Source organism: Vibrio sp. QJM3NY_27 (genome assembly GCF_057785955.1).
This window is the reverse complement of the sequence record NZ_CM173512.1, coordinates 403,700-461,370: the sequence shown is the minus strand read 5'-3', so window position 1 is coordinate 461,370 and position 57,671 is coordinate 403,700. Positions and strand designations below refer to the sequence as shown.

Sequence of the window (57,671 nt, the reverse complement as noted above, 5' to 3'; positions counted from 1 at the left end):
TTTCTTTAATTATTGGCGGTTTATGTTTTTGGTTTATTGAGTCGAAATTATTTAGGAAATAGATTGATAAATAGACTGAGAGGCATCAGGTTTACATTTTTTGGGATGTTTACGGGTGTTTTCGAATCATTGCGGACGTTTATGGAGGTTTGCCCATCAAAGCCACTCGCTTTGGCTTGCAGTGTTTGATGGGCAAGTGTTTCAACTAATGGTTATTCATCGCTAACTTACCAAGTTTCATCGCAGCGGCGTGGTGACGGTGCATCAGTTGCTCCATGTCTACGCCAATGACGGCACCATCATTAACTCGCCATTTTCCGGCTACCATCACTTTATCCGCTTGTTGAGCACCACAAAGTAGTAATGCAGCGAGTGGATCGTGGCTGCCAGAGAAACGAATATCATCGAGTTTGAACATTGCGATGTCGGCTTGTTTGCCAACCTCTAGCGTACCAATGTCGGTTCTGCCCATTGCGCGTGCCGAGCCCGATGTCGCCCAACGCAGTGCGTCGAAGTGTGAAACATTGGCAGAACCATATTGCAGGCGCTGTAAGTACATCGCCATGCGCACTTCGGCAATCATGTTCGAACCGTCGTTTGAGGCGGAACCATCCACACCCAGTCCGACTTTTACGCCTGCTGCTTCAAGGTCGTTGTTCTTACAAATACCGGAAGCCAGCATCATGTTGGACGTCGGGCAATGGCTAATTCCAATGCCCGCTTTACCCAAACGTTTGATCTCTTCTGGGTTGAAGTGAATACCATGAGCAAGCCAAGTGCGTTCGTTCAGCCAACCCACATCTTCGAGATAATCGACAGGGCGCAAGCCAAACTTCTCAATACAGAAGTCTTCTTCATCCAAGGTTTCGCAAAGGTGCGTGTGCATCATTACGTTTTCACGCTCACTGATCTTGGCTGTCTCTTTCATTAGATCTGTGGTGACTGAAAACGGCGAACAAGGCGCGAGTGCGATTTGAATCATCGCCCCTTCATCACGCTGGTGGTAATCACGAATCAAGCGTTCACTGTCATCAATGATGGTCTGTTCGGTTTGAATGGTGTGTCGTGGAGGTAGTCCACCTTCATCTTCCCCAAGGCTCATGGAGCCGCGAGTGAATATCGCTCTTACACCCAGTTTCTCTGCGGCCTCGACTTGTAAATCGATGGCGTGCTCTAGCCCGTTAGGTATCAAGTAATGATGGTCTGACGCTGTCGTACAACCTGACATCATTAGCTCAACCAGCGCCAGTTCAGTGGCAAGGCTCATCATCTCAGCATCGAGGTTAGCCCAAACAGGGTAGAGGCTTTGTAGCCAATGGAAGAGTTCTTTATTCAGTGCGCCGGGGTAGGCACGCGTTAGGGTTTGATAGAAGTGGTGGTGCGCATTGATAAGCCCAGGAGTCACAACATGACGAGAGGCGTCGACGCTGTAATCTACAGGTAAGGTTGGTTCTTTGTGTTTGCCAACCAGCTCAATGATTGTATTACCTTTAATGACAATACCGCCTTCTGCATCAGCCAGTGAGCCAGTGTAGATTGCGAGAGGATTCTTAATCCAGATTGTTTCCATTCATAGTAGTCCTTAGCCATCTCAGCCTTTTCAGGGAAGAGGGTCTTTATTGGTATTTGCTGTTGATAGATAAATTCGAATCAGGGGCGTTAAAACGTTCAACGCTCTAATCATTCCCTGATTCTGTGAAAATCGGTTTTACGTTAGTTCGAGAATCAGTTAATTCGCTTTGGGCTCAGGGTTTTCTGATGCCGCTTGAACATCTGTTTCTGTACTTGCTTGTTGAATCTCTAATTGCTCGTCTGAGTGTAGTTCTTCTTCAGCCTGTTCTTTCATTTCTAGCTCAACTTGCGCTTGGCTCTCGGCCAACGCTTCTTGCTCTTCGGCTCGTGAAGATTTCGGCAACACAAGGTTTAGCAGAACCGTCATGATGGTGCCTGTGGTAATGCCAGAATGAAGAAAGTTCGCTAGATCATGCGGCAAGTGTTGCAGCAATCTTGGTTCGAAAGTTACGGCCAAGCCAGACGCCAAACCGACACAGATTACCAAGGCATTTCGTTTGGTATCTGCGGCTTTTATCAACATGCGGATGCCCGCGTAGGCAATCATACCGAACATCACGAAACCTACACCACCTAGAACAGGTTTCGGAATCGTGACGGCAATTGCGGCTAATTTCGGGAATAAACCGCCTAAAATTAGTAAACCGCCTGTTGCAGCCACTACATAGCGACTTGCTACCCCTGTAATACCCACAATACCGACGTTTTGGCTGAATGACGCCAGTGGCATTGCCGTTAGAATGGAAGACAAGGTACTACCAAGGCCATCGCCCAATAGACCACGTTTTAAGTCTTTACCGCTGACTTGGGTTTGGCAGTTGTTACCCAATGCCATGAAGTCACCCGTTGCTTCGGCGATAACCACGATGTACACCAAACTCATACTGATGATGGCACTCGCAGAAAAGGTAAAGCCGTACTTGAAAGGTTCAGGACCACCGACCCAAGCCGCAGAGCTGATTTGCTCAAGGTCGACCATGCCGAGCGATAGCGCCACAATATAGCCGCCCGCTAAACCAATCACGATGGCCGAAGCGGCAACCGCGCCTTTACAGTAAACCGATACGCCAACCACAATCCCCAAAGAGACCAGTGCTAGAAACAGCTTTGGTAGTGTAGCGAATTGTTCCGTATTGGCAGGGGAGTCTCCGACCCAATTCATGGCAACCGGTAAAATGGTTAAGCCGATTAGGGTAACCACAACACCACTTACCACGGTTGGGAACAGTTTCCGAACCTTGTCCATATAGAAGCTGGCACCAATCACGACAAACGAGCCGATCAACGCCGAGCCCATGATCGCGGCGACGCCACCTTCGTTACCGATCGAAATCGCCACACCTAAAAAGGCAAAGCTTGAGCCCATCACAACGGGTAGTCGAATGCCGACAGGGCCGAAACCAAGGCATTGAGCGACGGTCACAATACCTGACGCTAGTAGCGCAGCATTGATCAGCGAGACGATCTCTGTGTTAGGTAGGCCGATAGAAGCACCGACAATGAGGGGAACAGCTACAATGCCACCAATCGAGGCGAGCATGTGCTGTAATGCGAGTAGGAAGGTTAAGCCGTGAGGCGGTCTTTCATTTAGGGTGTACAGAAGTTTCATTTGATATTCCTCTGCCTGCGTTTCCGTTTACAGGCGATTGGCGGTCAAATAATGACTTCTACAAACTGCGTAGGGTCATAAAAAAGGTGCACTAACCGAGCGGAATGCGTCTGCACTCCGCTGATTAGCACTATTAGCTTTTTCTTAAAAATGTTGTTCTAGCATGTGTCTTAATAGCTTGGCTTGTGAACAAACCAAGCACTCATTCTTGAGCCATCTCTAAATGACCAAATGTCTAAGCGACGGCTCAAGAACGATTTGATTAACCGATGAACACGAGCTTCGCGACAAAAATCGCGGCTAAGAAGTACATCGAAATTGATACGTCTTTTGTTTTGCCTGTCGCCAATTTCAATACCGTGTAGGTAATGAAACCCAGTGCGATACCATTTGCGATAGAGAATGTCAGTGGCATCATCAGGGCAGTAATAGCTGCAGGTGCACCGTTGGTGAAGTCTTTCCAATCAACGTGTTGCATGCTGCTCATCATTACGAACGCTACGTAAATCAGTGCGCCAGAGGTTGCGTAAGCGGGGATCATGCCTGCAAGTGGCGATAGAAAAATCGCCGCTAAGAACAACACGCCAACCACAATTGCAGATAGGCCAGTTCGCGCACCTGCTGCAACGCCTGCGGCACTTTCTACGTAACTGGTGACTGGTGGACAACCCACACACGCACCTGCCACGCTTGAGATACTGTCGGCTTTCAGCGCTTTGCTTAGTCCTTCGATCTTGCCTGTTTCAGGGTTAGTTAGGTTTGCACGCTCTGCCACGCCCATCAAAGTACCCGCGGTATCGAACATGTTGACGAAAAGGAAAGCCAAGATAACGCTGATCATCGAAACATCAAGCGCACCCATAATGTCCATTTTTAGGAACGTAGGCGCTAAACTTGGTGGAGCAGCGAAGAAGCCGTTGTAATGCACTAAGCCAAGCATCATGCCGACCAGAGTCACACTCAAAATTCCGATTAACACGGCACCAAATATTTTACGCTCACTGAGTACCGCGATGATCAAGAAGGCGATAGCGGCCAGTAGAGCTTCAGGTTTAGTAAAATCCCCTAAAGAAACCAAAGTCGCTGGATTTTCGACGACGATGCCCGCTGTTTTAAGGCCAATTAGACCTAAAAATAGACCAACACCCGCTGTCATGGCATAACGCAGACTCACCGGAATACTTTCGATTATCCATTGGCGAACCTTGTAGAAACTCATCCCGACGAACAAGATGCCGGAGATAAACACCGCACCCAACGCCACTTCCCAGGTGTAGCCCATTTCGCTTACTACCGTGAATGAGAAGAAGGCATTCAAGCCCATGCCCGGTGCAAGGCCGACAGGCCAGTTCGCAAATAGTCCCATTAACAAACAACCGATCGCAGCACCAATACAGGTTGCGACGAATACCGCCCCTGCATCCATACCCGATGCAGCCATAATTTGTGGGTTAACGAAGATGATGTAAGCCATAGTGGCGAAGGTAGTCACACCCCCCATTAATTCATCTTTCACGCTGCTTCCGTGGGCCTTAATTTTAAAGAGTTTCTCTAAAATTCCGTTATTCGCGTCTTGGTTGAGTATTTCTGTTTTACTCTCACTCATGTCAGCAAGTCCTTTTATGTTGTGATCCATTTATTGAATACAGCGAGATTTCAATATTAAGTTTTAAGGTTTTTTCCTAGCCGTTATTTCTTTAGTTATCTGTTGTTTAGTCATCAACTCTCTAACTAATAACGTTGTTAGTATTTTTATATGAGCGTGTTGAGGGTCTGTTGACCTTTCGCGGTCAAATTTTGTTCGAGATAGAATCGTTTTAGGCGCGGCAAGGAGTATGTAGCCTAGTCACTCTAAGTAAATACTTCTTAACAAAGCATAAAACGATTCTAGCTGAACCCTTCGGGCAGCCTTTGTGGTTCATTTCTACTGCGTTATCGGCTTCTCATGTAGGCTAGCTACACATCAAAGCCTCTGCCTTGTAGAAATTTTCCACAAAGCGCTGCAAAAATCAGCTCGAAAGGCCAACAGACCCTACTGAGCGCGCATCATTTTAGATGCACGCACGAATCTGTTTATTATTCGATGGTTGAGCCTAGTTCTAAGTGCTAGGACACGGGACTAACTGCCCCGATAGGTTGAGAAACTGTACGGCGAGACGAGAAGAGGAACGTGATAATGCGCTTCTGGATCATCTAAGCCGAAACGAATAACCACATCGTCTAGGAAAGGTACGCCATCCAATTCCACACCTTTGCTTTTGTAATAATCCGCAACGTAGAACACCAATTGATATTTCCCCGGTCGGAAATCATTCCCAGCCAGAATTGGCGTATCGGTTCGGCCATCGGAGTTAGTGATCACCGTCGCCAGCTTTTCTGTTGAGTCTTCGTTGACCTTATAAAGCTCTACCTTGATCTCTGAACCTGGTAAGCCGTGAGTCGTGTCTAATACGTGTGTTGTTAGTCTTCCCATAGTCCTTTAATAGCGCTTTTGGCGCTCCTCTGTTCCGTGGTTTATCTGTCTGTTTCGACCTTGCAAAGAATGCAACTGGTCACTTTGTTATCACTAACTATGTACGAACTGTACACAATTAGTAAAGCGAATTGTTGGAAAAATGTTAACCATTGTGTCGTTTTTTCTGACTTTATAGATCTTGATTATCGTTTTTTGGTGAGTTTTGGTTTTGTTAAGTTGTTGTTTTTAATTGGTAATGATACGTAAATTTAACTTGAATAACAAAATCTTTACATTGAGATAAATAATTGTATACAATAAGTGTACAGGGGTAAGGTTGCTCTGTTTATCGAGAATCCATTTGCTTGAATCATTTGGCGACTCACTTAAAGAGCGGCTAAGCCAACCACTTATGTTAGGAGTACTTGGATGAATAAGGATTATTCAAGAAATTTGATCGGTTACGGAGCTAACCCTCCAAACCCTCAATGGCCAGGTAATGCGCGCGTCGCGGTTTCTTTTGTATTGAACTATGAAGAGGGCGGTGAGCGTTGTTTGTTACATGGAGACGACGAGTCTGAAGCCTTTCTCTCAGAGATCCCGTCAGCACAACCGATCAAAGGCGAACGTCACATCAGCATGGAATCCATCTATGAATATGGTAGCCGTGTAGGTGTGTGGCGTGTTCTTCGCTTGTTCGATGAATATGAAATCCCACTGACTGTATTTGCGGTCGCAATGGCGATTGAGCGTCACCCAGACGTTGCTAAAGCTATGGTCGAAGCGGGTCACGAAATCTGTAGTCACGGTTATCGTTGGATAGACTATCAATACATTGATGAGTCTGAAGAGCGCGACCACATGACCAAAGCGATTGAGATCATCCAACAAGTGACGGGTCAACGCCCACAAGGTTGGTACACAGGTCGAACGGGTCCAAATACGCGTCGCTTGGTAGCAGAAGAGGGCGGTTTTCTTTATGACTCGGATGCCTATGATGATGACCTGCCTTATTGGCACACCGAAACCGGTCATCCACAACTAGTGATCCCATACACACTTGATGTGAACGATATGCGTTTCTCAACGGCGCAAGGCTTTAACTCTGGTGAGCAGTTTTTCCAATATCTAAAAGACACGTTTGACACCCTTTATATGGAAGGCGAAACCGCACCGAAAATGATGTCGGTTGGGCTGCATTGTCGTCTGATTGGTCGTCCCGGTCGTATTGCTGCATTAAGACGTTTCTTAGATTACGTCAAACAGCACGACAGCGTGTGGTTATGTCGTCGAATCGATATTGCCAACCACTGGCACCAACATCATCCATATCATCAACAGCAAAAGTAGCAGTGAAGCAAGGAGGCTTAACGTGACTGAATTTCGATCATGCCAACCAACAACCATGGACCGCGATACCTTTGTCGCTCACTTTGCTGATGTCTACGAACACAGCCCGTGGGTTGCAGAAGTGGTGTATGACCAAGGTTTGAATGCCGAAGACGACCATATCGAGAATCTTCATCTGAAAATGGCATCGACCTTGTTAAGTGCAGACCAAGGCAAACAGTTGGCTTTGATCAATGCTCACCCGGATTTAGCCGGTCGAGCAGCAGTAAACGGCGAACTCACCGAGTCGTCGACCAAAGAACAAGCGGGGGCGGGCATCGACCAGTGCAACGCCGAAGAGTTTGAAAAATTCACTTCTTACAACAACAGCTACAAAAGTCGCTTCAATTTCCCTTTTATCATGGCGGTGAAGGGAGCCAATCGTTACCAAATTCTTGAGTCGTTCGAGATGCGATTAGGAAATGATAGTGAAACTGAGTTTGCTACGGCGATTCAAGAGATCAACAAGATCGCGATGTTTCGTCTCTGGGATATGTAAGTTAACGGAGTTAACAGCTATCTCAGCCCAGTCTTAGTGCGCTAACGGTTTGATTTGTAAAAACATAAGCCACTAAGTTCTCATTTTATTATTACTTTATTAATTTCATAGGATTACACGGACATGACCCATAAATTTGAACAGTACATAAACCTTGCAGACGAAAAACTCGGCGCAGAAGCTACCTTCGCAACCGACGATTTTTTCGCAGATAAAAGCCGTCTACTCAGCCACGCAGCGCCAGAGTGGAAAGACGACTTATACGATGATAACGGCAAGTGGATGGACGGCTGGGAAAGCAGACGTAAACGTGGTGAAGGTTACGACTATTGTGTCGTTCGCCTTGGCCTAGCTGGCACTATTGCTGGCGTTGATATTGATACCTCATTCTTCACAGGTAACTTCCCACCTTCGGCATCAATTGACGCGTGTTATTCACCACAAGGTGAGCCAACTGACTCAACAGAGTGGCAAGAAATTCTGCGTTCAATGGCACTACAAGGTGATCATCATCATCTTGAAGCAATCGAAAGTGACCAAGTATTTACGCACCTACGTTTGAACATCTACCCAGATGGAGGTGTTGCACGCTTACGTGTTTATGGCCGACCAAGCGTGGATTGGGAAGCAATTGATTCTCAGCAACAAGTCGACCTAGCATCGGTTGAACACGGTGGCCGAGCATTGGCATGTAGCGATGAGCACTACGGCAATAAAGCCAACATCTTAGGCCCTGGCCGCGGTGAAAACATGGGTGATGGCTGGGAAACAGCACGTCGTCGTACACCGGGTAATGACTGGGTTATCGTGGCACTAGGCCACCCAGGTAACATCGAACGCATCGTTGTTGACACAGCTCACTTCAAAGGTAACTACCCTGACAGCTGCTCAATTCAAGCGGCTTACGTTAAAGGCGGTACCGACGACCAAGTAGAAACACAAAGCCTATTCTGGCGTGAACTGTTGCCAGCACAAAAGCTGCAAGCGCACGAGATTCACGAATTCATTTCTGAGGTAAACGACCTTGGTGCAATTACCCACGTACGTGCAAACATATTCCCAGATGGTGGTATCAGCCGTTTGCGTCTGTTTGGTACGAAAGCGAAATAGGTAAGGAAATGAGTATGAGTAATGGAATACGTCGTTTATCCATCGAACCGTTAACCAAGCAGGCTTTTGCAGAGTTTGGCGATGTTATCGAGTCCGATAATAGTGATTTCTTCATGATCAACAGTGGATCAACACGTCGCTACCACAAGCTAGCGACAACGGATGTGCAAGACCAAGACGGAGAAGCGATCATCAGCATCTTCCAAGCCACACCGTTGAGCTACCCACTGACCATCAAAATGTTAGAGCGTCATCCACTTGGCTCTCAGGCATTCATTCCATTACTTGGTCAACCCTATTTAATTGTTGTTGCGCCAAAAGGCGACGATCCAACATTAGCCAATAGCCGAGCTTTCTTGAGCAACGGCCGTCAAGGAGTGAACTATCACAAAGGGGTGTGGCATCACCCAGTTCTTGCGCTTACCGATCAAGACCAGTTCTTGATCGTCGATAGAGGTGGCGAAGGACACAACTGTGACGAAGTTTATTTCGACAGCGACCGAGTGGCGTTGCATTTGGACGATCTGCCAACGGACGACAATAAGGAAGAGCAACGCTTAGCTAAAGCGTTGTGATACAGGAGTTTATTATGGATCCGCATATTACAGAATGGTTGAATTTAGCAATACGCTGGGCTCACATGATTGTTGGTGTTGCGTGGATAGGCGCATCATTTTACTTTGTTTGGTTAGAGAACAACCTTAATCGAGTAAACCCAAAAACGGGCCTTTCGGGCGACTTATGGGCGATTCACGGTGGTGGTATTTATCACCTAGAGAAGTACAAACTTGCGCCACCAGAGATGCCAGAGCACCTGCACTGGTTCAAATGGGAAGCTTACTTCACGTGGATCACCGGTGTGTGTCTACTGGGTGTGGTTTACTACCTCAACGCTGAGATTTACCTGATTGCACCGGGCTCTGGCCTTGATTCAACAACGGCAATCGCGATTGGTATTGGTTCATTCGTTGCCGGTTGGTTTATCTATGATCTACTGTGTGATTCGCCATTAGGCAAAACCCCCGTGTTGCTTGGCGTTGTGCTGTTTGTGCTGCTTGTCGCTGCAACATATGGCCTAACTCAAGTGTTCAGTGGCCGTGGTGCTTACATCCATATTGGTGCGATCATTGGTACCATCATGGTGGGTAACGTATTCCGCGTCATCATGCCGGCGCAGCGTAACTTGGTGAAAGCGATTGAAGAGAAACGCGAACCGGATCCGGCATTGCCTGCGAAAGGTTTACTGCGTTCTCGTCACAACAACTACATGACATTGCCAGTGCTGTTCATCATGATCAGTAACCACTTTCCAAGTACTTATGGTTCGGAATATAACTGGTTGATTCTTGCAGGCTTAGCGGTCTTCAGTATCTTGGTGCGTCACTACTTCAATACCCGTCATGGTAGCCAGAAGTTCGCATGGACAATACCAGTAGCGGCATTGGGTATGATCACGCTTGCGTTTGTTACCTCACCTTACGCGAAAAAGCAGATGACTCCGGTTGTACAAGCGCCAGTGGTTCAAGAAGTGCAAGTAAGCGCGACTGAATCGACGACAGAAGAGGCTGTTTCGAACAGCACAGTTTCAACGACGGCTAGTTCTCAAGTTGCACCTGCAGATCACGCAATGCAAACGGCTAGCGCAGGCGTCAGCTTTGAAACCATCAACAAAGTCATTCAAGAGCGCTGTTCTGTGTGTCACTCATCAACCCCAAGCCACGCCGCTTTTGCTGCTGCGCCAGCCGGTGTGATGTTTGATACCCCAGAAGAGATCAAAGCCAACGTACCAAGAATTGTTGCTCAAACCGTAACAACCAAGGTGATGCCGCTCGGCAACATGACTCAAATGACCGACGAAGAACGCGCACTCATCGGCACTTGGGTAGAGCAAGGTGCGACGCTTCAATAATGATGTGAATCCTTTACCTAAGAGCATGAGTCTTGGGTGAGGCTTGGGGAGAGTTTGGTTTCGGGCACGCGCCAAACTCATCCCACCCTGTTTCCCCGGTTCCTATAACCGGGGCTTTTTGTTAGATACTATCTCTGAATATCAAAACAAGTTGTCTCGAATAGTTGCAACGTTATTTTTTCCAGCATGCGAGTCACTTGCTGTTTTCGCAAACGTAACGCTGTAGCGTTCCTCATCAATGAATTTTGCTTTGTTGTGGCTGCCATCTGTGACAACTTCAATATTAGTTAATGCAAAAATTTCACGAAGCTTTGGGGTTAACGAGCGATAATCTTTTAGCTCTTTTTTCAGTTCTTCGAAGAACTGCATTTTTAGTCCTGATGGTTCATTGTGTTGAATTATATCGAGAAGAATGTCTTTTCTTCGGGAGTATGATTTAGCTGAATCACAGGCAGGTTTCAGAGTATCAAGCAAAATATTAAGAATTTCATCTTCATATAAGTCTCTTTCTTTGCCTTTTTTTAGCGCCGGAATACCAAGCTCTTGCCCTTCGAAGCGAGTTTCTAGGTGCTCAATCTTCGCGCGTAAAATTAATAGACTGTTTTCTAACTCTTCTTTGTCTGACTCAGCATCAAAATACATACTTTCAGTGTCTGTAAGGTTTGTCGTTAACTTCTCAATTTCTGCGTCTGAAACCTCTTGTTGGCGGTCAAGTTCTTCCATTGCTTCTTCAAGAAGTTCCTTATAATCAGAATCTTCGGTGAGTGAAGATACTTTTTTAGTGAGTGCAATACGCTGATCTTTTTGACGTTTAGCTCTGACATCAGTGGGAGAGAAGTGTTCTTTACGGTATTTCCCGTTGGTCGTATGAGTAACGAGAGATAATAACTCGTGTAAAATGTGTACGTTGTTTTGTTTCCAAGAATCAATTTGATCGCTTAATACTAATGAATTGCGTGGAACCTCACCTCCAAATAAAGGTTGTACAATATTGACTGCACCGTCCCAGGCTGAATAACGTTTGGTTAGAATACTTTCCATAAAGCCGTCATCAGTGTCTTCCGGAAAAACAACGACTTGAGCTAATCCAAGCAGTTGTTGTTGAAGTCCGATGTTGTGAATGAATCTATTTTTGCTGACAAGGACAAGAGGATATTCACGTTCCGGGCGGAAAATTTCCCATTTTAGTGCGCGAATATCGTCTTGTGTGTTTAGGAAGTTTACTTTTAACCCGACGGTATCTCGTTTTAATAAACGACTATCGTTTAAGTATTTGACAACTAAAGGTCTTGTCGTAACAACAGTCCCGCGCACTTGTGTACTGATATCATTTACTTTTAGAAGTATCGAAAATTTGGTTTTTCCGTCTTCTTCCTTTATTCCTATCTCTGTTTCCCAGTGGCGGCCTTTTATTTCTCGGTCTGGGTGAGTCAGGAGAACAGAGTACATTTGAGGTTCAAGTGAAACTGCGCAAAAAGTGCGCACTGTAATGTTGTCAAACTTGTGGTTGCTGCTACTTTTTAGCATCTCAACATCAAATTTTTCTTTGGTTTTGAATTGAATCCAACCACAAACAGATTGTAGAGCTCGTTCAGTAGCATTATTGCCACTTAACTCAAAATTGTTTACGTAAACTAGCATTGAAAACTCCTTAAATTTTTAGAAGTGCCATATCATGAAGATTCTTGTTACTCACACTAGCGAGTAACAAATACAACGAACTCAATAGTAAATTTTTGTTAGTAACCACTGTAAATATCGTAGAAATTATCATTATGCATCGTGCTCCGTATAATATTCTTGATATGAACACCTACCCATGGCACTTTTATTCCAAATTGACTTTAATTAGGACAGAAAATGGAAGACTTGATAGTCGCGTATTTTAGGGCACTGAGCTCATTCTTTAGGTATCTGTTTCAGTCGATATTGATTGAGTTCATTGGTTACGGAGCTGGCTGGATAGTCTGTAAAGTATTCACATTAGAGCGCTTCCCCCCATTGATTCCAACTGAAAAAGAGCGAACCAGAATCTCTTATATCGGAGCTATTAGCATCGTGTTGCTCCTGTTAGCAATTGGTGTGTTCAATAGCTTGTGATTCGGAGTAAGGATATATGAAATTTTACCCCGCGGAGCAATACCAAGCAGCTTGTAACGAGCTGTTTATCCGATACGAACGTGACATCAAAAAGCTAATCCCTAACGCGAGAGTTGAGCACGTAGGCGCATCTTCTATTCCTTTTGCCGTGTCTAAGGGCGATTTGGATATCTTCGTAGGTGTTGAGCTTGTCGAACTTGAGGATGTTATAGGGAGACTCACAACACTCGGCTTCAATGAGAAACTCGATACCTTAAGAACGCCGGAACTGTGTATGTTGGATTCTACATCTGGGGACGATGTGGCGTTGCAAGTTGTCGCTAATGGTTCTGAGTTTGAATGCTTTCTAACGTTTCGTGACAAGCTACGTGCGGCCCCTTCCCTAGTCGAGCAATACAATGCCCTTAAAATGTCTTGTGAAGGTTGGTCGCAAGAAGAGTATCGTGAAAAGAAAGCGGATTTCATTGAGCATGTATTGGAACTGAAATAGCAACAATGCCCCTCTCTTCTAATTGTCCAATTAACAAAAGTCTTATTAATACAAACTGTTAAGTCAAAAATTATTACCTCTGAAAATTTACCTTGTTAAATTTCCTTCAACCTACCTTATCGCGTTTTATAGTCGAAATTTAAGCAACTAAGCTCACATATATTGCATGGTCCATTAGTTTTGGCATTTGCCTGTGTTATGTTTCTCTCGATTTTATAAAGCGTTTCTTATCTATTGAAAGCAAAGTGTTTTCTTTCGAATTAATTTCAAGATTTGTCTATCAGTACATCAACCTAACGCTATCAAAAATCGATTTCTCTACGCCAATAATCAATACCACCTTAGGAAAGGACATGTCTGAAGTAATAGAAAACACCCCTACAATTGTACTCGCGTCTCGATGGTCTCGCTTATGGGCATCTATCATTGATGCTTTCGTGTATGCGATTTTCATTGTTCCTGTTTTTCTATATGGCGGTTTGTACGATAAATTGCTTTCCAATGAAACCATTGAGTTAACAGAACAAGTTGCTCTGACTGTTTATAGTTGGGTGGTTTACTTTTTGTGCCAAGGGTACTTACTTCATAAGAAGGGGCAGACAATTGGTAAAAATCTAATGGATATTGCGATTGTCGATATGGAAGGTAAACAAATAGGTTTGCTAAACATAGTGGGCAAACGAATCATTCCTATGGTGGCTGTAGCTTACATACCTTTTATTGGTCCATTTATATCAACGTTTGATTATCTGTTTGTTTTTCGCAAAGACAAACGCTGCTTACATGACTTAATCGCTTGCACTCAAGTTGTCATTGTTTCAAAGAAAAGTTCAGATAGCGACAACTCTGAAATTGGTGTAAATACAACCGAAGTTGTCCCTGCATCTCGATGGCCTCGTTTTTTAGCGTTTTTTATTGATGGTGTCATTACGGCTGCCATCATTGCGCCAATCTTTATGTATACAGATTATTTCCAAAAAACAATCGATACAGGGGTGATAGACCTTAGAGAAGTCGCTGCTGTCTATGCCTATTTAGGGCTGATGTTTTTATTGGTACATGGGTATTTACTGAATAAGAAGGGACAGACGATTGGCAAACATCTAATGGAAATTGCGATTGTCGATATGGAAGGTAAACCTATAGGGTTATATAAAATAGTGGGCAAACGAATGATACCTATGATTCCCTTTACTATTATACCTATCACTGGCCATTTAATATCCATGTTGGATTCTCTTTTCATTTTCCGAAAAAACAGACGTTGCTTACATGACTTAATCGCAGGCACTCAAGTTGTTAGTGTGTCAGCCAACAATTTAGAAAAAAATGAGCACGAATCATTAGAAAACCCAATAATTGAAAATGCACCTGAAGTAAGACTCGCGTCTAGGTGGCTGCGCTTTTGGGCCGTTTTTATTGATGTCTTAATTGCTGTGGCTATTGTCATGCCAATTTATCTCTATACCGATTATTTCCAAAAAATATTTGAAACAGGGACAGCTGATACAGCAGAACTAATAGCAGTCACTGCTTACGGTTGGCTCGTGTTCCTTTTGTTGAATGGCTATTTACTGCATAAGAAAGGGCAGACTATTGGCAAAAACATAATGGAAATCGCGATTGTCGATATGGATGGCAAGCAACTAGGGTTATTCGACATAATGATCAAACGAATTTTACCTATGAACATCTTTGTTTATATTCCTGTTATTGGTCAATTTATTGCGTTGCTAAACTATCTGTTTGCTTTACGTAAAAACAGACGCTGCTTGCATGACTTAATCGCGGGAAGTCAGGTTGTTAATGTTTCAGTGCCGAGAAACTTAGATTTCAGTACTATCGAATAGAAATTCGTAATCAAGCACTTACATACTTTAGGAACTTCATGATTCATAAGCTTTTCTCAGCCATTTCTATTTATAGGTATTTACCGAATAATATCTATTATTTAGCACTGGCTAGAATGATTCTGGGAATGGGTAACTTTATCGTTCCATTTTTAGTCTTACTGTTAACCGATAAGTTGGGTTATTCCGCAACAGTCGCAGGTTCCCTTGCCATGGGTGTGACGGGCTCTTACCTTTTAGGGAGCTTTTTAGGTGGGAGATTAGCGGATAGGTTGGGACATAAACGGGTCATGGTGTTTGGCGAGTTTATGTGTGCTGTATTATTGATTATTTGTGGTTTCTTTGCCGATGCTCCGGTAGTCGTACCTGTGTTCTTGTTTTGTGCCTATTTCTTTGGCGGTTTAGCTTTACCCGCGAGTAATGCTTTAGTTGCCGATCTTTCTACCCCTCAGAATCGTGATGCAGTCATGTCATTGAGTTATCTAGCCTATAACTTTGGTTCAGCTCTTGGCCCTGTTATGGCTGGCTACTTGTTCTGGAATCACACCGACTGGATATTTTTCGGCAACGGTTTTGCTGCTCTTTTTTGTGTTTTTATTGTGGCTGCATTTGTGAAGTTGCAACCTGGAACGGAATCGACCAGCGAGAGTGAACTGGAACAGCCCGTTTCTGGTTCGGTTTGGTCAGTTTTAAAATCAAGGCCACGGCTTTTGTTGTTCACTTTTCTATGTGGATTACTGTGGTATTCGCTAAATCAAATGACTATGGCGAGTCCATTGTATTTGAGCCATGTGTTTGGAGAACAGGGCCCAATTATTTTCGGGCAACTCATGACTTACGCTTGTGTTGTGGTGGTGCTGATTACGCCAATCTTAATGAAGTTCACGTCAGGTAAGGCTGAAACCGTAAGCCTTGCCTATGCAGGCTTTATGTTTGCCTTTGGTTATATGCTCGTCATGTTGTTTCCCTACATTCCTGTTCATTTTTTTGCTTGGCTATTTCTATCTGCGGGCGAGGTTCTTCTTTTGACAAAAGAGGGCATATATTTAGCAAACAACTCCCCTTCGAGTCATCGTGGACGCATTCAAGGCGTGCTCATTACCTTGCGAACGGTTTTCGTTATGCCTAGTTTTATCGTGATTGGCTACTTTATCGATGATTATGGGTACACTTTCACTTGGTTTAGTGTGATATTAATTTCAGTTGTTGGTGCCGTTGGTTTTTATCTTATGTCAGCTAAGGGGAAGCAATCTCCTGCGCTAGTCACCGAGTAGTTATTCTATTTACTAGCAAGTAGTATCTTTTAGTCACCAGAGGTAGGCTTATGATTACAATTAGAAAAGCGGCTGAGTCTGATGCTCAGGATATTTTCGATATTCGAAGCCGTGCCATTGTCGAGAAGTGCTCGGCTTATTACTCAGAAGAACAGCTGTCAATATGGACGCAGGGTGGAATGTCTGATGGATTCATAAGCGATGTAGTCCAAACCTTTCACGTTTCAGAAGTTGATGGTCGAGTGATTGGCAGCGGTAAGATCAACATCGAAACCGGTATGATTGATGCTATTTTTGTGGACCCAGATTTTTCCGGAAAAGGCGCAGCGAAGCAGATGTTGCAGTTCCTAGAAGAATTAGCGATTCAACACAACTTGCCGTTAATGAAGCTAGAATCGACCCTGAATGCTGCGGAATTTTATCGTTCGTGTGGTTTTATCGGTGATGAACTTTCCACTTATCACTCTCCTAGAGGTATTAGCCTCGACTGCATTCCGATGGAAAAGCCGTTAGTTGCTTAAATAAACAACACCAACGCCAGTTCTTGGTGCTGTTTTTACTTTCCTCTTACACTCTTTTTTAATATCGAACCTAGTATCAAATTTCTCTTTGTTATACAGGCAAGTCTCTCATTATGAAGAACTTCTTTGATAGCGAACTCATGCTCTCTAGCTCCTTGAATTTCGTTTTGCTATCACTAGGGCTAACGTTCCTTTTTCATCTTCCGATTTGGTGCGGGTTCAACTTGAGCCGACGCAAATGGAAGCTCATGGATTATTTATGGCCGTTCTTGGCGGGTATCGGCATGCTGGGTGCTGTTTCTGAAATTCGTGCATCGGTGGCTGGTGATTGGGTTGAAACCGAACAAACCAGAGCGGTGGCGATTTTAGAATCTGTTCAGCAGTTCTCTTTGGATAAATTAAGAAGTGATATCTGCACTGGTCAGCCGTCTTTAGATAATCATGCCCAGCACCATGAAGCGTGTTTGTGGTATTTGAATACGGCGATCACGTTCAAAGATGTCGATTTCACTTTGCTACCGAATGCATCGGATTTTACGGTCCCTGCGCCGAGCGTATCGCTGGTGGAAAGTGACGCCGTGTGGGTGGATGGCATGCTGAGTCAGTATGAGAAGCAGAAAAACCAGTACATAAAAACCAGAGAAGCGCAGGTGAAGCAGCCGCTAGAAAGCATCTTCTGGTATGTGAGTCCTTACTTAGTGTGTTTTGCTATTGCTTTACGTTTGACGAAAGTGACCGCAGAGCTCAAATTAGATAAGTGCGCATAGTTTGAGTTCCTATACCCAGATAGAAAAGGTGAAGTAATGAATGTGAGTGAGTTTTCTCGGTTGGTGGATTTGTCTGCCCACACGCTTCGCTACTATGAAAAAATAGGCTTGCTGAAAAATGTTCAGCGGAACAGTAGCGGCCATCGAGTCTATACATCGAAGGACGTCACTTGGATTGAGTTTGTGAAGCGGCTGAAAGACACCGCAATGCCACTGGATGAGATTTTAGAATACGCAAAGCTGAGGGAGTTAGGGCCAGAATCGACTTCTCAACGCCAAGTGTTGCTCGAACAACATCAACAGAATTTGCGAGCGCATATCGAAGAGCAGCAAAAGCACATGGCAGCGTTGGAAGAAAAAATTAGTTTGTATCGAGATGGAAAAGTCCGTTGACTTAGAGTCGACTCTAACTTGTAAGGTGTTCCTGTGAACTATAAATACAGGAACAGACTCATGAATCAATCACGTTTTGAAACTGGCTTAGAAAGACTTAATCATATCGACGGAGAAGCAGGGCAACAGGTTATCGAAAGCTTGCAAGACATTTGCCCTGATCTTGCCAAGTATACTATCGAGTATCCCTTCGGAGACATCTATTCACGCCCCGGTTTGGATTTGAAATCACGAGAGATCGCGACCGTCGCTGCCCTTACCGCACTCGGTAATTGTGCTCCTCAACTTAAGGTGCATTTGAATGCGGCACTCAATGTTGGATGCAGCGAGGAAGAGATTAAAGAAGTGATATTGCAGATGTCGGTCTACGCGGGATTCCCTTCGGCATTAAATGGCATGTTCGCATTTAAAGAGGTGCTTGCGGAGAGAAGCGCTAACGAATAAGCCTGACGCAAGAAAAGTAAGCCTTTCAAAGCCTAGCGTCAGTATGAATCACTGACGCTATTTTTTGTTTATGGCGATTTTTCAGTGGAGCTTTCATCTATTAGTTAGAAATAGACAGCTAACTCGACATAGACAGCGCGAACGACAGCAAGATCGGCAAGGTGACCACGCTCAGGAAGTTGCCGAACAACACCATAGACGCGACCTTGGGTGGCTCTACATTGAACCTTTCTGCAAACAGGTAGTTCATCACGGCGGGTGGCAGCATGGTGAACAACACCATCATTTGCAGGTGCAGCGTTGGCAGCGGAATAAAGAAGTAGATGATGGTAAAAGCGATGGCGCCCGTAAACAGCGATTGAGCGGTACACAGCAAGCCAACTTTTAATCCGCTAAGCCTCAAGTTGACCATTTGCGAACCTAGCGACAACAGCATGATTGGCACGGCAGCTTGCCCAAGCAGCGATGTGGCTTCGTAGATTGGATTCCATACAGCAATGCCAGATAGGTTCAACGTCATCGCTAATGCTGCGGCTAAGAAGATCGGCATCTTGAGGATCTGCTTGATCGGGTTGCCATCGCTTAATAGCGCCAAACCAACACTAATGTGTACACATGCCGATACCACAAACAGCAATACAGCAGGGGCTAATGCGCTCTCGCCAAAGGTATAAGTGAAAAGAGGAATGGCGAGGTTGCCACTGTTGCGAAACATGTGTGGCGGAGCCCAAGCTTTGAAGTTGAGCTTAAAGATCTTACAGATCGGAATCATCAACAATGCAGGCACTAGCACCGCGACCAAAGAGGCGGAGATGAGTGGCAGTTGTTCTGTGTCGAGGGGCATGGTGGTCAGCGATGCAAACACCAACGCAGGAATACAAACATCCATGTTGATGCGATTGATCGGTTTGAAATCGGGCTTAAGCCAACGACCGACCGCAAAGCCAGCACTGGCTAAAGCAAAAACGGGAAACAGAATGCTGACGACCTGTTCGAACATAGAAATCCTTTCTAGATTGGGTGCTTCCATTTAGCTGAGAAACGAATGTTTTAGAGAGACGCCAAACGAAGCATAAAGTCGATATGTATAAACATTAACCTATCAATATAATGACTTGGCGTCACCGAAGATCGTTGTCTGTGAGCGGTTAATTTATTATTTCTTTGAATGAAGCACAAAAAAGACCAGTGGCATCAGCAACTGGTCTTTAAAGGCTAGATAAATCTGGACGGATTATATAATTAACGACGGCTTGTCGCTGTCTAGCGATTGTTACTCGGTTTTAAGCCTAACTAACGAGCTTCTTGTAATCTTTGAAGTTCACATCGTAGGCCTTTTCGCCGTAGATGTAAGTCTCGCTAACGGTTCTGTCGTCACCCAAGCTCATCAATACAAACAGCTTCTCTTCAAGCTTGGTGGTTTGTTCCATTCTAAAGCGCATCAGCTGAGTTGCGTGTAGATCCAACACCACGAAATCCGCTTCTTTGCCGACTTCCAAGTTACCAATCTTGTCTTCTAAATGCAGTGAACGTGCACCGCCTAGAGTTGCCAAGAACAGTGATTTGGCTGGGTGCAGTTTCTCTTGTTGAAGCTGCATGATTTTGTACGCTTCACTCATTGTTTGCAGGATTGAGAAGCTGGTGCCTGCGCCTACATCAGTACCCACGCCGACACGAATACCGTGATCTTCCATCTCTGGTAATCGGAACAAACCCGAGCCTAAGAAAAGGTTAGAAGTTGGGCAGAAGGCGATGGCAGATTCAGTATCGGCAAGGCGTTTACATTCACAATCAGAAAGGTGAATACCATGAGCAAATACCGAACGTTTGTGCAGTAGGCCATAGTGGTCATACACATCCAAGTAGCTGTCGCGCTCTGGGAACAGCGATTTCACCCACTCGATCTCTTTCTCGTTTTCAGAAAGGTGAGTGTGCATGTACACATCTGGGTATTCTTCTAGCAGTTTACCCACTGTAGCAAGTTGTTCTGGTGTGCTGGTTGGTGCAAAACGAGGTGTCACCGCGTAAAGCAAACGGCCGCGGTTATGCCACTTTTCGATCAGCTCTTTTGAGTCTGTATAGCCAGATTCTGGTGTGTCAGTCAGGTAATCAGGAGCATTGCGATCCATCAGCACCTTACCCGCGATCATGCGTAGGTTACGTTTCTCGGCTTCTTCAAAGAACACGTTGACGGACTCTTTGTGTACCGTGCCAAATACGAGTGCAGTGGTGGTGCCGTTGCTTGCCAATTCGTCTAGGAATAACTTCGCCACTTTGTGTGCGTAAACCGGGTTTTTGAAGCGCTTTTCTTCTGGGAAGGTGTAGTTCTCTAACCAATCAAGAAGCTGCTCACCGTAAGACGCGATCATCCCTGTTTGAGGGTAGTGGATGTGCGTATCAATAAAGCCAGAGGTGATCAGCTTGTCTTTGTATTGTTTTACTTCGAGTGTTTTAGGTTGGCGAGCCAATACTTCGTCGGCATGGCCTAAGTCGACGACATGGCCGTTCTCAACCACTAAAACACCGTCTTCAAAATAGTCGTAAGACTCATCGATACCGACGTCTTTTGGGTCGGCGACGCTGTGTAAAATACTGGCGCGATAAGCTTTGCGTTGGGTTGTCATGTTTACTTCCTTTTAATGACTTCAGCGACTTTATGGCCACTGAAGCTTTGCGACTTTTATTAGGCGATCTTCTCTTCCAATGGTGGTTCGCCTACGTCGCTTGGTTGACTGTGTTGATCGGTCAAATCCTGATTTCGATATTGTTTGGTTGGGCGCTTTTGTTCAAGTGCTTGGCCTTGATAGTGTGCGATCAGTTCACCCGCAACCGATACTGCAATTTCCGCAGGATGTTTGCCATTCACCGCACTAATACCAATCGGGCAAAGCATAGTTTCGATTTGCTCTTGGCTATAGCCGCGTTGCTCTAAGCGGAAGTCGAACTTCTTGCGCTTAGTGAGCGAACCAATCATGCCGAAGTAACGGCTGTCTTCACGGTCTATAATCGCTTTGGTTAGGTCAAAATCGAGCTGGTGGTTGTGGGTCATCACTAGGTAATAGCTGTTCGGCGGCATGTGTTTCACTTCGCCAACCGGGTCATCTGAAACAAGCTTTTTCACACCATGTGGCAGCGTTTCAGGGAACACTTCTTCACGTTCATCAATCCAGGTCACACGGAAGGGCAGGGTTGCGACAATGTGCAGCAGCGCTTTGGCAACATGGCCTGCGCCGAACAGCACAAGGTGGTTCTGCTGAGTGCCAATCGGTTCGAAGCTTAACGTTGCTATTCCGCCACAACATTGGCCTAAACGAGCACCTAGGTTGAAGCGTTCCACTTTGAGTGATTTCTCGCTGGCAATCAGCATCTCGCGAGCCATTTTAGTGGCCACATGTTCAAGGTGACCACCACCAATCGTAGCGATGATTCGGTCACGAGTGACAAGCATTTTGGTGCCCGCATCGCGTGGAACGGAACCTCTGTCTTCGAGCACCGTCACCATTACACATGGCTCGTAGCTCTCTTCCAGTTTTGCCAGTTCGTGAATCCAATTATCCTTAAACATATGTCCTCCTAAATCCCTTTTTATGCTTCCTAAGCTATGTATAGGCGCCCTAAGCTATTTATTGCGATCTAAACGATCCACATGAGCCCTAAGCCGTTTCTGATTGAGCATCGACCGAGGTCGGAGTCGTTTCAGTCACTTCCTGAATCGCCATCAGAATACGCTCTGGCGTTGCAGGTGTGTTCAGCTTAGGAATCGCGCCATCGACAGCGACATAGCTAATGGCATCTTTCAGTGCGCTCCATACCGACATACCCAACATGAAAGGCGGTTCACCCACGGCTTTCGAGTTGAAGACGGTGTCTTCTGGGTTGTTACGGTTTTCTAAAAGGTGCGTTCTGAAATCAATTGGCATATCGGCAATGGCTGGGATTTTGTAGCTCGCAGGGCCATTGGTCATCAAGCGGCCTTGTTGGTTCCACACCAACTCTTCCGTCGTTAACCAACCGACACCTTGCACAAAGCCACCTTCCACTTGGCCGATATCAATAGCTGGGTTCAGTGAAGCACCTACGTCATGCAAAATATCGACACGCAGAATCTTGTTTTCACCGGTTAGGGTATCGATGATAACCTCTGAACAAGATGCTCCGTATGCGTAGTAGTAGAACGGACGACCGCGTGCTTTCTCGTGATCGTAATAGATCTTCGGAGTGCGGTAGAAACCAGTGCTCGACAGCGAGATTTGGTTAAACCAAGCCAGTTCAACAAACGAGTTGAAGGTCATGATCTCATCGCGAATCTGCACCATACCGTTCTTAAATATCACCTCTTCAGGCCACACTTTGAAGTGCGAAGAAGCGAAGTCAATCAGGCGCTGCTTAATGGTCATTGCGGCGTTTTGCGCGGCCTTACCGTTGAGGTCGGTGCCCGATGAGGCTGCGGTTGGTGATGTGTTCGGAACTTTGTCTGTGTTTGTAGCGGTGATCTGGATACGTTCGACATCGACTTGGAACTCCTGTGCAACGATTTGTGCCACTTTGATGTTCAAGCCTTGCCCCATTTCCGTACCACCGTGATTCAAATGAATACTGCCATCGGTGTAGATATGGATGAGCGCACCTGCTTGGTTCAAGAAAGTCGCAGTAAACGAGATGCCGAATTTCACGGGTGTGATAGCAAGGCCTTTCTTCAATATAGGGCTTTGCTTGTTGAACTCAGCGATTTCTTTACGACGTGCGTAATAGTCACTGCTGCGTTCAAGCTGTTCGGTTATCTCAGGTAAAAAGTTGTCTTCAACGGTTTGGTAGTAATGGGTCACGTTACGGCCTTCTTCGCCGTAGTAGTTCGCCTTACGTACTTCCAAAGGATCTTTTTTCAGGTAACGCGCAATCTCGTCCATGATGTGTTCGATGGTCATCATGCCTTGCGGGCCACCAAAGCCACGGTAAGCGGTATTCGATGCGGTGTTGGTTTTGCATCGGTGACCAACCACAGTTGCATCACCTAGATAATAGGCGTTGTCTGAGTGGAACATCGCTCGGTCGACGATAGAACTTGATAAGTCTGGCGAGTAACCACAGTTACCTGCAACGGTAATATCGGCACCTTGAATCACACCATTGTCGTCAAAACCGACCGTATATTGATTGTAGAACGGGTGGCGTTTACCGGTTTGCTGCATGTCTTCGTTACGTAGCAGACGCATTTTGGTTGGTCGTCCGGTGAGGTGAGCAATCACCGCGGCCATGCACGCTGGAGAGGCTGCTTGAGTCTCTTTACCCCCGAAACCACCACCCATACGACGCATATCAATCACGACTTTGTGCATAGGTACGCCAATCACTTCCGCAACCAGCTTTTGAACTTCAGTCGGGTTTTGGGTCGAGGTGTACACGATCATGCCACCATCTTCGGTTGGCATTACGCTACTGATTTGAGTTTCTAGGTAGAAGTGCTCTTGTCCGCCGATCTCTAGGTCACCAGAGATTACGTGTTTTGCTTTTGCCAATGCGGCTTCTGAGTCCCCACGTTGTTGAGTGTGGCTCTCTGTCACGAAGTGTTCTTTCTCTAGTGCTTCTTTTACATCAAGAATCGCGGGTAGTTCTTCGTATTCAATAATGGCTGCATGTGCGGCTTTACGTGCCGTTTCCAAATCGTTGGCAGCCACGGCAATCACAGGTTGGCCGTAGTATTCTACTTTGCCGTCTGCAAGCAGTGGGTCACCCGGTAGGATGGCACCGATATCTAGCTCACCCGGTACGTCTTTGGCTTGAATGGCAATCGCCACGCCTTCGAATTCGTAACACGGAGATAGGTCTATTTTGGTGATGTTGGCGTGTGCTTGCGTGCTCAGGCGTGCGTATACGTGCAGCTGATTGGGGAACTCAAGGCGGTCGTCAATGTATACCGCTTCGCCTGTGACTTGCTTGGCTGCACTGTCGTGTTTAACGCTTTTACCTACGCCAGTTTTTAGGTCTTGTTTTGCAATGGTAACCATCTCTTCGTGGGTCATCGCATTGCTCTTGTGGCCAGAGGAATTTGATTTAGACATAAGACGTTACCCTTGTTTCGATTTGGTTGTTTTTGTTCTGTCGTTCAATGAAGTAACGGCGCAACATATTGGCCGACGACAATGAACGGTATTCTTGGCTTGCACGGAAATCAGATAGCGGCTCAAAGTCGTTATACAGTTCCTGCATCGCTAACTTAATATTAGCGTCTGTCCACGGTTTGCCTAATAACGTATTTTCACAACGAGTTGCACGCTTAGGCGTTGCTGCCATACCGCCGAAAGCGATACGAGCGTAAGAAACCTTCCCATCTTCAATTTGAATATCAAACGCGCCACACACCGCAGAGATGTCGTCGTCTAAACGTTTCGACACTTTGTAAGCTCGGAAGCTGTCGTTGGTTGGCTTAGGAATGATGATCTGTTCGATGAATTCACTCTCTTTCTGCGCCGTCACTTTGTAGCTGATGAAGTAATCTTCAATCGGCATAGTGCGTGACTCGCCGCCGCAACGAAGTTTGATCTTCGCGTCGAGAGCAATCAGCAGAGGAGGGGTATCACCGATAGGCGAGGCATTCGCCACATTACCGCCAATGGTGCCTTGGTTACGCACTTGCAGTGACGCAAAGCGGTGCAGTAGCTCACCAAAATCTGGGTAGTGTTTTTTCAGTAGTGCGTAAGAGTCACTGATAGGTAGGTTGGCACCAATGATTAAGTCAGTGTCGGTTTCTTCGCATACTTTCATGTCTTCAACAAGGTTTACGCTGATCAGTGTTTCAATCTCGCGGTGGAACTGCGTTACTTCCAGTGCTAAATCCGTACCGCCAGCAACCAGCTTAGCGTTCGGGTGGGCTTGAAAAAGCTTGGCCAGCTCATCAGTGCTTTTCGGGGAGAAAGCGGTGAGGTGACCAAGGCGTAAGTTGGCTTCAGTGTCTTGAATACCTTCTAGCTTCTTGATGGTGTTGCGTTCAAGTTCTGCAAATTGGTCAATCAAAGGCTGGTCTGTTGAAAGCGACATCGCAGCATCAACAATTGGTCGGTAGCCAGTACAGCGACATAGGTTACCCGCCAGTGATTCCATGACGTCTTCTTTGCTCGCATCGGGTTTGTTCTTGCCTAGGGCAAACATCGACATGATGAAGCCCGGCGTGCAGTAACCACACTGTGAACCGTGAAAATCCACCACCGCTTTCTGCACCGGGTGCAAAGAGCGATCTCGGTTTTGTAGATCTTCTACCGTGATCAGTTGCTTGCCATGCAGCGCTGAAACGAACGTAAGGCAAGAGTTCACCGAGCGGTATTGCAACTGTCCATCAACCACTTCACCGAGAACTACCGTACATGCACCACAGTCACCCGACCCACAACCTTCTTTTGTACCCGTTTTATTCACCTTGGTACGAAGGTAGTTGAGCACTGTCATATTTGGCGACAGATTATCTTCACGTCTTATTTCCTGATTGAGCAAAAAAGTAATCAAGAGACCTCCTTGTAAATCGACATATTTCCATGTGTATTCTTTTTGACTTCTAGGTCAATAATTATCCATCCTGACCCTGTGGTCAACTATTTATTTACAAAAATGCAACAAATGGTCTTGTCGGGTGATTGTGTACAATTTATTTTTGACTGTAGTTGCCTGTTTTATAAGGGGTTGAATTGAAGGTGAACAGTTTCTGGCGTGAATGAATTGATAGCTATGTATACAAGATAAAGGCGGGGTTTATGGCACAGTTGGAAGTGATTTTATAGAGGCTAAGATCGTTGTTGAGGCTAGAATAGGCAGTGTTTTAGATGGGTGTGAGCCGATCGTCGTCTTTATTTTTAGGGGAGGGGGCATAAAAAAGAGAAGTAAACGCAGAGGCTTACTTCTCTCCAATTTTGTTAACAAAAAGCTGTTAACAAGAAGTTGTTGAATGATGGTTATTAATCGCTTGTTGAATCTTCTATGACTTGCTCTTAAGCAGATCTGAGAACACTACATGCAGGTCACTAGAAGCTGTGCTGCTGTCTAGGTTGAGCTTTGAACGGATGTGGCTTAGGTGTTCCTGCATCAATTCTACTGCTTGTTGTTCGTTACCTGACTCAATTGCATCCAGTAAGCCTGAGTGTTCGTCTAGCGAACAGTTCGAGTGGTTACCTGTCTCGTATTGAGCGATCAACAGTGAGGTTTGCGATACCAAGCTGCGTTGAAAAGCGAGCAGTGGTGCATTCTCTGCCATTTCAGCCAGTTTGATGTGAAACTCGCCAGACAATCGCAAGCCAGAACCGTAATCACCTTGGTCAAAGGCACAGTTCTCTTTCGCGACTAATTTTCTGCACTCTTCTATCTGTGCTTTGGTGGCGTTTTTCACCGCCAGCTCAGTGATAGCAATCTCCATCACTTCGCGCGCTTTAAAAATTTGTTTGGCTTCATCCACTGTTGGGGCGGCAATCATTGCGCCTCGGTTCGGGCGGATCACCACAACTTGTTCTAAAGAAAGACGCAGTAAGGCACGACGGATAATTGTACGGCTAACGCTAAAAATTTCTGCTAGGGCTTCTTCGCTTAATTTGGTGGCTGGTGGCAGCCTTTGTTCTAGTATCGCGTCGAAGATATGGCAGTAAACAACATCGTCTTGAGTCTGGCCTGTGACTTTAGTTTTTACACCTTTGGAGACAGAGTTTTTGAGAACTGTCATAGAGATAAGGGCCCTTGTTTAGTCGGATAGGGTTAATCGAGAATAATTCATGAGTGCTACCCTACATTGTATACACTTATCTATACAATGCCACCGAGTGAAAGTGCGATGTACGCTTGTTTGTTAATGACTTATAACATTTAGTTTGCGAGGAACTGTGTGCAATCTTTAGCTTTAAGCCATTTTCAATCCAACTAAACGCGATTATCACCACAGCTGTATGCAACGATCTGACTTATTTCACTCAGGCTACGCCCTGATTGTTGTTGCCATTCGTTGAAGGCTTTACCCGCTGCCAGTTGTGCTCGCTTGGTGTTACGGCCGCTATCGACAACATCTGTGCTGCGCAGGTGAGCTTCAACGTCCGAAGACAAGATAAAGGTGTCTTTGCCCATTTGGCGCAAGGTGTAGGCACCAGTATTACCACCTAGTCGCTTGCCGTGTTTTTTCAGGTAATCCCAAAGTTCTGTGATGCGCTCTGATGGCCAGTCGGCAACCATTTGTGAGAATGAATCGGCTTCACGCTTGGCGTTGTGGATCATGGTGGCATTGGCAGGGATGGTCATCACCTTAGTCAGGTGGCGAATAATACGCGGGTCTTGTGCTTTCTGTTCCCACATATCATTCGGCAGCATCAGCATCTTTTCGATATTGAATTCAAAGAACACCTCTTCAAATTGCGGCCATTTCTTTCTTACTACATTCCATGAAATGCCACACTGGAATACCTTTTCAGTAAAGGCGGCCAGCCAGCGGTCGTCGGTGATTTGTGATAGCTCGGCTTGTGACAGTGGCGCACGGACAATCTTTTCGAGTTCGGCCGCTCCGCCTTTACGGTGAGCCGCACGTTGATAAATGGTGTCGAATTTTTCTTGGGTCATTGAAGGTTCCAAATTACATCTGTGTATCTTGAGTGGTCTAGCCAATGCTTAATGATATGGGGTCAAATCTGGCAATTAAAACAATTCTGTTAACTAAAGTAAGTCTGATAATTAAAACAAACTAGCCGAGCTTTAATTCCATTTGATACAAGGGCCAGGTTTTGCCATTGAATTCTTTCACGCTTGGTTCTTTGTCTACCACTTGAAAGCCCGCTTTGTCGTAGCAGCGCTTTGCGCCGATATTCTGTTGAAAGACCGCTAAGCTGATGGTGGTGACATCAGGAATTTCTTTCGCTGCTTCTAATGCACTTTCTATCATGGATTGCCCAAGCCCTTTACCACGTTGGTTTGGGTGAATTGCAACTCGGCAGAAACGAAGTTCATTGTCTGACATGCGCTGAAATTCCATAAAGCCAAGCAAGTCGTCGGTATTCGATTTCGCGTTCGATTCAAAGTATGACTTAGATGCAGAGAAGGTATATAGCTCGACATGTGGCTCTTGTGATCGTTCGATGATCGAGGTTGCTTTTAACGGCCAACCAAATGTTCGCCCACCCCACAGCACGTAGTCTTCTAGGGATGTAAACCAAGTGACGATCTCTTCAGCGTCGGATGCTTTAAAGCGGTTTATTTCCATATCCTTCTCTCTTCCTTATCGCGTGTCTCTTTTTTAAGCCGTTAAACTTCGGCGCCCAATTGTTCAAGAAAGCCACGCATGTAGTCGGTGCGCTTGTTCGCTTCTAATTTGGCGGATTCTGTATTCATTGTTTCAGCCAACTTAAATAGCTTCACGTAGAAATGGTCGACGCTGTAATGCTTGTCATCCAACTCACGTTGCTTCGCAAACGGGTCTTGATGGTTATAGAGTTCAGCGTTAAAGCTTTGGCCGACGTACAGGCAGCGTGCAATGCCAATTGCGCCGAGAGAATCAAGTCGATCTGCATCTTGGACTATTTGCGCTTCCAAGGTTTCAGGTGTGATATTGGCGCTGTAGCTGTGTGTAACAATGGCATGATGGATCTCATCCAGATAGGATGTTGGGTAGTCGATAGATTTGAGATAAGAGATGGCCTTGTCTGCTGCCATCTGTGAGCTTTGGGCTCTGTCTGGATGGTTCTTAGGAAAGGTGAAGCAATCGTGAAGGTAAGCGGCGGGTAGAACGACTTCAAGCTTAGCCTGTTCTTGAGCACACAAAGCTTTCGCGGTTTTGACTACGCGCTTGATGTGGCTGATGTCGTGCGCCGCATCTTGTATCATTTCTTGTTTTGCAAAATCAAGCAGTTGGCTTTCAAATTTTTCTATCACGCGTCCCTTTCTCCATTTTTAGACGTTATCAATGTTGCTTATCGATCAGTGTCGTTTCATATCGACTGTAACAGTTTCAAGCGCGAGTTTTTATCTTTTATAAAAGGAATATCAACAAAAAAACCGACTCTGTGAGTCGGCTTAATAGAGAGGCTTGTCTACGTATTTTAGGACGAGACCGATAAAAGCATTATCAACAGAAGTGAGAGCCTAAGCAGCGGCTTGTTGAAGCTGTGCTAACACATGGTGCAGGGAAGGGCTGATCGTGTGACCAAGGGCTTTGACTTCATCGCAAGGCTCAACCAGATCTGGGATCTGGAAACTGATCATGTTTGCAGCCATCGACGCGCGAATACCGTTGTTTGAATCTTCAAACGCGAGGCAGGTTTCAGGGGCAACACCTAGGCGCTCAGCCGCTAGCAGGTAGATCTCTGGGTGAGGCTTACCATGAGTCACTTCACAGCCAGTGCTTAACGAGGTGAAATAAGAATCTAGGCCAGCCAGTTCAAGCTTCTTCTTCGCGATATCAAGCTGAGTCGAGGTTGCCACCGCGATTGGAATATCGTTCGATTTGAGCCACTCAAGAAGTTCGATGACGCCATCTTTTACTGGGATCGCTTGGTGCTTAACAATTGCACTGTAGCGAGTTCGCCATTCGTTGTTCAGCGCTGGGTAATCTAACCCTTCACCGTAGCCATTTCTAAAGATCTGTTCGATGGTTTTTGCGTTACAGCCAATGATGCCTAGGTAGACATCTTGCAAAAACGGAACACCTTGCGCGTGACATGCTTCTTCAAAAACCTGCATACAAAGTCGCTCGGTGTCGAGCAGCAGTCCATCCATATCAAAAATAGCAGCTTGAAAATTCATATCCGTGGTTCTTTATGTGTTGTCGTCGTGAGGGCGAGTATTTTGACATAGTGCCTGGAGATAGGCGAGTCAGTGTTCAGTAAGAATATGCCGAATTGTCTCGGTAATATGCTTCTAGATGAGGAGAAACCTGATTAACTTGCGTTGGAATAATATCGTTCAGTTATGAGTCTGATGTTTGATAGGCCATGCGGTTCTAACAGACACAATAATGGTTATCGTACATAACAACTTTAGGTCGAGCTTCTGATTTACTATTACAATTCATAAACTTACAGGCTTGGTAGCGTGACCATAATCTTATAAAAAACAATTTGCGTGAGCCTGCAATGATAGTGTGACCAAGGAATAAGTAAATGGCTGAGCTAAAGGACAAAATATAATTAGTCCATATTTTTAGCAAGGTTGCTTATGTTGTATTTCGAGTTTCTATTTTTATTAGTCGTACTTTATATCGGGTCTCGGTATGGCGGTATCGGCTTAGGTGTTGTTTCTGGGATTGGCTTGGTTATCGAGGTGTTTGTCTTCAAGATGCCACCAACGTCTCCACCTGTCACCGTAATGTTGATCATTCTCGCCGTTGTGACTTGTGCTTCGATCCTCGAAGCGGCGGGTGGCTTGAAATACATGCTTCAAGTTGCGGAAAGGGTACTGAGAAAGAACCCGAAACGCGTCACCTTGATAGCACCGTTCGTGACTTACTCGATGACTTTCCTATTGGGTACTGGCCACGCGGTTTACTCAATCATGCCAATCATCGGCGATGTTGCGTTGAAGAATGGTATTCGTCCTGAGCGTCCAATGGCAGCGGCATCAGTGGCGTCTCAGCTAGCGATTACGGCTTCTCCAATCTCGGCTGCAGTGGTGTATTACCTCGCGCAACTTTCCGATGTCCAACACTCCATTACTCTGCTTTCCATTTTGATGGTGACGGTTCCTGCAACGCTGTTCGGCACACTTTTACTTTCTCTATATAGCTTGAAACGCGGTAAAGAGCTGAACGACGATCCTGATTATCAAGCACGTCTAAAAGATCCTGAGTGGAAAAAACGCATCGAGAACACGACGGCGACGTCCTTGGATGAAGTGCTTCCAACTTCGGCTCGTAATGCCGTGTTGATTTTCCTACTTTCAATTGTCGTGATTGTTATCGTGGCGATGGTGCCTGAGATCAGAACTATCGTAGACGGCGACAAGCCAATCAAGATGTCGGTAATCATCCAAATGATGATGCTCTGTTTCGGCGGTATCATCTTGCTGGCAACCAAAACTGACCCACGTGATGTACCAAACGGCGTGGTATTCAAATCGGGTATGGTGGCGGCGATTGCTATCTTCGGTATCGCTTGGATGTCGGATACTTACTTCCAATACGCAATGCCTCAGTTCAAGTCTGGCATCGTGGAAATGGTAACGAATTACCCATGGACGTTTGCACTAGCGCTATTCATTGTATCGGTTGTGGTGAACTCGCAAGCAGCAACGGCACGTATGATGTTACCTGTTGGCCTTGGCTTAGGATTAGATCCAGCACTGCTTATCGGCTTAATGCCAGCAGTTTATGGCTACTTCTTCATCCCGAACTATCCATCAGACATCGCAACGGTTAACTTCGATGTCTCTGGCACCACCAAGATTGGTAAGTGGTACTTCAACCACTCATTCATGTCGGTGGGTTTAATCGGTGTAGTAGGTGCATGTTGTTTAGGCTACGCACTGGCACAGATTTTTATCGCTTAACCTGTTAACTAAGTAAAACGAAAAACAGCGCCTATTTGGGCGCTGTTTTTGTTTGTACTGTATTAATTCACTACTCTGCTTCGAAGTTAGGTTTCGAATCTAAAGCAATATTAACGTGGCTCAAAAGCCAAAGACTGAATCGCTTCTTCGATCGTTAGGAAGTGGATCTTCATCAGGCACACTTCTGCTTTCTGGAACTCGTGATTTCGAATCAGTTTGGTCACGTTTTCAACCGAATACTGGTCTGCTCGTTTCGCTAGAGACAGTTGGTTTGAGCTCGATTGAAGTGCGTAGCTGTCGCCTTCAGAATCGATGAGGTAATCCTCTTCGCCCAAAATCATGTCTGAGCATTCGGCTTGAAAATCTTGTTCGGACGCGACGTAAATAAGCTCATCGTCACCGTCGAGTTTTACCAAAGATGGCCAACTGATCATTACTGCCTCTAAATCATGTATGTTGAAGTTTGATTTCCGACTATAAACACTTTTCGTTGATGGATCATCTCTAACCTCTAACCTCTAACGACTCGAACGTTACTTACTTAGAGATCGACCCAACGGCGCGAAATAACCTTGAAGCGATTCATAAATCTCTTTGCGATGCTTGAGGTCTGGATAGAGAGGGAACATATCCGGCTTGGTCGTGCCATCGACTAAGTAAGAATTCTCGATATCTGAACAGGATTCAATCGTAGCTTCAAAGGCTCGCGCCATCATTTCTGTTGGTAGTGAGAAGTAACGGGCAGACGTTGCCTTGTCTGCAATGACACTGCGTGCAACGTAGTCGTGTTTATCTAGGTTGTTGTCACTGAGTAGTGTGGCATCGAACACTGACATCAAACTTTCGTTTAATGGATGAGGTCGCACCTTTCTATCGTGTAACCAACAGTCACTGGCGAACAAGATGTGTTTTCGAGGGCCGGACATATCACCAATCTCAAACGCCTTTTCGGCAATGTAATGGTCAAACGCATGCCAAAACTCGTGGGCTAATGCACCGGCGCCAGCGTTCTTGGCGAGGGCTAGCTCTCGTTGGTTCGGTGCGTAGTGTGCTTGCACACCTTTCCTACCACCACTGCCAAAGGCTAAGCCTAACGTGCCGCGCAGGCCAATCGCTTCTGGAGGTAGAGCCAAGATGTAAGCCAAGTCTGCCAGCGAGTCGAATATCAGGTTCGCAGCGAGCTCTTTCTCTTCTTTAGAAACCCAAGCTCCCACGCGAATGCTGCCCATACCGAAGGTCTGTTTGATGTCCATGAAAGACACCTGATCGCCATGTCGGTAGTCTGGGCCTTTGCGTGTTTTGTATTTAAAGTGAGTTAACTTCAAAGGGGGACCTTGGGAACAGAATTAAGATTGAGTGAGATGCTCTTGAAGGATGCATACCGTTTAGTTGCGTCCTTATGAATCCTTTTTTTGAGCTGCCTCTCTTGGAGTCAAAGAAAGTTAGCACTTTTGACGGAAAATTACCGAACAAAATGAGTTAGATTGAGTTCAAAAGCTTCCCATGAAGTTGGGTTACCTTCACGAGTCAGCGGAAACAAAGGTTCATGTGGTTTGGCATAACTTAAACGATGCAGCCTTTGAGTGACATGGTAGCTATCCAGTCCTGAAATCGTGACCAAGTCCAACGCTTCTAAATCAAGGTAGCCATCCGGCATCATGGCGCGTTTTGGCGCGTGAATCGTAATAACTTCACCAATCAACATTTGAGTTTGATTACTTTCTATTGTGATTTGTTCTTTGAAGGCCAAACCTATTTTTAAAGGGCTTTCTAAGACAAACGGAGCAGGGAACACATTGTCGTAATAAGGTGTGAGACCGACCGCGTTGAATTCTGAGATTGGTTTAGGGTAGCGAGCCGATGTTTGATGCGCCTTTCTAACAAAATCGGCACCAATACTATTAATCGTGAAGTGCTTAGTTTCTAGAATATTCTCTAGCGTGTGGCGGCGACTTTCGCAGGGGCGAACGATAAAACCAAACAGTGGTGGGTTCGATCCTAAATGAACTACCGAGCTGATAACAGCAAGGTTATCGAACCCCTGTTTGTCACAGGTACCAATAAGGTTGGCGCTTTTGAACCCTGACAGAGAGTTAATCAATCGAGTACGATGCCTCTGATCCATTGTTTGCAGATCATGTTTCGAAAGGCTGATGTCCTTCATATCTTCTCTTCTTCTCATTTTTGTTTATCACAAACTTGCTTACTAACGGATCAATATGTACGCAGTATCACTTTCTATCGATCAACGGGTTTGCCCTGAATAGCTATGTGGCACTGGTTTCGTCGGTATTTTTGCGAAACAGGTGCTTCTTTAAAGTGTGATTTTTTATGTGGTGCAAACTATTTGCATAGATTTACGCACTTTGACGTCCCTTTACATTCAAGAAACTAAAGTAAAGTTATAGTCTTTGAGAGCGCGAAAACATGAAAACAGTCCGCAATATCATCTGGGCAATGATTGCCACAATGTCAGCCTTTTGGTTTGCGATGGAACCGCAACTCTTCGCTTCAAACAATGTATTTGAATGGCGCTCCGCCATGATTCAGTACTCGGGTATTTTGTCTCTGATGTTAATGTCCATCACCATGATCTTGGCGATGCGTTTGCCTATGGTTGAGAATTGGCTCAACGGCATGGATAAAGCGTATCGAGTCCACAAATGGTTGGGTATTGGTGGCGTTGCACTGGGTGTGACACACTGGTTGTGGTACCAGATCCCTAAGTGGCTAGTGACGTCTGGAGTGTTGGCGAAACCTGTTCGCCATGATGGTTCTGGCCCGGCAAGAACTTTGTCTGGTTGGGAAGCGTGGGTCAATGGGCTACACGGTTTCGCTGAAAATATTGGCGAGTGGGGTTTCTATCTATTGCTTGTTTTACTGGTGGCGTCGTTGTGGGTGGCAGTGAAATACAAACCGTTTAAATTGTCACATCGCTTGATGTCTGTCGCGTATCTGTTGATCGCATTTCACTCGGTATTACTGCTCAAACATGCCTATTGGGGCCAGCCTATTTATTACCTAACGTTGGCTTTTGCTTTGGTTGGTTCTATCGCGGCGATTTACAGTTTGTTGGGTTTTGTAGGGCGTCGTAATCGTCACTCTGCTGCTGTTTCTTCCACTCGTTATTTTCCACAAGCTGAAGTGATGGAGTTGGTGCTAAAGCCCGATACATCTTGGCGAGGACACAAAGCAGGGCAGTTTGCGTACTTACGCTTTGGCAATGAAGACCCGCATCCGTTTACCATTGTTTCGGGCAGCAAAGATTCAGAATTACGCTTCTTGATTAAAGAGTTGGGTGACTTTACTAATAGTCTTTATGAACGAGTAAATGCGGGCGATGCGGTCACGGTGGAAGGGCCTTATGGTCGACTTGAGTTTGACCTAAGTAAGCCACAAATTTGGATTGCAGGTGGTGTCGGGATAGCGTCGTTTTTTGCAACGCTTGAAGCGCTCAAAACAGAGAAGACTCACTCTCACATCGAGCTGTTCTATTGTACTCGTGGTGTCGATGAGCATTTGGTGGATGAGTTATGGCACCTTGCATATCAAGTCGGAGTGAAGTTGAACGTGATAGATACTTTACATTCACCTCGATTAAACGCTGAACATATCGCTCACCAGTGTGGTGATTTAAACGATTATGAACTGTATTTTTGCGGGCCAGAGTTGTTCTCAACATCGCTTAAAAAAGAACTCGATGCGTACAAGTTCAATGTTGACCAGAATTATCACGAAGAGCTGTTTGTGATGCGTTAAAAAGACCGAATGAGGTATCAATAGCGTCAAGTTTGGCTCTTCGTTGCGGGGTTAAGGCAGCGGTTTGATTTGGCGTTATTGATACTTAACGACAAGCTCTAATTAAAAAGGCAAAAGTTACTCAATTTTTTATTGCAGCGGTTTGCTATTGAGCGATACCATGTACGGCTGTTTTATTGGTAAAGATTGCAAAATGTCAGATGAAAAGCTCGCGCTAGAGTGGATGCGTCAACAAGCGCATAGAATTGATCCATATGTTATAAATCCATCATTTGATGAGTGTGTCGAACTGCTTGAACCTGCTTTCAAAAAAGGGAAAAGTGTCGCGCAGCTAAAATATCTATTATCAGAAGCGGATCGCCGAGCTGGCGCTGCCGAGCGTAAACACGCCGCTTTAAAGTTCGCCAAAGAAAAAAGCCCAAAGGCAGGCCAAAACCTTCGCCTTCAAAGCAAGCTTCAACAAGTTCAGTTGGCATTAAAGTTAGCGACGGGCGATAACAACATGACCATATCGCAGTTTTGTTCTGAGTATGACGTCAGTAAGCGTGACGGCAACGTAGCGTGGAATGAAAAGCTGGTTGAGCAGAATAAAAAAAAATAACGCATTCAATATTTCATCGACCTTAATCTCTCTTCAGCTGAGCTTTAGATCTTGATGGCTGACTGTTGAATTCATACTTTCATTCCAAATATTGATATTCCAAGTGAAGTGCCAGAGCTCGCGACAAAAGCTTCAACGACCAGCTATATAAACAGTGATGCTCCGCCTTACATTCAGTTCCATGGAACGCTGGATAAGCGAGTGCCTTTAGCGCAAAGTCAGATCCTCAAAGATGTTTTGGATAAATACGGCATTGAGAATCAGCTATTTATCGAGGAAGGTGTTGGCCATAGTGATCCAATTTTTGCTACTGATAAGTATGTACCGCATGTGATTGCGTTCTTAGAGCGACATTATCCAATTAAATAATCTCTACTTTTGTAGCGTTTCAACGCTCTAGAAAGCACTCATTGAGCCATTTAAAGCTAAGTTGATTACTCAAGTTCAACTTGGCTTTTTTATTAGGCGCTTTCATAACCATGTGGATTCATTTCTAACTCCTACTTTTATCCTTCAATCGTCATTTATGAGATTGAACAAAACCGTCTTTACTTTCGATAATGGAGCTATCCATCAGTTAAGGTGGGTTGTTATTGAGTGGCGAGTCACGCTTTGTGCGCTATTCACTCAAGCTTATCGACTACCTTGCTAAAGCTGTCAATGTGCGCGATACACTATTTTTCGCCCATTAATCAATTTCACTTGTGACAAAGCTATCAGAATTATGCATTTTCGGTAACGTTCCCGAAAGTATCGATCTATCATCCATCCAGATACAAAAAGTGAAGTGATCAACACAACTAACTTCTATTTTCCTTTGATATAACGCTTATACATCAAAATTATAAGCAAAATTGTGCTTACGGATTTGTTTGGGAACGTTTGCAGATAATCCTAAATAATTAACGTGAGAACATAAGAATGAAACTACACACTTTAGCGGTTGCTGTAACAATGGGGCTAATGACTACATCGGTATTAGCAAGTGAAGACGTTGCAGCATTAGAGCAACGTATTAATGAATTAGAACAAAGAGTTGCACAAACGGAGCAGGTTTCTACCGAAGCCAATGAAAAGGCTTCTTCGTTTGAGTTTCACGGCTATGCACGCTCTGGGTTATTGATCAACGACGACCTAAACGGCGCTACAGGTACTGGTCCTTACATGACAGCTGCGGGTGCGATTGGTGCACCAGTTGGACGACTTGGTGTGGAAGATGATCATTACGTTGAAGCGAACTTGATTCATAAGCGTTTTGCGGATGATGGTTCTAGTGCCTTGTTTCGTATCATGTTAGCCGACAGTACTGAAACAAATAACGAATGGACAGCCAGTGAAAGCCAGTTGAATGTACGACAAGTGTATTCAGAACTGAACCGACTGAGCATGTTCTCTGAATCTGAAGCGTTTTCTGAAGCAACGTTTTGGGCGGGTAAACGGTTCGATCGCGACAACTTTGATATTCACTTTTTCGATTCGGATATTGTCTTCTTATCAGGTACTGGTGCGGGCGTTTACGATGTTCAGATGAGCGACAACTGGAAGGCGAATTTCTCTATTTATGGCCGAGATTTTGGCGAGATTGATAGCTCATCAACAGATGTAGAAAACTACATTGCAACCATGAATAACCGTATTGGCCAATGGCAAGTGATGTTGAGCGGCATGACCTCAGCAGACAACGATAGCCGCTTAAATGGCGCAGCTGAAAGCGGTGTACACGCAATGTTTGCGTACCATGGAGACAACTTCTTTGGTTTGAGCGAAGGTTTCTCTAAAACGGGTATGTTAGTGGGTAGCGGCCTAGGTGCAGAGCTAAAAGGCATCGGTTCAAATGGTGATCTACTGGATGACGCAAAAGCCGTTCGCCTGTTTAGCTACGGTGTCACTCGCATTGGCGACAACTGGCGCTTAGCGCCTGCATTAATGGCAGAGCATAGCCAAGACCGTTTGAAGAAGAATGACGAGTTCACATGGGCTTCTTTAAACGTTCGATTAGCTCAAGAGTTCACAGAAAACTTTGAGATGGTTTACGAAGGTTCATTGCAGTACATGGATTTGGACAACTCGACAGAGCAAGCGAGCGGTGGTTTCTACAAAGCGACAGTTGCACCAACACTCAAGCTTTCAACCAGCACTGGTTTCTTTGACCGACCAGAATTGCGTTTCGCTGTGAGTTATGTGGATTGGAGTGAAGACCTGAATGGTTACTCTATCAGCACTGAGGCAGATGCAGCAACGATGGGAGAGGGCGGCGAGGTTCTGTTTGCATTGCAGATGGAAACTTGGTTCTAATTACCTGATATATCGTTTAGATAGAAAGTGTTACTCATGATGTGATAGTCGCATCATCAAATGCCAACCTTATCGTTTCAACTCGAAGGTTGGCATTTTTTTACCTTGGGATAACTTGATCTCTGAAATAAATCGCTAGCAAGACTCTCGGTCAATAGTGGTGAAGGTCAACACTATCTTACTCATTTCAAAGCCTTTTTTCTCAATACGGTCGAGCAGCAGCTTGGCTCCATTTTCTCCCGCTTTATCAAACGCATAGTTAAACGTAGACAGCGTTGGTGTGCATACTGAAGCAAGTTCATCGTCACCCACGCCGAGTACCAAGACATCCTTTCCTGGAACGAGGCCAGCTTCTTGAATGGCTCTGATCGCACCGATTGCGATACGGTCAGTTGCGCAGAACAGGCCATCGAGCTTGGTGTGTTCTTTTAGAGACTGTTTAGCCAGTTGGTAACCTGACTCTATGGTGAAGTCGCCACGGGCGTGAAATTGCAGTGTGAGGTCGTTAAATTTAAGCGATTGAGCGAAGCCTTCCGATCTCATCTTATCAACCGCAATATCATCGCCTTGCACGCCGATGAACCCCATATGCTTACAACCTTTCGCTATGAAGCGATTACCCGCTTCAAACCCTACGCGAGTGTCGTCGTGCACAATGCTTGGGATGTTAAACATTGACCCGTCTTGACCAACCAATACCACCGGCACAGCAGAGCTTTGAATCGCTTTGACTAATTTGTTGTCGAGGTGGGTCGCGTACAGGATGATACCTTCAACGCGTTTTTGGTTAAATATCTGAATATATTCAAGTTCTTTATGGTGTGTTTGGTGTGTGCTCGCTAATAAAACATGCTTGCCCGCTTGCTCTAAGACGGCGGTTAAACCATCGACACCCTGAGAGGTGGCGTGGGAAGAAACCCTAGGAACAATCACGCCAACCAGGTTGGTTTTTTGAGACTTTAAGTCTTTAGCGACTTGGTTTGGGAGATAGCCACACTCTTCAACCGCTTTACGCACCTTCACCTTGGTTGCGTCTTTTACGCCATACTCATCGTTGATTACTCTTGAGACCGTCGACTTGGAAACTCCAGCGAGACGAGCGACATCATGAAGACTAGCCATTATTCATTATCCAATTGTAATTTTAGTTTTGGGATTGTTTGCAAACAGAGCATCAAATTTACCTGTTATTAGGAGATTTTAACCCTGTCTTCTTATCCTCGGGAGATAATTTGAAGATCATTCTCACAGTATTGAGCAGTTATCTTTGATCATTTGTTATTTCTAGGCAAAAATTTGTTTTGCAAACGTTCCCGAAAATTCAAGAGCTCAAATGATAATCCAATGGGGTATGTAATGAATTATCCAAAAATAGCAAAAGAGCTGCTTTCTCTATTAGGTGGTAAAAGTAATATCACCGCACTTGCACACTGTGCGACTCGTCTGCGTCTTGCGGTCGCAGACCAAGATAAAATTGATGAACAGGCGATTGATAACCTAGAAGGGGTTAAGGGCCAGTTTAAAGTAGCAGGTCAATATCAGATCATCTTTGGCTCAGGCATCGTTAACCAAGTTTATGCTGAGCTGGCTAAGTTGACTGAAATGACGGAAATGTCGACCAACGATGTGGCGTCTGCAGGTGCTGACAACCAAAATATCCTGCAACGCGCGGTGAAAGGTCTGTCTGATATCTTTGTACCAATCATTCCAGCAATTGTTGCTGGTGGTTTGTTGATGGGTATCTACAACCTATTGACGGCTCAAGGCTTGTTCATTGATGGCAAATCTTTAATCGACGCTAATCCGGGTTTGACCGACTTAGCAAACATGATCAATACATTTGCTAATGCCCCTTTTGTGTACTTACCTATTTTATTAGCATTTTCAGCGAGTAAGAAGTTTGGTGGTAACCCATACCTTGGCGCGGCTTTAGGTATGTTGATGGTTCACCCAGACTTGCTTAACGGCTGGGGCTTCGGTGGCGCATCGGTGTCGGGCAGCATTCCAGTTTGGAACATTCTAGGCTTCGAAATCGAGAAAGTGGGTTATCAAGGTTCAGTACTGCCCGTTCTTGTTTCTGCGTTTATTCTAGCGAAAGTTGAGCTTGGCCTACGTAAAGTTATTCCTTCGGTTCTGGATAACTTGCTAACGCCGCTACTGGCTATTTTCGTGACTGGCTTACTGACATTCACGGTTGTGGGTCCATTTACACGTGATATCGGCTTCCTACTGGGTGATGGTCTTAACTGGCTATACAACAGCGCTGGCTTTATTGGTGGTGCGGTGTTTGGTTTGATTTATGCGCCGTTCGTTATTACTGGTATGCACCATAGCTTTATTGCTATTGAAACTCAGCTGCTTGCGGATATAGCAACGACTGGCGGTACGTTCATCTTCCCTATCGCGGCGATGTCTAACGTATCACAAGGTGCAGCGGCACTGGCGGTTGGTTTCATGAGTAAAGATAAGAAAATGAAAGGTATCGCGATTCCTTCTGGTGTGACTGGCTTGCTTGGTATTACTGAACCTGCAATGTTCGGCGTGAACTTGAAGCTTCGCTACCCATTCATTGCTGCGGTTTGTGCAGCTGCGGTTTCAAGCGCGTTTATCACGATGTTCAATGTGAAAGCACAAGCACTGGGTGCGGCGGGTATTCCTGGCATCATCTCAATATCACCAGAAAAAATTGGCTACTACGTGGTAGGTATGATTATCGCGTTCGTGACTGCCTTTGCTCTGACCGTTGTTTTAGGTCTGCGTGAGCGCAGCAAGCAAAACATTAAAGCAACAGCTTAACGTTTCTCCCTAGAAGTGAAGCCCCCCTTTTCACTTCATTTCCTAAGCTTTGGGGTGCTAGCTAGGTGATTTGGCTTAGCTAGCCTTTTTATATTTTCACATGACAGCGTGAAGTGTCACCTTGCTTTTGGTTGCTACTGCTTTCGATTGCTATCGCTTTCGGTTGTCATGATTTTCAGTTTTAAGGTAAGAAAGATGAATCAAGTTTGGGTAACTGGAGACGCCGTCGTCGACCTCATTCCGGAGACTGACGCGACATTATTGAAATGTCCGGGCGGTGCGCCTGCTAATGTCGCGGTAGCGATTTCTCGCCTTTTAGGCAAAAGCGCATTTTTTGGCCGAGTGGGTAACGATCCGTTTGGCACTTTTATGGAAGTGACTCTGCAAAAGGAAGGTGTGAATACCGAGCGTTTGGTGAAGGACCCTGAACAACGCACGTCAACCGTGGTGGTCGATCTTGATGACCAAGGAGAGCGTAGCTTTACGTTTATGGTTAAGCCAAGTGCCGACCAGTTTATGTCTGTTGAAGACATTCCCGAATTTAAGAAAAACGAGTGGCTACACGTCTGCTCGATCTCTTTGGCTAATGAACCAAGCCGAAGCAGTACCTTCGAAGCGATCCGACGTATGAAAGCCGCGGGCGGTTACATCAGCTTCGATCCAAACCTTCGTGATGAAGTGTGGCAAAACCCATCTGAAATTAAGTCTGTGGTCATGAAAGCGGTTGAATTGGCTGATGTGGTTAAATTCTCAGAAGAAGAACTGGATTTCTTAACCGATTCAACTTCGATGGAACAAGGTTTGGCTAACATTGCAGATCTTAACAACACGCTTGTTTTGGTTACGCAGGGCGCGAAAGGCGTTTGGCGAGTATTTGAAAACCAAGGTGTGTTGATTTCAGGTCGCTCAGTGATGCCAGTGGATACCACAGGCGCAGGCGATGCTTTTGTTGGCGGTTTGCTTGCAAAGCTTTCTCAACATGAAGAGTGGAATAATCAACAAGTCGTCGACTCTGCAATCCAGTGGGCAAATGGCTGTGGTGCATTGGCAACCACGCAAAAAGGTGCGATGACCGCACTTCCAGCGCAAGAGGCTTTAACTCAGTTTATTCAAAAAGACTCTTCAAATACGAATGCCGTCGAGGAGAGTGTATGAGTTTGAACTCGAACTGGACGGTAGAGCAAAGATATCGTCGTATAGAAGAGATTTCACAAGACAGCATTGATGCGATGGTAAAGCTTCGCAAACAAGATGCTGGATATCCGAGCTACCATATTGCGCCTAAGTTTGGTCTGCTTAATGACCCGAATGGTCTGTGTTTTTTTAATGGTGAACACCACCTATTCTACCAATGGACGCCAGTTGGCCCAGTCCATGGTATGAAGTACTGGTACCACCTTTCTACCAAAGACTTCGTTCATTTCGAAGACCACGGCATTGGCTTGCACCCAGACCAAGATTACGATTCTCACGGTGTTTACTCTGGTGGTGCATTGGTAGAAAACGACAATGCATTGTTGTTCTTTACGGGCAACAAGCGTGATGAAAATTGGTTGCGAGTGCCAACTCAATGTTTTGCCAAGATGTCTGTCGACGGCAAAATAGAAAAGCACGGCGTGGTTATCGAAAACGATCACTACACCGAACATTTCCGAGACCCAAAAGTGTGGAAACAGGGCGACGATTATCTGATGGTTGTGGGGGCTCAAACGCCTCAAGAGACTGGCTCAATGGCGCTATATCGCAGCCGAGACCTGATGGATTGGCAGCACAAAGGCCCAATTCAAACTCGTTACAACAACCTTGGCTATATGTGGGAATGCCCAGATTTCTTTGAAATAGAGAATCAGTCGGTGATGCTGTTTTCTCCACAAGGTGTGTCTAGCGAAACCCCATACGATTTCAAAAACATCTATTCGGTAGCTTATATTGTCGGTGACCGCCTAAATCTCGATTCGGTGGAGTTGGAAAACCACCAAGATATTGCACAGCCAGATTATGGCTTCGATTTCTATGCACCACAGACTTACTTAGATGGTACAGGTCGCCGTATTCTGATTGCTTGGATTGGCCTGCCTGAGATTGATACACCATCTAATGAGCACCAGTGGGCGGGTATGTTGTCGTTACCACGCGAGCTTCAAATCCGAGATGGCTATCTGGTGCAGTCTGCTTTACCTGAATTGAAAGCGCTGCAAGGCGAAGCTGTCGTGGTTGAGAGTATTCTTGAACTGGATACAACCAGCTTCATGGTTGAGCTTGAAACGGAAACGGACGAGTTTGAGTTAACGCTTGCTAACGCTGCGGGCGATAACATCGTGTTCAATGCCACGGAATCGGAGTTCATGCTTGATCGCAGTAAGATGTCTCAACTCTACGCGGAAGAGTTTGGCTCGGTGAGAAAAGCTCCGAGGTTGAGCACTAAGCAAACCATCGAGGTTTATGTCGATAAGTCAGTGATCGAAATCTTTATCAATGGCGGTAAGCACACAATGACCAGCCGTTTCTTCATTGATGACTTGAGTTCATTGTCGATGACTGGTGACGTGAACACCGTTTATCACTCGATGGACCCAATTAAAGGGTTGGACGACTAACCTCCGCTTATCTCCATCAAGAAAGCCGCTGATCAACAGCGGCTTTTGTTTGGTCTGCGACATCACTATTGTGCTAGCTCTTTGACCTTGCCTATTCCTCGCACATAAAGTTCATTCAGAGCTAACAACCAATGCTAAGGTCGAATGTTATTGAAGCTGACCTTCTGCGTTCCATCTCCAAGTTTCTCCAACTTAACCACGTCCCCTTGATAGTAATACGGTTCCATTGGCATATTGGTGTTGGTCGGTCTTGCGTAGTGCAATACAGCCAGTTTAGCGTCAACTTGCTGAGCATATAAATAGCCAATCAGCGCATGTTCAAATTGGTGATAGCCATTGCCCCAATGGAAAGCTTTAGTACGCTTAGGATCAAGCCCAACGCCACCGTATTTGTGGTCGACCCATACATCATGAAAGGTCGGTAAGGTGTATTGCAGGACGTCTTTCATTGAACCATCGACCAGCGAAACCGTCATGGCTGCTTGATCGAGCTCTGCCCATTCCCATGATGACGCCCACTGACTTTGCGGTCTGCTTTGCCAGCCCGTGATATCTTGCCCTTGCCACATCTTCTGAAGTCGCTCACCAAAGTAGTTAGATACATTGGCAAAGTCTTTCTGATATTGAGCTTGGGCTAACGTGTGCTTCATCCCATTCATACCGAACTCTTTCCATTCAGAGTTATCCAATGTTAGGCCTGTCAGGTAAGTCATCCAATACGCTTTGATGGTGTGTCCAAAATCGTTGTGATTGGCATTGGGCATCATCGCAGCTTTATCGTGAATAGCCCCGTAGAAGCGTTGTTCATCTTCAGAGTGATAGTGGTCGATCATAGCTTGTGTTAGCCAATTTAGGTCATCAAGCCATTTTGATTTGGTGGGCTCTTTCAGCAAAGGGGCGACTAACAGCATGTAACCGTTAATTTGATCAAGTTGCGCGACCAATTCACGTCGTGTGGCTTTTCCATCTTCACCGTCGGCAAGTACCCAAGCAAGACCGCTGTTGTCGCTAAGTCGATACTTATCAAAGATAAAAGCTTGTTGGGCGATGAGTGCTTCTTCTACCTTTTTGTCTTGGGTTAGGTAGTAATACATCGCGAGTCCAACCAGCGCATACGCTTGATCTTGAGAGGTACGTTGCTGCCAATTCTGACCTACTTTTCCCTCTTTTGTGTAGCCAATAAAGCCACCATTTTTCTTATCTTCTAGTTGATCAATGAGGTAGTAGGCGCCTTGTTTGGCAAGCGCTAAAGCTTGCTTGTCTCCGGTAAGATGGTAGAGCACGCCATAGGCATAAGTTTGACGTGATTTCATGCGCGTAAACTCTTTACCGAAGTGAGGAGTGATCCATCCTTTGTCTAACTCAGGACAAACGTTAGAAACATCGAGGAGTGCTCCATCATCACAGCGGAAAGTGGGGAAGTTGCCTATTGGTTCTCCTTGCGCGCTAGGCATTAGCCAATAAGGTGCCAGCCCTTCAGAAGCATGATTGATCCAGTCTTCTCCAGAGGGAAGGGTGACATTGGCAGATACAGCGAAACTGGTCACGCTGAGTAATGCGATGGTTGCTCGTAACATGATGTTTATCTTAATGATTTGAATTTAGTTGAATATAAACAATCAGGTCTGCACATTGTGATTCGGCGATCACAATCGATCAAATTAAAACGGTTTAAAGGGGAAGCTTAAAGGTCATTGAGTTGTATTGAGTTGGTCGAATCTCATCTAGCATTATCCAAAATAAGAATAATTAGTAATGACTATAAGTCATTGGATGAATTTTGGTCGCGTTCGTATACTCGGTTCAAACAAAGGATGTTTTTTAAACAATTGAATGTTTCACCTTTACGAAGAGATATGCTCAACATGAAAAAACTTCTATTAGCTTCGCTACTCACTATCAGCACAATGCCTGTCTATTCTCAATCGTTTGATGATACCGACGACATCCTTGTTCGCGCATCGCAGATTGAAAATCTTGAATACAAAATGATGGTGCAGCGTGCGACTCAAACGGCGATTCACTATATGCCTGCCGTTACTCAGATTGATTTTTTGAAAGCAACCCGTCGTGATTTGAATGGCGACTACAATGACGTGGTTTACGTGAACGAACCTTTCGGCTCAGAAAAGGGGTTCCTCACGGCCAATGACACCACAGCTTATGCGTGGGCAACCACAACCTCTAAAAATGGCCCAGTCGTTATTGAAGTGCCTGCCGCGACTGACAAAGTGAATTACTTTGGCTCGGTCGTGAACCAATGGGAAGTACCGATCACGGATGTTGGCTACAAGGGTGCTGATGAAGGTGAAGGAGGCAAATATCTTTTCTTACCGCCAGGTTACAACAACGAGTTTGGTTCGAAGCTAGCGCTAGAAAGGCAAGGTTATCTGGTATTTGAAACCGACACTTATCTGTATGGTTTTTCATTCAGACCATCGTTAACCAATGGTGCGACAGATTTAGATGCGGGTAACTACGCGAAGAAAATCAAAATCTACAATCTTGTTGATGCTGAAAACCCACCCAAAACAGACTACTTAGATGCAACGGAAGTCGCGTATGACAGCCTCCCGTATTACAACGAGACGTTCTTTCAAGACATCAATGACGTTATCCAAGAGAACCCGGTCAGAGCTCAAGACAAGGCGATGGCGTCATTACTAAAAGATCTCGGTATCGAAAAAGGTAAAAAATTCGACCCAACAGATGAGCAGAAAAAAGCGATACGTGAAGGTGTCTTGATGGCTTATGCGCACATGCAGTCGAAATTTGTAGAACCTGATCAGACGGTGAGTGCGTTATGGAAAGATGAAAATGGCGAGCCTTTGTCGCAATGGTCCTTCTGGAATTTTGGCCCTCAAGCTCAGCTTGGTTTCCCATTTGTGGATGAAAATGAGGTGTTAGTCGATAAGCGTGCAGCATCGTACTTCTACGTCACTTACTTGCCGAAGCAATTGGGCGGTTCAACCTTTTATTTAACGGGCTTACGTGATTCACAAGGTGAGATGCTAGATGGCAAAGCGACATACAAGCTTAATGTGCCAGCCGACACGCCTGTTGAGGATTTTTGGTCAGCCATTGTTTACAACATGGAAACCAAAAACTTTGTTAAAGGAGTCGACCGAGTAGGTCTCTCTTCTCGAAACGCGGACTCGATGAAAAAGAATCCAGATGGTTCTTACGATTTGTACTTCGGCCCAGAAGCACCAAAAGGACAAGAGGAAAACTGGGTTCCTACCGGTGGTGAAGATTACTTCTTACTGTTCCGACTTTACCGTCCAACATCGAAGACGTTCTTCAAAAACTGGATGCTTGAAGACATGGAAAAAATCAGTGGCTAACCAGCAATAAACGCTAACCCGTTTCTGGAATTAAATAGCCTAGAGCGTGACACCTAAGCGAAGAATATCAATTGGTGCGGCCTAGGCTATATGAATCAAATTTAACAAGAGAAATTATTATGAAAAAATCGATTATTGCTACGTTGCTGATTACTTTAGGTTGTTCATCTGTGGCGTTAGCTGAGCCGAAATTCAGTGCACAAGTGCCAGAGAGCATCATCACACCAAATAAGGTCGAGTCTGCTTACCTAGGTGAACTGAATTATACCGATGGCGCACCGACAGATGAAACGCATTCGAAGGTGCAAGATTTCGTTCAAGTGTCTAATGCCGTTCGTGTTTTTCTATCCGGCATCCCCGTTGCTTCAATACAAGGACTATTGTTGGGACATGAAAGCATCGGCATGAAGCCTAATCAAACCATCGCAATTTCTGAAGATAATCTAGACGCGAATAGCCTTTGGTTAACAGCGAACACGACCACACCGTATATCACATCAGAGATTGATGTAAGAAATGGCCCAGTCATTCTGGATATTCCCACTCCAGTGCTTGGCTTACTCGACAATGCTGCGTTCAAATATGTAGACAGAATTGGCGTGACTCACCCAGACAACGTCGCTAAATCAGGTAAGTACTTCGTTCGCCATTCTTCGTGGAAAGGAGAAGTGCCAGAGGGATACATTGAGATTGTTAGTGAAGGTTATCAACATTGGTTGTTACTGCGCCTTGTGAGCTCTCCAGAAGAGATGCAAGAAAGAATTGAAACACTAAAAGCGACCACCAAGCTTTACCCGTATGGAGAAGAAGATAAGACAGAGTTCATGAACATTTCAGGTGTTGACTACAACACCATTCACGCTATGGACGCGACGTTTTACGATGAGGTAAATGCGCTAATTCAGTACGAACCTACTGCTATTTTTGATGCTGAATGGTTGTCGCTAGCCAAAGATATTGGGATAGAAAAAGGCCAGGAGTTTGCTCCTAATAAACGCATGCAGAAAATACTGTCGGAAGCGGCAAAAATAGCAACGGCTGAAGCACGTTCAACCTACTTCCATCCTAAAGAAGAAATGTTCCGCTACGATGATAGACAATGGTTTACTCCGCTAGTCTCAGGCCATGAATTTAAAGATGCGAATGGCGTGATTGACTCGGATATGCGAGCAACTTTCCACTTCATGGCGACGGGGATTACCCCTGATATGGTGACAAAAACTGTAGGCAAAGGGTCGGATTACTTATTGGCGACACGTGATGCAAACAAGGAAGTACTGGATGGTAGTCAACATTACACGGTGACACTGCCGCCAAATGCGCCTGTAGAGAAGTTTTGGTCATTTATGATCTACGATAACCAGACGCGTTCTATGTTAGAAACGGATCAACAGTCTGCGGGTCTTGATGGTTTGAGTGACAGGATTCAGAAAAATGTCGATGGTTCTATAACCATACACTTTGCTCCCAATGCACCCAAAGGAATGGAAAATAACTGGGTTCAAACGACGGAAGGTAAGGGTTTTAATATCATCTTCCGCATGTATTCACCGACAGAAAAGTGGTTTGATAATTCATGGAAGCCAAGTGACTTTATTAAAGTAAACAAGTGATTCTATCAAAGTAGAATAGAAAGCTAATCTAGATTGGATACCCCTTTAACTGGGGGTATCTTTTCATGTTATGGTAATTTCATTCTAAACAATGTCATTGTTCAATCTAGCTAGAGGACTTATGCAAAAAGATATTTCATATCAGTTGAATCGAGTCGACTTAAATCTACTGGTGGCTTTTGATACGTTGCTTAAAGAACGTAATGTCACCAATGCTGCTAAGGCGTTGTTTGTTTCGCAGTCAGCCATGAGTCGGAGCTTAAAACGTTTGAGAGAAACGTTCGATGATCCTCTCTTCATTCGAACATCGACAGGGCTGACACCGACAGCTAAATCATTAGAGTTAGGCAAAGAACTGCAACACATTCTTCCGCAGTTGAGTGCGTTATTTCAGCGTAATCAATTTGATCCCCGAGAATGTAATGATACGTTTTCGATCTCCCTACCTACTTTTCTGGGCAGTACCATTCTTCCTAATTTGGCTTTAGAGCTATTTGATGAAGCTCCAGATGTGAACTTGATAGAAATGGCAGCGAAAAGTAATCCTTATGATTTGCTCGATAAAGGGAAGTTAGATTTTGCGATTCATTATTCGAGTTCGCTAGATCAAAAATACCAAGCGACAAAGTTAGGAACCATTTACCCCAAACTGTTTGTTCGGAGAGACCATCCTCTAGTAGGAATAAACGCTACGTTAGATGAAATCATGCGATACCCGGTGCTCGCGATGAATGTGGAAGAAGACCACAAACAAGCATTTAACACGCCTCTTCAGCAAATATTGTTAGAGCTTGAAAGCGATAAACGACCAAAACTTAGAAGTACTCAAACTCATGTGTTGATGGAGATCGCATCTCGCTCAGATGCGGTGATTTTTGGTATGAACGCGTTGAGTTCACTACCTGATTTCGATAGTCGGTTTGTGGACATTTACGATTTCGTAGACTGCAAACAATATCACGTAGATCTCTATTTATTGCAGCATCAACGTACATTTACATCCGCTTCGCATCAGTGGATAGCGTCACGATTTAGTGGGTTGTTGGAAAATATACTCTGAAAATAAAATAGCGAATAGCTTCTTTGTTAAACTTTAATCAATAAAAAATTATCGTTTATCGATAATTTTTTGTTGATCATCATTTGTTTTAATCTTAATATCCCTCCTGTCAATTCAACAGGAATATAAGTATGTCTAACATCCAAAAACAAAGCCGACGTGTACGTATACTATTGCAATCCCTTTTTGTACTTACCCCTATAATGGTGTGCTACTTCTGGCTAACAGTTGAGACTCCCTATGACTTTATTAGTGCGACGGGCATTTTTTATCTTACCTACGACATCGGGTATTTCACGATGTTGCCGCTTACTATGACAACAAGAATCGTTGCTGCGTTCACAGGTTTATTGATGTCCAGCATCCTTATGTACGCACTGATGGTTCTGATACGTTTATTCCGTAACTATGAGCGAGGTGAAATCTTCTCTTTAGAAAACGCAATGTCCTACCAGAAGCTCGGATATAGCCTGTTTTATTGGGTATTAGGTTCAGTTATCTATGGTTCATTGATGTCAGTGATTCTGTCGTTCAATAATCCACCAGGTGAACGTATCTTCGAGATTAGTTTTGTTGGTATGGACTTTTTAACACTGATATTGGGTATAATTATTTTGATCATCTCATGGGTGATGAAAGAAGGTTATATTCTGGCTGACGAACATAGCCAAACCATTTAAAGGACTTGTCATGACTATCCGCATTAATTTAGACATTATGATGGCCAAACGAAAAATGCGATTGAAGACATTGGCAAAAGAAGTTGGGATTACTGAAGCCAACTTATCAGTATTAAAAAATGGTAAAGCTAAAGCGGTAAGGCTATCGACACTCGATAAGCTGTGTGAAGTTTTAGAGTGCCAACCTGGTGATATTTTGGAGTTTGAACCGAATGATCATCAAGACAGCGTTGCTGAAGAGTAGCCGGTAAGGAAATCGCTTTCTAATTATCTAATAATGAACGAGTCTCGATGCCCTTATCGAGACTCATTGCTAACTATTTATACAGTCTCGCCTGCCTCATCCTCTTCAACCACATCGGTTTCTAAGCTTGCCTCTGCCAACCATTTTTGTATTGATGGGCTGTTAAGCACGCGTTGTTGATACTGTGATGCCTTTTCGGAAAGTTGTATTCCATAGGTTTCTACACGTAAAGCCACAGGTGCAAACATCGCATCGGCAATAGACCATTCACCAAACAACCATCCCTCTGGGTACAGATCCATTTGCGCTGACCAGATGGCATCGATACGAGCGATGTCTTTCAGTGCATCTTCACTGAGTGTGAGCTTTCGTTGTGCGCGGCAATTCATTGGCGTTTCATTTCTGACGGCAAAAAATCCAGAGTGCATTTCTGCGGAAATAGCTCGGGCATGGGCGCGTTCTTTCATTGAACTAGGCCATGCTGCGCCGTTCAAGTGGGCGTCGTTAACGTATTCGAGAATGGCCAACGAATCCCACACGGCAACGTCACCATCAACTAAGGTTGGAACCTTGGCCGTTGGTGTCACTTTCGCCAGAGTGTCGTAGAAATCAGAGGTGAAAAGTTTAAGCTTGATGACTTCTGCATTCAGGTTGTAATTATCGAAAATTAACCAAGCGCGCAGTGACCAAGTTGAGTAGTTCTGGTTTCCAATATAAAGCTGCATCGTTGCTTCCTTGCGTTTAGTGGGTATGCTTTTGAGCTTAGGGGATTGTATTGCGAGGCACTAACGGATAATTTTGATGCAATACATTAATAAAAACGATGGGTGGTGATTTCAATATGGACATTGATGCGTTGCGAGGCTTTCTCGCGTTTGTCGAAACCAGTAGCTTCACGCGTGCTGCGAAGCAGATCAACCGCACCCAATCGGCATTCAGTGCTCAGATGCGTAAGTTGGAAGAAGAGCTCAACGTCACTCTTTTCCAAAAAGAAGGCCGTAATTTAATACTCACTGAAGCGGGCTTAGCGCTGCGCTCTCACGCGGAGCAGCTGGTCGCTCTTCACAATACCGCGCTGAAACAAGTAAAGCGTTATGAGGACAAACAGCCCCTAAGATTAGGTTGTCCTGAAGATTACAACGACACCATTCTTCCGAAAGTCATTCGTTTGTTACAGCAAGCAGAACCAACGTGCTCAATCCAAATATTTAGCCTGCCCAGCATTACGCTGAGAGAGTGGTTGGATGACGGCCGTTTAGATGCCGCAATTGTCACCCGAGCGCCCGACAGCGAAGAGGGGTATTGGCTCACCAGTGATACTGGGGTTTGGATAAGCAGCCCTGATTATGTGTTTGATGGTTCCAAGCCTGTTCCATTAGCCTTGTTTCAAACAGACTGTAAATATCATGCTGCAGCAGTGAATGGTTTAACTAAGCAGGGTACGTCTTATCAGTTGCTGGCGTGCAGTAATACGGCTTCTGCGCAGCGAGCAATTGTTAAAGCGGGTTTAGCGATTGGTGCTATGGGCAAGCTCAGCGTGACTCCGGATTTGAAAATTCTTGAAGATATGCCGCCGTTACCCTCGGTTGATATTGTGCTGATCTTAGCGAGCAAGCATCATCCCGTATTGGACAAAGAAGTGCTCAATCAACTTGTCGAGTTGGACTCTGATTAGCTTGTTTGTTGGGATAGTTTATTTAGAAAGTTTTGTTAGGCGAGCTTGGTTCCGTAAAATTTAATAGATGAGCTGCAATCGATGAGTTTGAAGTTGAGTGGGGATTAAGAAATGAATAGGCCGAGAACATTACGTTTCTCCGAAAACATGGTGTTTCTCGGCCTAGTTGTTGTGAGACGTTGTTGGTAATTAAGAAAGCTTAAACTTGCTTAACTCACCGTGCAAATCTCCAGCTTTTACGGTCAGTTCGTTACTGATTGCTACTGATGATGTCATGGTGCCCATCACTTCCACAGCGGTGTCATTGATGATCACTACATTGCGGTTAATCTCTTCTGATACTGAGCTTTGCTCTTCGGCAGCCGAAGCAATCTGATTGTTCATGTCGTTAATCACTTCAATTGCTTGGTTGATTTCAGACAAGGCGAGGTGTGCAGCTTGAGTTTCGCCTTTGGTATCGTTCGCTTGCTTCTGGCTTTGCTCCATCAATATCACGATAGATTGAGTCTCTTGCTCTAGGCGAGCCAGCATCGAGCGAATCTCTTCTGTCGAGCCTTGAGTGCGATTTGCGAGGTTACGTACTTCATCTGCCACGACAGCAAAGCCTCGTCCTGCTTCACCCGCACGTGCAGCCTCAATCGCAGCGTTAAGCGCTAGTAGGTTTGTTTGTTCTGCAATACCACCAATCTCGCTCAAGATACCCTGAATAGCGGTGCTCGAATCGACTAGGTTCTGTGTTTGTTGCTGTGCATCGTTAACCTGCACAGCCAAGCTGTCTACCGCGCTGGCGGCATTGTCCATGCGTGTCATGCCATTGAGACTGTTGCTTTGTACTTGGCTCGCTGCTGCCGCTGCTTGAACCGCTGAACTTGCCACTTCTTGCGCAGTTGCACTCATTTCATTGATCGCGGTTGCAAGTGAGTTCACCTCGTTAACCTGAGAGTTCAACTGGTCACGTGAAACTTCAGCACGAGCTTGGCCTTCTGTTGCGTTTTTATCTACTTGGTCGGCCGTTACCATCACGGTAAGTAGCATCTCTTGCATACGAGATAGGAAAGTATTGAACCAATGTGCAAGCTGAGCGGTTTCATCTTTTCCTTTCACTTCAATGCGGTAAGTTAAGTCGCCTTCGCCTTGTGCAGCATCTTTAAAACGCTCTACTAAATTGTTTAGAACCTTGCCCAGAGAATTGGCAATGAATGCCATTGAGGCAATTCCTAGAATAGCGGCGATGATCCCCGCCCACACACCTTTTTCAAGTGCTTTTGAATTCTGTGCATCACTCCATTGCGTGTAGTCGTCGACGCTTTTTGTAAGGTGACTACTGGGAACGGATACCATGACTACCCATGGCGCATCACTGGTATCAATGGCTGTTATTGCGTACTCATCGCCGCCGAAATTAACAAGGCCTGCACCTTCTCGCTTAGCGATAGATTGAATTGTCGACCATTCGGATTCCAATTCAGAAGAGACTCTTTTACCCACCATGTTTCCAGCACGGCTGTTGGCGAGAGTTATGCCTTTCCATGATGTAATAAGGATTTTTCCTTCGCCATCAAACAAGTTACGTGCAAGCAATTCACTTTGGCTTTGAAGCTCGAACAAAGACAAATCAAAGCCAATTGAGCCAATGATTTTTCCGTCTTGTTTGATTGGTTGGCTGATGGTAGTGATGAGCTCTTGCTTACCGCGAACTGGATAGAAATAGGGTTCCATCACAAATGTCTTACCGGTTTGATATGGCATTAAGTGCCAGTCGTCTTTGCGCTCGCCGTTGCTGTTGAGTTCGGTATTGCTGAAACTCTCCATTGCGACGGCATCAAAGCTGTTCTGATCATTTGGAGAGAAGAAAGGCGCAAGGTAGCCCTGACTGTTAAAACCTAATTCGGTGTCCAAGCTGATCTCGTTATTCAGATCGGTTTGTTGTGGCCAAGTCTTGTTCTCCCACACCATGTAACCCGCAAATACAGCTTTGTTTTGTGCTTCCAAGGCGGCAGTAAACTGTTTAACGATAAGGTCTGCGCTTGCGTTGGTTTCTGAACTTAACTCGATAATAGATCGTGCTTGCTTAAGGTTTGCTAGTACAGGGTCAAGTTGGTTGGCAATGTTTAAACCTTGTTGAATGGCTGTGTTTTGCAAATCTGTCGTTGTGGCTTCTGTCAGCTGCGTCTTTACTTTTTCAGTGACTTGTTTGTTCACATCGGTAAATGCGCTGGTGGTCATGCCCATTGCGATCAACAGAGTGAAAGCCATTGCTCCACCTGCACTCACCGCAATTCGCGTACGTATACTGTTAAACATATGATCCCTATAGCCAAATATTGGTAATTTCCCAGAGATTTTAAACAAGATAAGTGAATGGAAAATTCAAAATAATGAACATAAAAAGAATAGGGTGATCAAAATTATAAATAGGATTGCATAGTGCTCAGATTTATATCTTGCAGGCGGGTTCTATAAGGTAAACAAATGGCCGTTAGTATTTCATTAGCTATTTGTATTCATTGATCTTTTAAATTTATTAATGATATTTATTTGTCGGTAAATCAAGAGGTTGTAGTTTGAGGGTGTCCTGAATATGGATTACTTATTACGTGACTTTACTCACACTTTAATTTAGTCCGAAGCACAGTATGTCCACTTATAAAGTGTGTGTTTCTACTTTGGGTGCTCAATCAGAGCATCCAAATCATTGTTCATGTTTTATTGAAGAATCCCCAAGCTCTTTAGCTTTCTATAAATGGTATTGCGGCTGATGCCGAGTATTCGCGAAGTCTTACTGATGTTGCCTTGGTTCGCTTGATACGTTTGCAGTAAGGTTTCTTCAACGGTACTTCTTAAATCGTTATTCGTTGTGCCTTTGATGGTATTAGGAGTCGTCAGTTGATGCTGATTATCTTGCGCTAATGACGTGAGGTGTTGAGCGAGGTGACTCGGTACGTGCTCTAGTGTGAGTATTGCTTCATCACTCGCGAGTAGGGCGGCGACCTTAAGTAAATTGTCTAATTCACGGATATTGCCCGGCCAAGAATAGGCGCACAGTAAGCTCATTAAGTGCGGGCAGATTGTTTGCTCATCTTCGGCGTATTTACGATGAATGTGCTCGATTAAGGCGTGCTTATCTTGTCGGTGTTGCAGGCTTGGTAAAGTGAAGGCTAAGCCGTTCAGGCGATAATAAAGATCTTGCCTAAACTCTCCTGTCACAACTAACTGTTCTAGGTTTTTATGCGTGGCAGCGATGATCTGACAATCGACTTGGTAGCTCTGATTTGAGCCAACAGGCACTACGGATTTGTCTTGCAGAACATGCAGTAATCGGCATTGAGCTTCCAAAGGCATGTCGGCTATCTCATCTAGAAACAGAATTCCCTTGTCTGCTTGGCGGATCTTGCCTTGAAAACCTTTGTGACTGGCGCCAGTAAAAGCGCCCGGCGCGTAGCCAAACAATTCTGATTCGATAAGATCTTTCGGTAGCGCGCCACAATTTACTGCAACTAGGGGCGAAGATTTACGTTGGCTTTGCTTGTGTAATGCTTTAACAAATTCGCCTTTTCCGACCCCTGTTTCTCCTAGGATTAATAGGCTAATCCCTTTATCAATAACCTTATTAGCTTGCTGCCAAGCGTGTTCAATCTTTTGTTCGCCATGGTGCAGATCACACGATGCTGAAATGGAGCGCGTGCGTTTGGTGGTTGGTTGTTTGAGGTGTTGTTTCTCAAACACAAAGGGCGTGTCTAATGAGGTTCGATTGAACAGGGTATCTATGCATTCGCCGACGATCGAGGTTTGATCCAGCAGTTGAGAGGCGACCTGATTGTGCGCTACTACCTCGCCAGCTTCATTGGCTATCACTATCCCTTGCCAACCACTGTGCAGTAGTGATTTCTCACACGCGAGGTCAATACGAGTGGTACCTTGCGGGATGTGACTCAGTAGCTGATTCTCAACGAGTTGAACCATATTTTGAACCAGTAATTGCACCGAACTGTCGTGCTGTTGCTGCTCACTGGTGATGTCCAATATGCCAACCATTTGGCCTTGGTGATCGAACACCGGGCTTGCTGAACAACTGATAAATCGATGCTGGTGGATGAAGTGCTGTTCGCCAATGATCGATACTGGCTTGGCTTCCACAATGGCGGTGCCAATCGCGTTGGTGCCTTTCAGTTGTTCCTGCCAACACGCCCCTGAGCTGAGTGCAATTGACGTCAGTTTCTCCTTAAACCACTCCTGTCCCCAACTTGCCAGAATGACGCCCTCAATATCGGTCAAAATCAAACGGCTGTCAGTGCGTGCAAACATCTGATTAAACAGAGGTAGCGCATTGCGTTCGACGATCTGAATCAAGTCAGACGATTGATGACGTCGCTGCTTAAGAATCGATTGTGGTAGGCGAATGTCTTCGGGAAGTCGTCTCTGTTTTAGACCCGCTTCTGTGCTGCGGTGCCAAGAGGACGAAAGCCAATCTGAGGTGTTTGCTTGTTGAAGGTGCATGACTGTTCCATGTCGTAACAGTGAGGGTGTACCAAATTGGAACAGTTGAACATTGGAGTGGTTTCCATACGTCCGTTCAATGCCAACTCACTTTGGGTTGTAAACGTTTGGTAATCATAGTTTTACAATTTATTAACAACAAGTTTTGAAGTTCTGGCGTGTGATTTGCGTTGTTACTGTTGTGAAGAAAACACGAAGTATCAGTGTTTTAAACAGAAAGCATAAACATGGGCGTCTTGTCATGAGTTCTTTTCTCAAGAGGAGCCGCCACAAAAATAAGACAGCTCTCGCTCAATAACGAATAACAAATCTAAGAAGGATCTAACTATGATTTACGCACAGCCAGGTAGTGATAACGCAGTGGTGAACTTTAAAGCGCAATACGATAACTTTATCGGTGGCGAGTGGGTGAAGCCTGTCAGCGGCGAGTATTTTGATAACACTTCCCCAGTGAATGGTCAGGTATATTGCCAAGTGGCACGCTCAACAGAGGCCGACATTAGCTTGGCACTTGATGCGGCGCATGCTGCTCGTGCTAGTTGGGCGGCGACCAGTGTGACAGAACGTTCGAACATCCTGCTCAAAATTGCCGATCGCATTGAAGCAAACCTAGAAGAAATCGCGGTCGCTGAGA

50 protein-coding genes and 1 pseudogene (1 of these 51 cut by a window edge) are annotated in these 57,671 nt (G+C 45.1%); 28 read left to right on the top strand and 23 right to left on the bottom strand.

Translation table 11 applies throughout. From position 1 onward, the window contains the following. Nucleotides 1-205: 205 nt before the first annotated feature. From AC3CIA_RS17985 to uraH, 4 genes are all read right to left on the bottom strand, one after another. Nucleotides 206-1,570: an 8-oxoguanine deaminase gene (locus AC3CIA_RS17985; RefSeq protein WP_017075243.1), complete on the bottom strand. Its 1,365-nt coding sequence runs from the start codon at nucleotides 1,568-1,570 to the stop codon at nucleotides 206-208. Nucleotides 1,571-1,729: 159 nt separating this feature from the next. Next, nucleotides 1,730-3,181: a nucleobase:cation symporter-2 family protein gene (locus tag AC3CIA_RS17980; protein WP_248392599.1), complete on the bottom strand. Its 1,452-nt coding sequence runs from the start codon at nucleotides 3,179-3,181 to the stop codon at nucleotides 1,730-1,732. A 262-nt stretch (nucleotides 3,182-3,443) separates the two neighbouring features. Then, the gene (locus tag AC3CIA_RS17975; RefSeq protein ID WP_017075241.1) at nucleotides 3,444-4,787 is read right to left on the bottom strand and encodes an NCS2 family permease; all 1,344 of its coding nucleotides are present in this window, start codon (nucleotides 4,785-4,787) and stop codon (nucleotides 3,444-3,446) included. A gap of 513 nt (nucleotides 4,788-5,300) precedes the next feature. Then, the gene (gene uraH / locus AC3CIA_RS17970) at nucleotides 5,301-5,654 is read right to left on the bottom strand and encodes a hydroxyisourate hydrolase (RefSeq protein ID WP_488519425.1); all 354 of its coding nucleotides are present in this window, start codon (nucleotides 5,652-5,654) and stop codon (nucleotides 5,301-5,303) included. A 411-nt stretch (nucleotides 5,655-6,065) separates the two neighbouring features. On the opposite strand from uraH, the gene puuE reads away from it, so the two are divergent. From puuE to AC3CIA_RS17945, 5 genes are all read left to right on the top strand, one after another. Then, nucleotides 6,066-6,986: an allantoinase PuuE gene (puuE, locus tag AC3CIA_RS17965; protein ID WP_488519424.1), complete on the top strand. Its 921-nt coding sequence runs from the start codon at nucleotides 6,066-6,068 to the stop codon at nucleotides 6,984-6,986. A 22-nt stretch (nucleotides 6,987-7,008) separates the two neighbouring features. Continuing rightward, nucleotides 7,009-7,524 carry a 2-oxo-4-hydroxy-4-carboxy-5-ureidoimidazoline decarboxylase gene (gene uraD / locus AC3CIA_RS17960; protein ID WP_017067791.1) on the top strand — a complete coding sequence of 172 codons (516 nt, stop codon included), beginning with the start codon at nucleotides 7,009-7,011 and terminating at the stop codon, nucleotides 7,522-7,524. 123 nt (nucleotides 7,525-7,647) lie between these two features. Next, complete coding sequence (alc, locus tag AC3CIA_RS17955) at nucleotides 7,648-8,634, top strand: allantoicase (RefSeq protein ID WP_488519423.1); 987 nt, start codon at nucleotides 7,648-7,650, stop codon at nucleotides 8,632-8,634. Nucleotides 8,635-8,648: 14 nt separating this feature from the next. After that, nucleotides 8,649-9,209 carry an ureidoglycolate lyase gene (locus AC3CIA_RS17950; protein WP_004732859.1) on the top strand — a complete coding sequence of 187 codons (561 nt, stop codon included), beginning with the start codon at nucleotides 8,649-8,651 and terminating at the stop codon, nucleotides 9,207-9,209. A 14-nt stretch (nucleotides 9,210-9,223) separates the two neighbouring features. Beyond that, the gene (locus tag AC3CIA_RS17945; protein WP_488519422.1) at nucleotides 9,224-10,543 is read left to right on the top strand and encodes a urate hydroxylase PuuD; all 1,320 of its coding nucleotides are present in this window, start codon (nucleotides 9,224-9,226) and stop codon (nucleotides 10,541-10,543) included. A 141-nt stretch (nucleotides 10,544-10,684) separates the two neighbouring features. On the opposite strand, the gene AC3CIA_RS17940 is transcribed toward AC3CIA_RS17945, so the two are convergent. After that, nucleotides 10,685-12,184, bottom strand: a complete 1,500-nt coding sequence (locus AC3CIA_RS17940; RefSeq protein ID WP_488519421.1) for a hypothetical protein — start codon at nucleotides 12,182-12,184, stop codon at nucleotides 10,685-10,687. Nucleotides 12,185-12,403: 219 nt separating this feature from the next. Here AC3CIA_RS17940 and AC3CIA_RS17935 point away from each other — a divergent pair, with 219 nt between their 5' ends. The 8 genes from AC3CIA_RS17935 to AC3CIA_RS17900 all read left to right on the top strand — a co-directional run bounded on the left by AC3CIA_RS17935 (nucleotide 12,404) and on the right by AC3CIA_RS17900 (nucleotide 18,382). Then, nucleotides 12,404-12,643, top strand: a complete 240-nt coding sequence (locus AC3CIA_RS17935; protein ID WP_488519420.1) for a hypothetical protein — start codon at nucleotides 12,404-12,406, stop codon at nucleotides 12,641-12,643. A 16-nt stretch (nucleotides 12,644-12,659) separates the two neighbouring features. Next, entirely contained in the window at nucleotides 12,660-13,133 is a 474-nt protein-coding gene (locus AC3CIA_RS17930; protein ID WP_136985090.1) for a GrpB family protein, read from the top strand. 353 nt (nucleotides 13,134-13,486) lie between these two features. Then, nucleotides 13,487-14,983, top strand: coding sequence for an RDD family protein (locus AC3CIA_RS17925; protein WP_488519419.1), 1,497 nt, complete (start codon nucleotides 13,487-13,489; stop codon nucleotides 14,981-14,983). 38 nt (nucleotides 14,984-15,021) lie between these two features. Beyond that, on the top strand, nucleotides 15,022-16,257 hold the full coding sequence (locus AC3CIA_RS17920; protein ID WP_488519418.1) for an MFS transporter: 1,236 nt from the start codon (nucleotides 15,022-15,024) through the stop codon (nucleotides 16,255-16,257). 50 nt (nucleotides 16,258-16,307) lie between these two features. Beyond that, nucleotides 16,308-16,778 carry a GNAT family N-acetyltransferase gene (locus AC3CIA_RS17915; RefSeq protein ID WP_488519417.1) on the top strand — a complete coding sequence of 157 codons (471 nt, stop codon included), beginning with the start codon at nucleotides 16,308-16,310 and terminating at the stop codon, nucleotides 16,776-16,778. Nucleotides 16,779-17,026: 248 nt separating this feature from the next. After that, nucleotides 17,027-17,545, top strand: a complete 519-nt coding sequence (locus AC3CIA_RS17910) for a hypothetical protein (protein ID WP_054546204.1) — start codon at nucleotides 17,027-17,029, stop codon at nucleotides 17,543-17,545. A gap of 36 nt (nucleotides 17,546-17,581) precedes the next feature. Beyond that, on the top strand, nucleotides 17,582-17,938 hold the full coding sequence (locus AC3CIA_RS17905) for a MerR family transcriptional regulator (protein WP_488519416.1): 357 nt from the start codon (nucleotides 17,582-17,584) through the stop codon (nucleotides 17,936-17,938). A 60-nt stretch (nucleotides 17,939-17,998) separates the two neighbouring features. Continuing rightward, a complete protein-coding gene (locus tag AC3CIA_RS17900) occupies nucleotides 17,999-18,382 on the top strand; it encodes a carboxymuconolactone decarboxylase family protein (protein WP_488519415.1) in 384 nt (127 codons plus the stop codon). 118 nt (nucleotides 18,383-18,500) lie between these two features. On the opposite strand, the gene AC3CIA_RS17895 is transcribed toward AC3CIA_RS17900, so the two are convergent. The 10 genes from AC3CIA_RS17895 to AC3CIA_RS17850 form a co-directional block, all read right to left on the bottom strand. Next, complete coding sequence (locus AC3CIA_RS17895; RefSeq protein ID WP_171312221.1) at nucleotides 18,501-19,382, bottom strand: AEC family transporter; 882 nt, start codon at nucleotides 19,380-19,382, stop codon at nucleotides 18,501-18,503. Nucleotides 19,383-19,671: 289 nt separating this feature from the next. After that, the gene (guaD, locus tag AC3CIA_RS17890; protein ID WP_488519414.1) at nucleotides 19,672-21,006 is read right to left on the bottom strand and encodes a guanine deaminase; all 1,335 of its coding nucleotides are present in this window, start codon (nucleotides 21,004-21,006) and stop codon (nucleotides 19,672-19,674) included. A 59-nt stretch (nucleotides 21,007-21,065) separates the two neighbouring features. Further along, on the bottom strand, nucleotides 21,066-21,947 hold the full coding sequence (gene xdhC / locus AC3CIA_RS17885; protein ID WP_488519413.1) for a xanthine dehydrogenase accessory protein XdhC: 882 nt from the start codon (nucleotides 21,945-21,947) through the stop codon (nucleotides 21,066-21,068). A gap of 88 nt (nucleotides 21,948-22,035) precedes the next feature. Further along, a complete protein-coding gene (gene xdhB / locus AC3CIA_RS17880) occupies nucleotides 22,036-24,441 on the bottom strand; it encodes a xanthine dehydrogenase molybdopterin binding subunit (RefSeq protein WP_488519412.1) in 2,406 nt (801 codons plus the stop codon). Further along, on the bottom strand, nucleotides 24,434-25,879 hold the full coding sequence (gene xdhA / locus AC3CIA_RS17875; RefSeq protein ID WP_488519411.1) for a xanthine dehydrogenase small subunit: 1,446 nt from the start codon (nucleotides 25,877-25,879) through the stop codon (nucleotides 24,434-24,436). Before xdhA ends, xdhB begins: the two co-directional genes overlap by 8 nt. A gap of 466 nt (nucleotides 25,880-26,345) precedes the next feature. After that, nucleotides 26,346-27,080 carry a GntR family transcriptional regulator gene (locus AC3CIA_RS17870; RefSeq protein WP_017075215.1) on the bottom strand — a complete coding sequence of 245 codons (735 nt, stop codon included), beginning with the start codon at nucleotides 27,078-27,080 and terminating at the stop codon, nucleotides 26,346-26,348. 194 nt (nucleotides 27,081-27,274) lie between these two features. After that, nucleotides 27,275-27,961 (bottom strand): DNA-3-methyladenine glycosylase I, encoded by a 687-nt coding sequence (locus AC3CIA_RS17865; protein ID WP_488519410.1) that lies wholly within the window; start codon nucleotides 27,959-27,961, stop codon nucleotides 27,275-27,277. Nucleotides 27,962-28,082: 121 nt separating this feature from the next. Continuing rightward, complete coding sequence (locus tag AC3CIA_RS17860) at nucleotides 28,083-28,598, bottom strand: GNAT family N-acetyltransferase (protein WP_488519409.1); 516 nt, start codon at nucleotides 28,596-28,598, stop codon at nucleotides 28,083-28,085. A gap of 41 nt (nucleotides 28,599-28,639) precedes the next feature. Then, complete coding sequence (locus tag AC3CIA_RS17855; RefSeq protein WP_488519408.1) at nucleotides 28,640-29,266, bottom strand: HD domain-containing protein; 627 nt, start codon at nucleotides 29,264-29,266, stop codon at nucleotides 28,640-28,642. A 210-nt stretch (nucleotides 29,267-29,476) separates the two neighbouring features. Continuing rightward, a complete protein-coding gene (locus AC3CIA_RS17850; RefSeq protein ID WP_017075212.1) occupies nucleotides 29,477-30,136 on the bottom strand; it encodes an HAD family hydrolase in 660 nt (219 codons plus the stop codon). A gap of 411 nt (nucleotides 30,137-30,547) precedes the next feature. Between AC3CIA_RS17850 and AC3CIA_RS17845 the strand changes: the two genes are divergently transcribed. Then, nucleotides 30,548-31,876, top strand: a complete 1,329-nt coding sequence (locus AC3CIA_RS17845) for an anaerobic C4-dicarboxylate transporter (protein WP_029225082.1) — start codon at nucleotides 30,548-30,550, stop codon at nucleotides 31,874-31,876. Nucleotides 31,877-31,986: 110 nt separating this feature from the next. Here AC3CIA_RS17845 and AC3CIA_RS17840 read toward each other — a convergent pair whose 3' ends face one another. The 3 genes from AC3CIA_RS17840 to AC3CIA_RS17830 all read right to left on the bottom strand — a co-directional run bounded on the left by AC3CIA_RS17840 (nucleotide 31,987) and on the right by AC3CIA_RS17830 (nucleotide 34,040). Further along, nucleotides 31,987-32,310 carry a DUF4144 domain-containing protein gene (locus tag AC3CIA_RS17840; RefSeq protein WP_488519407.1) on the bottom strand — a complete coding sequence of 108 codons (324 nt, stop codon included), beginning with the start codon at nucleotides 32,308-32,310 and terminating at the stop codon, nucleotides 31,987-31,989. Nucleotides 32,311-32,409: 99 nt separating this feature from the next. Next, a complete protein-coding gene (locus AC3CIA_RS17835; protein WP_488519406.1) occupies nucleotides 32,410-33,201 on the bottom strand; it encodes a CLCA_X family protein in 792 nt (263 codons plus the stop codon). Between the two features lie 137 nt (nucleotides 33,202-33,338). Continuing rightward, a complete protein-coding gene (locus AC3CIA_RS17830; protein ID WP_341634440.1) occupies nucleotides 33,339-34,040 on the bottom strand; it encodes a flavin reductase family protein in 702 nt (233 codons plus the stop codon). A gap of 263 nt (nucleotides 34,041-34,303) precedes the next feature. Between AC3CIA_RS17830 and AC3CIA_RS17825 the strand changes: the two genes are divergently transcribed. From AC3CIA_RS17825 to AC3CIA_RS17810, 4 genes and pseudogenes are all read left to right on the top strand, one after another. Further along, nucleotides 34,304-35,635, top strand: a complete 1,332-nt coding sequence (locus AC3CIA_RS17825) for a ferredoxin reductase family protein (protein ID WP_488519405.1) — start codon at nucleotides 34,304-34,306, stop codon at nucleotides 35,633-35,635. A 193-nt stretch (nucleotides 35,636-35,828) separates the two neighbouring features. Then, nucleotides 35,829-36,236 carry a hypothetical protein gene (locus tag AC3CIA_RS17820; protein ID WP_065206759.1) on the top strand — a complete coding sequence of 136 codons (408 nt, stop codon included), beginning with the start codon at nucleotides 35,829-35,831 and terminating at the stop codon, nucleotides 36,234-36,236. Between the two features lie 93 nt (nucleotides 36,237-36,329). Beyond that, nucleotides 36,330-36,605 (top strand): annotated as a pseudogene (locus AC3CIA_RS17815) (alpha/beta hydrolase family protein); the annotation flags it as partial. A 552-nt stretch (nucleotides 36,606-37,157) separates the two neighbouring features. Beyond that, nucleotides 37,158-38,531, top strand: a complete 1,374-nt coding sequence (locus AC3CIA_RS17810) for a carbohydrate porin (RefSeq protein ID WP_488519404.1) — start codon at nucleotides 37,158-37,160, stop codon at nucleotides 38,529-38,531. Nucleotides 38,532-38,666: 135 nt separating this feature from the next. Here AC3CIA_RS17810 and AC3CIA_RS17805 read toward each other — a convergent pair whose 3' ends face one another. Next, on the bottom strand, nucleotides 38,667-39,653 hold the full coding sequence (locus AC3CIA_RS17805) for a LacI family DNA-binding transcriptional regulator (protein WP_488519403.1): 987 nt from the start codon (nucleotides 39,651-39,653) through the stop codon (nucleotides 38,667-38,669). 234 nt (nucleotides 39,654-39,887) lie between these two features. Here AC3CIA_RS17805 and AC3CIA_RS17800 point away from each other — a divergent pair, with 234 nt between their 5' ends. The 3 genes from AC3CIA_RS17800 (at nucleotide 39,888) to AC3CIA_RS17790 (ending at nucleotide 43,924) form a co-directional block, all read left to right on the top strand. Next, nucleotides 39,888-41,327, top strand: coding sequence for a sucrose-specific PTS transporter subunit IIBC (locus AC3CIA_RS17800; RefSeq protein ID WP_010432806.1), 1,440 nt, complete (start codon nucleotides 39,888-39,890; stop codon nucleotides 41,325-41,327). Between the two features lie 195 nt (nucleotides 41,328-41,522). Beyond that, nucleotides 41,523-42,482, top strand: coding sequence for a fructokinase (gene cscK / locus AC3CIA_RS17795; protein WP_161749430.1), 960 nt, complete (start codon nucleotides 41,523-41,525; stop codon nucleotides 42,480-42,482). Next, nucleotides 42,479-43,924, top strand: a complete 1,446-nt coding sequence (locus AC3CIA_RS17790; RefSeq protein ID WP_488519402.1) for a sucrose-6-phosphate hydrolase — start codon at nucleotides 42,479-42,481, stop codon at nucleotides 43,922-43,924. The genes cscK and AC3CIA_RS17790 overlap by 4 nt, the downstream gene beginning before the upstream one ends. A 134-nt stretch (nucleotides 43,925-44,058) precedes the next feature. Here AC3CIA_RS17790 and AC3CIA_RS17785 read toward each other — a convergent pair whose 3' ends face one another. Continuing rightward, nucleotides 44,059-45,501, bottom strand: a complete 1,443-nt coding sequence (locus tag AC3CIA_RS17785) for an AGE family epimerase/isomerase (RefSeq protein ID WP_488519401.1) — start codon at nucleotides 45,499-45,501, stop codon at nucleotides 44,059-44,061. Between the two features lie 288 nt (nucleotides 45,502-45,789). Here AC3CIA_RS17785 and AC3CIA_RS17780 point away from each other — a divergent pair, with 288 nt between their 5' ends. The 5 genes from AC3CIA_RS17780 to AC3CIA_RS17760 all read left to right on the top strand — a co-directional run bounded on the left by AC3CIA_RS17780 (nucleotide 45,790) and on the right by AC3CIA_RS17760 (nucleotide 50,865). Beyond that, a complete protein-coding gene (locus AC3CIA_RS17780; protein WP_488519400.1) occupies nucleotides 45,790-47,268 on the top strand; it encodes a DUF1214 domain-containing protein in 1,479 nt (492 codons plus the stop codon). Nucleotides 47,269-47,387: 119 nt separating this feature from the next. Continuing rightward, nucleotides 47,388-48,881, top strand: a complete 1,494-nt coding sequence (locus AC3CIA_RS17775; RefSeq protein WP_488519399.1) for a DUF1254 domain-containing protein — start codon at nucleotides 47,388-47,390, stop codon at nucleotides 48,879-48,881. Between the two features lie 121 nt (nucleotides 48,882-49,002). Next, nucleotides 49,003-49,941: a LysR family transcriptional regulator gene (locus AC3CIA_RS17770; RefSeq protein WP_488519398.1), complete on the top strand. Its 939-nt coding sequence runs from the start codon at nucleotides 49,003-49,005 to the stop codon at nucleotides 49,939-49,941. A 131-nt stretch (nucleotides 49,942-50,072) separates the two neighbouring features. Beyond that, on the top strand, nucleotides 50,073-50,621 hold the full coding sequence (locus tag AC3CIA_RS17765; RefSeq protein ID WP_488519397.1) for a DUF2975 domain-containing protein: 549 nt from the start codon (nucleotides 50,073-50,075) through the stop codon (nucleotides 50,619-50,621). 10 nt (nucleotides 50,622-50,631) lie between these two features. Further along, a complete protein-coding gene (locus AC3CIA_RS17760) occupies nucleotides 50,632-50,865 on the top strand; it encodes a helix-turn-helix domain-containing protein (RefSeq protein WP_017054877.1) in 234 nt (77 codons plus the stop codon). A 77-nt stretch (nucleotides 50,866-50,942) separates the two neighbouring features. Here AC3CIA_RS17760 and AC3CIA_RS17755 read toward each other — a convergent pair whose 3' ends face one another. Further along, nucleotides 50,943-51,590 (bottom strand): glutathione S-transferase family protein, encoded by a 648-nt coding sequence (locus AC3CIA_RS17755; RefSeq protein WP_114635694.1) that lies wholly within the window; start codon nucleotides 51,588-51,590, stop codon nucleotides 50,943-50,945. Between the two features lie 98 nt (nucleotides 51,591-51,688). Between AC3CIA_RS17755 and AC3CIA_RS17750 the strand changes: the two genes are divergently transcribed. Then, entirely contained in the window at nucleotides 51,689-52,540 is an 852-nt protein-coding gene (locus AC3CIA_RS17750; protein ID WP_488519396.1) for a LysR substrate-binding domain-containing protein, read from the top strand. 189 nt (nucleotides 52,541-52,729) lie between these two features. Here the strand turns inward: AC3CIA_RS17750 and AC3CIA_RS17745 are convergent, their stop codons facing one another. Beyond that, a complete protein-coding gene (locus AC3CIA_RS17745; protein ID WP_237290103.1) occupies nucleotides 52,730-54,844 on the bottom strand; it encodes a methyl-accepting chemotaxis protein in 2,115 nt (704 codons plus the stop codon). Nucleotides 54,845-55,246: 402 nt separating this feature from the next. Then, nucleotides 55,247-57,037: a sigma-54-dependent Fis family transcriptional regulator gene (locus AC3CIA_RS17740; protein WP_488519395.1), complete on the bottom strand. Its 1,791-nt coding sequence runs from the start codon at nucleotides 57,035-57,037 to the stop codon at nucleotides 55,247-55,249. 327 nt (nucleotides 57,038-57,364) lie between these two features. Between AC3CIA_RS17740 and exaC the strand changes: the two genes are divergently transcribed. Further along, nucleotides 57,365-57,671, top strand: partial view of an acetaldehyde dehydrogenase ExaC gene (gene exaC / locus AC3CIA_RS17735; RefSeq protein ID WP_004732897.1) — the 5' end (the start) only. Its footprint extends 1,214 nt past the window's final position; the window shows 307 of its 1,521 coding nt (coding positions 1-307); the start codon lies at nucleotides 57,365-57,367; its stop codon lies off the right edge, out of view.

Coding starts and splice junctions, on each gene's coding strand:
- AC3CIA_RS17840 (WP_488519407.1), bottom strand. CDS start 32,310: ATGATCAGTTGGCCATCTTTGGTAAAACTCGACGGTGACGATGAGCTT.
- AC3CIA_RS17985 (WP_017075243.1), bottom strand. CDS start 1,570: ATGGAAACAATCTGGATTAAGAATCCTCTCGCAATCTACACTGGCTCA.
- AC3CIA_RS17895 (WP_171312221.1), bottom strand. CDS start 19,382: ATGTTCGAACAGGTCGTCAGCATTCTGTTTCCCGTTTTTGCTTTAGCC.
- AC3CIA_RS17870 (WP_017075215.1), bottom strand. CDS start 27,080: ATGACAGTTCTCAAAAACTCTGTCTCCAAAGGTGTAAAAACTAAAGTC.
- AC3CIA_RS17905 (WP_488519416.1), top strand. CDS start 17,582: ATGAATGTGAGTGAGTTTTCTCGGTTGGTGGATTTGTCTGCCCACACG.
- AC3CIA_RS17830 (WP_341634440.1), bottom strand. CDS start 34,040: ATGAAGGACATCAGCCTTTCGAAACATGATCTGCAAACAATGGATCAG.
- AC3CIA_RS17760 (WP_017054877.1), top strand. CDS start 50,632: ATGACTATCCGCATTAATTTAGACATTATGATGGCCAAACGAAAAATG.
- AC3CIA_RS17825 (WP_488519405.1), top strand. CDS start 34,304: ATGAAAACAGTCCGCAATATCATCTGGGCAATGATTGCCACAATGTCA.
- cscK (WP_161749430.1), top strand. CDS start 41,523: ATGAATCAAGTTTGGGTAACTGGAGACGCCGTCGTCGACCTCATTCCG.
- AC3CIA_RS17900 (WP_488519415.1), top strand. CDS start 17,999: ATGAATCAATCACGTTTTGAAACTGGCTTAGAAAGACTTAATCATATC.
- uraH (WP_488519425.1), bottom strand. CDS start 5,654: ATGGGAAGACTAACAACACACGTATTAGACACGACTCACGGCTTACCA.
- AC3CIA_RS17935 (WP_488519420.1), top strand. CDS start 12,404: ATGGAAGACTTGATAGTCGCGTATTTTAGGGCACTGAGCTCATTCTTT.
- AC3CIA_RS17800 (WP_010432806.1), top strand. CDS start 39,888: ATGAATTATCCAAAAATAGCAAAAGAGCTGCTTTCTCTATTAGGTGGT.
- AC3CIA_RS17745 (WP_237290103.1), bottom strand. CDS start 54,844: ATGTTTAACAGTATACGTACGCGAATTGCGGTGAGTGCAGGTGGAGCA.
- AC3CIA_RS17975 (WP_017075241.1), bottom strand. CDS start 4,787: ATGAGTGAGAGTAAAACAGAAATACTCAACCAAGACGCGAATAACGGA.
- AC3CIA_RS17765 (WP_488519397.1), top strand. CDS start 50,073: ATGTCTAACATCCAAAAACAAAGCCGACGTGTACGTATACTATTGCAA.
- AC3CIA_RS17770 (WP_488519398.1), top strand. CDS start 49,003: ATGCAAAAAGATATTTCATATCAGTTGAATCGAGTCGACTTAAATCTA.
- AC3CIA_RS17805 (WP_488519403.1), bottom strand. CDS start 39,653: ATGGCTAGTCTTCATGATGTCGCTCGTCTCGCTGGAGTTTCCAAGTCG.
- AC3CIA_RS17910 (WP_054546204.1), top strand. CDS start 17,027: ATGGATTATTTATGGCCGTTCTTGGCGGGTATCGGCATGCTGGGTGCT.
- AC3CIA_RS17790 (WP_488519402.1), top strand. CDS start 42,479: ATGAGTTTGAACTCGAACTGGACGGTAGAGCAAAGATATCGTCGTATA.
- AC3CIA_RS17850 (WP_017075212.1), bottom strand. CDS start 30,136: ATGAATTTTCAAGCTGCTATTTTTGATATGGATGGACTGCTGCTCGAC.
- AC3CIA_RS17945 (WP_488519422.1), top strand. CDS start 9,224: ATGGATCCGCATATTACAGAATGGTTGAATTTAGCAATACGCTGGGCT.
- AC3CIA_RS17940 (WP_488519421.1), bottom strand. CDS start 12,184: ATGCTAGTTTACGTAAACAATTTTGAGTTAAGTGGCAATAATGCTACT.
- xdhB (WP_488519412.1), bottom strand. CDS start 24,441: ATGTCTAAATCAAATTCCTCTGGCCACAAGAGCAATGCGATGACCCAC.
- puuE (WP_488519424.1), top strand. CDS start 6,066: ATGAATAAGGATTATTCAAGAAATTTGATCGGTTACGGAGCTAACCCT.
- AC3CIA_RS17925 (WP_488519419.1), top strand. CDS start 13,487: ATGTCTGAAGTAATAGAAAACACCCCTACAATTGTACTCGCGTCTCGA.
- AC3CIA_RS17750 (WP_488519396.1), top strand. CDS start 51,689: ATGGGTGGTGATTTCAATATGGACATTGATGCGTTGCGAGGCTTTCTC.
- AC3CIA_RS17845 (WP_029225082.1), top strand. CDS start 30,548: ATGTTGTATTTCGAGTTTCTATTTTTATTAGTCGTACTTTATATCGGG.
- AC3CIA_RS17780 (WP_488519400.1), top strand. CDS start 45,790: ATGAAAAAACTTCTATTAGCTTCGCTACTCACTATCAGCACAATGCCT.
- AC3CIA_RS17860 (WP_488519409.1), bottom strand. CDS start 28,598: ATGGAAATAAACCGCTTTAAAGCATCCGACGCTGAAGAGATCGTCACT.
- AC3CIA_RS17930 (WP_136985090.1), top strand. CDS start 12,660: ATGAAATTTTACCCCGCGGAGCAATACCAAGCAGCTTGTAACGAGCTG.
- AC3CIA_RS17755 (WP_114635694.1), bottom strand. CDS start 51,590: ATGCAGCTTTATATTGGAAACCAGAACTACTCAACTTGGTCACTGCGC.
- alc (WP_488519423.1), top strand. CDS start 7,648: ATGACCCATAAATTTGAACAGTACATAAACCTTGCAGACGAAAAACTC.
- AC3CIA_RS17775 (WP_488519399.1), top strand. CDS start 47,388: ATGAAAAAATCGATTATTGCTACGTTGCTGATTACTTTAGGTTGTTCA.
- AC3CIA_RS17810 (WP_488519404.1), top strand. CDS start 37,158: ATGAAACTACACACTTTAGCGGTTGCTGTAACAATGGGGCTAATGACT.
- AC3CIA_RS17950 (WP_004732859.1), top strand. CDS start 8,649: ATGAGTAATGGAATACGTCGTTTATCCATCGAACCGTTAACCAAGCAG.
- AC3CIA_RS17740 (WP_488519395.1), bottom strand. CDS start 57,037: ATGCACCTTCAACAAGCAAACACCTCAGATTGGCTTTCGTCCTCTTGG.
- AC3CIA_RS17920 (WP_488519418.1), top strand. CDS start 15,022: ATGATTCATAAGCTTTTCTCAGCCATTTCTATTTATAGGTATTTACCG.
- AC3CIA_RS17785 (WP_488519401.1), bottom strand. CDS start 45,501: ATGTTACGAGCAACCATCGCATTACTCAGCGTGACCAGTTTCGCTGTA.
- xdhC (WP_488519413.1), bottom strand. CDS start 21,947: ATGTTTAAGGATAATTGGATTCACGAACTGGCAAAACTGGAAGAGAGC.
- AC3CIA_RS17865 (WP_488519410.1), bottom strand. CDS start 27,961: ATGACCCAAGAAAAATTCGACACCATTTATCAACGTGCGGCTCACCGT.
- AC3CIA_RS17980 (WP_248392599.1), bottom strand. CDS start 3,181: ATGAAACTTCTGTACACCCTAAATGAAAGACCGCCTCACGGCTTAACC.
- guaD (WP_488519414.1), bottom strand. CDS start 21,006: ATGACAACCCAACGCAAAGCTTATCGCGCCAGTATTTTACACAGCGTC.
- AC3CIA_RS17915 (WP_488519417.1), top strand. CDS start 16,308: ATGATTACAATTAGAAAAGCGGCTGAGTCTGATGCTCAGGATATTTTC.
- AC3CIA_RS17820 (WP_065206759.1), top strand. CDS start 35,829: ATGTCAGATGAAAAGCTCGCGCTAGAGTGGATGCGTCAACAAGCGCAT.